General features: G+C 44.6%; 45 protein-coding genes, 2 tRNA genes and 1 pseudogene (1 of these 48 running past the window's edge). 16 read left to right on the top strand and 32 right to left on the bottom strand.

Translation table 11 applies throughout. The annotated features are described in order from the left end of the window. Positions 1-3,107, bottom strand: partial view of a beta strand repeat-containing protein gene (locus HMO_RS15435; RefSeq protein WP_010298831.1) — the 5' portion only. It extends 145 nt beyond the left edge of the window; 3,107 of the gene's 3,252 nt are visible here — the first part of the coding sequence; the start codon lies at positions 3,105-3,107; its stop codon lies off the left edge, out of view. Between HMO_RS15435 and HMO_RS16745 the strand changes: the two genes are divergently transcribed. Continuing rightward, a complete protein-coding gene (locus HMO_RS16745) occupies positions 3,093-3,356 on the top strand; it encodes a hypothetical protein (RefSeq protein WP_175282082.1) in 264 nt (87 codons plus the stop codon). The two genes, HMO_RS15435 and HMO_RS16745, sit on opposite strands and share 15 nt — an antisense overlap. A gap of 152 nt (positions 3,357-3,508) precedes the next feature. On the opposite strand, the gene HMO_RS17295 is transcribed toward HMO_RS16745, so the two are convergent. The 3 genes from HMO_RS17295 to HMO_RS0103690 all read right to left on the bottom strand — a co-directional run bounded on the left by HMO_RS17295 (position 3,509) and on the right by HMO_RS0103690 (position 5,507). Beyond that, positions 3,509-4,573: a hypothetical protein gene (locus HMO_RS17295; protein WP_010298829.1), complete on the bottom strand. Its 1,065-nt coding sequence runs from the start codon at positions 4,571-4,573 to the stop codon at positions 3,509-3,511. A 329-nt stretch (positions 4,574-4,902) separates the two neighbouring features. Continuing rightward, positions 4,903-4,994, bottom strand: a tRNA-Ser gene (locus HMO_RS0103695). 186 nt (positions 4,995-5,180) lie between these two features. Further along, complete coding sequence (locus HMO_RS0103690; RefSeq protein WP_010298828.1) at positions 5,181-5,507, bottom strand: hypothetical protein; 327 nt, start codon at positions 5,505-5,507, stop codon at positions 5,181-5,183. Positions 5,508-5,649: 142 nt separating this feature from the next. Between HMO_RS0103690 and HMO_RS0103685 the strand changes: the two genes are divergently transcribed. Continuing rightward, a tRNA-Met gene (locus HMO_RS0103685) sits at positions 5,650-5,726 on the top strand. 53 nt (positions 5,727-5,779) lie between these two features. On the opposite strand, the gene HMO_RS0103680 is transcribed toward HMO_RS0103685, so the two are convergent. The 4 genes from HMO_RS0103680 to alr all read right to left on the bottom strand — a co-directional run bounded on the left by HMO_RS0103680 (position 5,780) and on the right by alr (position 10,406). After that, positions 5,780-7,225 carry a LicD family protein gene (locus HMO_RS0103680; protein WP_010298827.1) on the bottom strand — a complete coding sequence of 482 codons (1,446 nt, stop codon included), beginning with the start codon at positions 7,223-7,225 and terminating at the stop codon, positions 5,780-5,782. Between the two features lie 57 nt (positions 7,226-7,282). Beyond that, a complete protein-coding gene (locus HMO_RS0103675; protein ID WP_010298826.1) occupies positions 7,283-8,176 on the bottom strand; it encodes a glycosyltransferase family 32 protein in 894 nt (297 codons plus the stop codon). A gap of 65 nt (positions 8,177-8,241) precedes the next feature. Further along, entirely contained in the window at positions 8,242-8,799 is a 558-nt protein-coding gene (locus HMO_RS0103670; protein ID WP_010298825.1) for a hypothetical protein, read from the bottom strand. Positions 8,800-9,230: 431 nt separating this feature from the next. Continuing rightward, positions 9,231-10,406, bottom strand: coding sequence for an alanine racemase (alr, locus tag HMO_RS0103665; protein ID WP_010298824.1), 1,176 nt, complete (start codon positions 10,404-10,406; stop codon positions 9,231-9,233). A 132-nt stretch (positions 10,407-10,538) separates the two neighbouring features. On the opposite strand from alr, the gene tsaE reads away from it, so the two are divergent. The 5 genes from tsaE to HMO_RS0103640 are packed head-to-tail and all read left to right on the top strand — an operon-like array spanning position 10,539 to position 18,671. After that, positions 10,539-10,988: a tRNA (adenosine(37)-N6)-threonylcarbamoyltransferase complex ATPase subunit type 1 TsaE gene (gene tsaE, locus HMO_RS0103660; RefSeq protein WP_010298822.1), complete on the top strand. Its 450-nt coding sequence runs from the start codon at positions 10,539-10,541 to the stop codon at positions 10,986-10,988. Then, the gene (locus HMO_RS0103655; RefSeq protein WP_010298819.1) at positions 10,969-11,970 is read left to right on the top strand and encodes an aminoglycoside phosphotransferase family protein; all 1,002 of its coding nucleotides are present in this window, start codon (positions 10,969-10,971) and stop codon (positions 11,968-11,970) included. The genes tsaE and HMO_RS0103655 overlap by 20 nt, the downstream gene beginning before the upstream one ends. Then, entirely contained in the window at positions 11,967-12,665 is a 699-nt protein-coding gene (locus HMO_RS0103650; RefSeq protein ID WP_010298818.1) for a nucleotidyltransferase family protein, read from the top strand. Before HMO_RS0103655 ends, HMO_RS0103650 begins: the two co-directional genes overlap by 4 nt. Next, positions 12,658-15,435: a PD-(D/E)XK nuclease family protein gene (locus HMO_RS0103645; RefSeq protein WP_010298816.1), complete on the top strand. Its 2,778-nt coding sequence runs from the start codon at positions 12,658-12,660 to the stop codon at positions 15,433-15,435. The genes HMO_RS0103650 and HMO_RS0103645 overlap by 8 nt, the downstream gene beginning before the upstream one ends. Beyond that, positions 15,432-18,671: a UvrD-helicase domain-containing protein gene (locus HMO_RS0103640; protein ID WP_010298815.1), complete on the top strand. Its 3,240-nt coding sequence runs from the start codon at positions 15,432-15,434 to the stop codon at positions 18,669-18,671. The genes HMO_RS0103645 and HMO_RS0103640 overlap by 4 nt, the downstream gene beginning before the upstream one ends. A gap of 27 nt (positions 18,672-18,698) precedes the next feature. Here HMO_RS0103640 and HMO_RS0103635 read toward each other — a convergent pair whose 3' ends face one another. From HMO_RS0103635 to HMO_RS0103620, 4 genes are all read right to left on the bottom strand, one after another. Further along, a complete protein-coding gene (locus tag HMO_RS0103635) occupies positions 18,699-19,676 on the bottom strand; it encodes a tetratricopeptide repeat protein (RefSeq protein ID WP_010298812.1) in 978 nt (325 codons plus the stop codon). Between the two features lie 442 nt (positions 19,677-20,118). Continuing rightward, positions 20,119-21,078: an SEL1-like repeat protein gene (locus HMO_RS0103630; protein WP_083821235.1), complete on the bottom strand. Its 960-nt coding sequence runs from the start codon at positions 21,076-21,078 to the stop codon at positions 20,119-20,121. Between the two features lie 161 nt (positions 21,079-21,239). Further along, on the bottom strand, positions 21,240-21,998 hold the full coding sequence (locus tag HMO_RS0103625; protein WP_010298807.1) for an SIMPL domain-containing protein: 759 nt from the start codon (positions 21,996-21,998) through the stop codon (positions 21,240-21,242). A 449-nt stretch (positions 21,999-22,447) separates the two neighbouring features. Beyond that, the gene (locus HMO_RS0103620; RefSeq protein ID WP_010298805.1) at positions 22,448-22,981 is read right to left on the bottom strand and encodes a hypothetical protein; all 534 of its coding nucleotides are present in this window, start codon (positions 22,979-22,981) and stop codon (positions 22,448-22,450) included. Between the two features lie 90 nt (positions 22,982-23,071). Here HMO_RS0103620 and HMO_RS0103615 point away from each other — a divergent pair, with 90 nt between their 5' ends. The 4 genes from HMO_RS0103615 to dnaE all read left to right on the top strand — a co-directional run bounded on the left by HMO_RS0103615 (position 23,072) and on the right by dnaE (position 28,811). Then, a complete protein-coding gene (locus HMO_RS0103615) occupies positions 23,072-23,677 on the top strand; it encodes a CDP-alcohol phosphatidyltransferase family protein (RefSeq protein ID WP_010298803.1) in 606 nt (201 codons plus the stop codon). Further along, positions 23,674-24,618, top strand: coding sequence for a phosphatidate cytidylyltransferase (locus HMO_RS0103610; protein ID WP_010298801.1), 945 nt, complete (start codon positions 23,674-23,676; stop codon positions 24,616-24,618). Before HMO_RS0103615 ends, HMO_RS0103610 begins: the two co-directional genes overlap by 4 nt. A gap of 9 nt (positions 24,619-24,627) precedes the next feature. After that, positions 24,628-25,272, top strand: a complete 645-nt coding sequence (locus HMO_RS0103605) for a lysophospholipid acyltransferase family protein (protein ID WP_029448348.1) — start codon at positions 24,628-24,630, stop codon at positions 25,270-25,272. A 101-nt stretch (positions 25,273-25,373) separates the two neighbouring features. Continuing rightward, positions 25,374-28,811, top strand: coding sequence for a DNA polymerase III subunit alpha (dnaE, locus tag HMO_RS0103600; RefSeq protein WP_010298797.1), 3,438 nt, complete (start codon positions 25,374-25,376; stop codon positions 28,809-28,811). A gap of 159 nt (positions 28,812-28,970) precedes the next feature. Here dnaE and HMO_RS0103595 read toward each other — a convergent pair whose 3' ends face one another. From HMO_RS0103595 to HMO_RS17500, 8 genes are all read right to left on the bottom strand, one after another. After that, on the bottom strand, positions 28,971-29,447 hold the full coding sequence (locus HMO_RS0103595; protein ID WP_010298795.1) for a TspO/MBR family protein: 477 nt from the start codon (positions 29,445-29,447) through the stop codon (positions 28,971-28,973). 260 nt (positions 29,448-29,707) lie between these two features. Further along, complete coding sequence (locus HMO_RS0103590) at positions 29,708-30,397, bottom strand: autotransporter-associated beta strand repeat-containing protein (RefSeq protein ID WP_010298793.1); 690 nt, start codon at positions 30,395-30,397, stop codon at positions 29,708-29,710. 381 nt (positions 30,398-30,778) lie between these two features. Beyond that, positions 30,779-32,386 carry a DEAD/DEAH box helicase gene (locus HMO_RS13655; RefSeq protein WP_010298790.1) on the bottom strand — a complete coding sequence of 536 codons (1,608 nt, stop codon included), beginning with the start codon at positions 32,384-32,386 and terminating at the stop codon, positions 30,779-30,781. Between the two features lie 314 nt (positions 32,387-32,700). Next, on the bottom strand, positions 32,701-33,096 hold the full coding sequence (locus HMO_RS0103580) for a hypothetical protein (protein WP_010298788.1): 396 nt from the start codon (positions 33,094-33,096) through the stop codon (positions 32,701-32,703). Further along, positions 33,093-33,599, bottom strand: a complete 507-nt coding sequence (ruvC, locus tag HMO_RS0103575) for a crossover junction endodeoxyribonuclease RuvC (RefSeq protein WP_010298786.1) — start codon at positions 33,597-33,599, stop codon at positions 33,093-33,095. The genes HMO_RS0103580 and ruvC overlap by 4 nt, the downstream gene beginning before the upstream one ends. 5 nt (positions 33,600-33,604) lie before the next feature. Next, positions 33,605-34,351, bottom strand: coding sequence for a YebC/PmpR family DNA-binding transcriptional regulator (locus HMO_RS0103570; RefSeq protein WP_010298784.1), 747 nt, complete (start codon positions 34,349-34,351; stop codon positions 33,605-33,607). Between the two features lie 77 nt (positions 34,352-34,428). Beyond that, positions 34,429-35,943 carry a DNA recombination protein RmuC gene (locus tag HMO_RS0103565; protein ID WP_010298781.1) on the bottom strand — a complete coding sequence of 505 codons (1,515 nt, stop codon included), beginning with the start codon at positions 35,941-35,943 and terminating at the stop codon, positions 34,429-34,431. Further along, positions 35,936-36,070 carry a hypothetical protein gene (locus HMO_RS17500; protein ID WP_280956244.1) on the bottom strand — a complete coding sequence of 45 codons (135 nt, stop codon included), beginning with the start codon at positions 36,068-36,070 and terminating at the stop codon, positions 35,936-35,938. The genes HMO_RS0103565 and HMO_RS17500 overlap by 8 nt, the downstream gene beginning before the upstream one ends. Positions 36,071-36,436: 366 nt before the next feature. On the opposite strand from HMO_RS17500, the gene HMO_RS13650 reads away from it, so the two are divergent. Beyond that, positions 36,437-37,318, top strand: coding sequence for a polyprenyl synthetase family protein (locus HMO_RS13650; protein WP_010298776.1), 882 nt, complete (start codon positions 36,437-36,439; stop codon positions 37,316-37,318). Positions 37,319-37,398: 80 nt separating this feature from the next. Here HMO_RS13650 and HMO_RS0103545 read toward each other — a convergent pair whose 3' ends face one another. Next, positions 37,399-37,929: a hypothetical protein gene (locus HMO_RS0103545; RefSeq protein ID WP_010298773.1), complete on the bottom strand. Its 531-nt coding sequence runs from the start codon at positions 37,927-37,929 to the stop codon at positions 37,399-37,401. A gap of 149 nt (positions 37,930-38,078) precedes the next feature. Between HMO_RS0103545 and HMO_RS0103540 the strand changes: the two genes are divergently transcribed. From HMO_RS0103540 to HMO_RS0103530, 3 genes are all read left to right on the top strand, one after another. Further along, positions 38,079-38,507 (top strand): DUF2750 domain-containing protein, encoded by a 429-nt coding sequence (locus tag HMO_RS0103540; RefSeq protein ID WP_010298771.1) that lies wholly within the window; start codon positions 38,079-38,081, stop codon positions 38,505-38,507. A 307-nt stretch (positions 38,508-38,814) separates the two neighbouring features. Beyond that, on the top strand, positions 38,815-40,404 hold the full coding sequence (locus HMO_RS0103535) for a hypothetical protein (RefSeq protein ID WP_010298768.1): 1,590 nt from the start codon (positions 38,815-38,817) through the stop codon (positions 40,402-40,404). Between the two features lie 252 nt (positions 40,405-40,656). Beyond that, complete coding sequence (locus HMO_RS0103530; RefSeq protein WP_010298766.1) at positions 40,657-41,952, top strand: hypothetical protein; 1,296 nt, start codon at positions 40,657-40,659, stop codon at positions 41,950-41,952. A gap of 276 nt (positions 41,953-42,228) precedes the next feature. On the opposite strand, the gene ligA is transcribed toward HMO_RS0103530, so the two are convergent. The 3 genes from ligA to HMO_RS13645 are packed head-to-tail and all read right to left on the bottom strand — an operon-like array spanning position 42,229 to position 46,852. Further along, positions 42,229-44,376, bottom strand: coding sequence for an NAD-dependent DNA ligase LigA (ligA, locus tag HMO_RS0103525; protein ID WP_010298763.1), 2,148 nt, complete (start codon positions 44,374-44,376; stop codon positions 42,229-42,231). Further along, positions 44,324-45,988, bottom strand: coding sequence for a DNA repair protein RecN (gene recN, locus HMO_RS0103520; protein ID WP_010298762.1), 1,665 nt, complete (start codon positions 45,986-45,988; stop codon positions 44,324-44,326). The genes ligA and recN overlap by 53 nt, the downstream gene beginning before the upstream one ends. 24 nt (positions 45,989-46,012) lie before the next feature. Then, positions 46,013-46,852, bottom strand: a complete 840-nt coding sequence (locus HMO_RS13645) for an outer membrane protein assembly factor BamD (protein ID WP_010298760.1) — start codon at positions 46,850-46,852, stop codon at positions 46,013-46,015. 174 nt (positions 46,853-47,026) lie between these two features. Between HMO_RS13645 and HMO_RS0103510 the strand changes: the two genes are divergently transcribed. Then, positions 47,027-50,341 (top strand): sbcc family protein, encoded by a 3,315-nt coding sequence (locus HMO_RS0103510; protein ID WP_010298759.1) that lies wholly within the window; start codon positions 47,027-47,029, stop codon positions 50,339-50,341. Positions 50,342-50,492: 151 nt separating this feature from the next. On the opposite strand, the gene HMO_RS0103505 is transcribed toward HMO_RS0103510, so the two are convergent. From HMO_RS0103505 to HMO_RS16965, 8 genes and pseudogenes are all read right to left on the bottom strand, one after another. Then, positions 50,493-52,034, bottom strand: a complete 1,542-nt coding sequence (locus HMO_RS0103505; RefSeq protein WP_010298757.1) for a leucine-rich repeat domain-containing protein — start codon at positions 52,032-52,034, stop codon at positions 50,493-50,495. 300 nt (positions 52,035-52,334) lie between these two features. Continuing rightward, entirely contained in the window at positions 52,335-53,456 is a 1,122-nt protein-coding gene (locus tag HMO_RS0103500; RefSeq protein WP_010298754.1) for a hypothetical protein, read from the bottom strand. Positions 53,457-53,579: 123 nt separating this feature from the next. Then, the gene (locus tag HMO_RS0103495) at positions 53,580-53,804 is read right to left on the bottom strand and encodes a hypothetical protein (RefSeq protein WP_010298752.1); all 225 of its coding nucleotides are present in this window, start codon (positions 53,802-53,804) and stop codon (positions 53,580-53,582) included. 495 nt (positions 53,805-54,299) lie between these two features. Then, positions 54,300-54,701 (bottom strand): hypothetical protein, encoded by a 402-nt coding sequence (locus HMO_RS0103490; RefSeq protein ID WP_010298751.1) that lies wholly within the window; start codon positions 54,699-54,701, stop codon positions 54,300-54,302. Positions 54,702-54,931: 230 nt separating this feature from the next. Continuing rightward, positions 54,932-55,378, bottom strand: a complete 447-nt coding sequence (locus HMO_RS0103485; protein ID WP_010298750.1) for an SMI1/KNR4 family protein — start codon at positions 55,376-55,378, stop codon at positions 54,932-54,934. Continuing rightward, the gene (locus HMO_RS0103480; RefSeq protein ID WP_029448338.1) at positions 55,378-56,325 is read right to left on the bottom strand and encodes an HNH/ENDO VII family nuclease; all 948 of its coding nucleotides are present in this window, start codon (positions 56,323-56,325) and stop codon (positions 55,378-55,380) included. The genes HMO_RS0103485 and HMO_RS0103480 overlap by 1 nt, the downstream gene beginning before the upstream one ends. 134 nt (positions 56,326-56,459) lie before the next feature. After that, on the bottom strand, positions 56,460-56,831 hold the full coding sequence (locus HMO_RS0103475) for a hypothetical protein (protein ID WP_010298748.1): 372 nt from the start codon (positions 56,829-56,831) through the stop codon (positions 56,460-56,462). 41 nt (positions 56,832-56,872) lie between these two features. Next, positions 56,873-57,671, bottom strand: a pseudogene (locus HMO_RS16965) (hypothetical protein); the annotation flags it as partial.

Here is a 57,671-nt window from a genome sequence, read left to right as displayed (position 1 = left end):
AATGTCGCAGCACTACTGGCTGTGCCCAGGGTAACAATTGCACTGCTATTCCCTAAAGCATCGGCACTGCCGACAATCAGTTTGCCTTGATCGATATTAAGAGGGCCGGTAAAAGTATTAGTTCCCGATAAAGTTAAGTTGCCCGTACCTTGTTTGGTGGTGGTGCCGGCGCCGCTTAAAACCCCACTGTAGGCACTGTTACTGCTCTGGTTAAAGATTAAGGCCGCCGTATTGGCAATATTGGCGGTCATAGCGGTGGTATCACCGGTAAAGGTTAAGGTGCCGGCACTAATGGTGGTGGCCCCCGTATTAGTGTTATTGCCACTGAAGGTTAAGGTGCCGGTGCCCGACTTGGTGAAGGTACCACTGCCGGATGCCACGCCAGAGGCCGTCACATTAAAGCCATTGGTGTTGATCGTGCCCGCGCCGGTCAGGCTGATGGCATTGGCGGCGGTCAGAGCCGCGGTGGTTTGTAAAGTGCCACCATTAAAGATCAAGGTACTGGCACTAATATTATTGGCCGCCCCTATGCTCACCGTGCCCCCACTGATGGTGGTCGTGCCGGTATGACCGGCAGCATTGTTAGCCGTTAAGATGATCGTCCCGGCGCCCGTCAGAGTTAGATTCCCGGTTCCTGACAAAACACTGTTAACAGTTAATGTGTTGCCGCCATTATCAAAGGTACCGCCGCCGGCATTAATGGTGGTGGGCCGAGCTAAGGTAGTAGTAGCACTTACAGCTAAGGTGCCGGCATTCAAGCTTAACGCCCCGGTAGTGTCACCCAGATTGCTGGCGGAACTAATTTGCACGGTGCCACCATTAATGGCCCAGGCGCCAGTATAGCCGCCACTCGCCCCACTGAGGGTTAAGGTGCCGATGCCTTGCTTGGTGGTCGTGCCGGCGCCACTTAAGACGCCACTATAAGCACTATTACTGCTCTGGTTGAAGATCAAGGCCGCGGCATTGGCAATATTGGCGGTCATAGCGGTGGTATCACCGGTAAAGGTTAAAGTGCCGGCACTAATGGTGGTGGCCCCGGTATTAGTATTATTGCCACTGAAGGTTAAGGTACCGGTGCCCGACTTGGTGAAGGTACCACTGCCCGACACCACGCCAGAGACCGTCACATTAAAGCCATTGGTATTAATGGTGCCAGCGCCGGTCAGGTTAGTCGTGTTAGCTAGAGTCATTGCCGCGCTAGGCTGTAAAGTGCCGCCATTAAAGATCAAGGTACTGGCACTGATGTTGTTGGCGGCGCCAATGCTGAGGGTGCCGCCACTGATGGTCGTGGTGCCGGTATGACCCGCCGCATTGTTGGCTGTTAACGTGGTCGTCGCTCCGCCCGTGAAGCTCAAGTTGCCACTGCCGCTGATGACCCCCGAAACGGTAATATTATTGCCATTATTATTGATGATTCCGGCCCCAGTCATGGTAATCGCATTGGCTGCTGTTAGAGCTGCCGTAGTCTGTAAGGTGCCACCATTAAAGATCAGAGTACTGGCACTCATATTATTGGCGGCGCCGATACTAAGCGTGCCGCCACTAATGGTCGTGGTGCCGGTATGACCTGCAGCATTGTTGGCTGACAAGATGGTGGTGCCGCCGCCTGTGAAGCTTAAATTACCGCTGCCGCTGATCACTCCAGAGGTGATGGCATTGGCAACTGTTAAGGCTGCTGTGGTTTGTAAGGTGCCACCATTGAAAATCAAGGTACTGGCACTAATATTATTGGCCGCACCAATGCTCACCGTCCCGCCGCCAATGGTCGTCGTGCCGGTATGACCAGCAGCATTGTTGGCCGTTAAGGTCGTGTTCCCCGCGCCTGTGAAGCTCAAGTTGCCACTGCCACTAATAACTCCAGACACAGTAACGGTGTTGCCATTATTATCAATAGTGCCAGCACCCGTCATGGTAATAGCATTGGCAGCAGTCAAATTGGCCGTGGTCAACAAAGTGCCACCATTAAAGATCAGCGTATTAGGACTAATGTTATTGGCGGCGCTTATACTTAAGGTGCCAGCATTGATAGTTGTCGTTCCAGAGTAACTGGGTGTTCCGGACATGGTAATTATGCCACTACCCTGTTTGATAATATTTCCCGTACCCGTTATGGTACCTGCAACTGTTGTATTGTTTGCTCCTCCAAAAGTAAGACTGAGCGCTCCTAAGGCAATAGTGGTCCCACTGCTGGCTGATAAGTTACCAATTGTCTGGTTGCTTGCAGCTGCAGAAATATTAAATGTTCCCCCCGTGATCGTTACGTCGCCTGAACTAAGAAGAGAGCCCGCGCTACTTAAAGCAAGTGTTCCGTTTTGGATAGTGGTCCCACCGCTATAAGTATTAGCGGCAGTAACTGTTAGAATTCCTGTCCCTGTTTTAGTAAGTCCTGCTGCTCCTGAAATCACTCCTGAAAGTGTAGCATTAAAACTATTGGTATTGACGGCAGCATTTCCAGTGAGAATAATAGCCGTAGCAAGGTTAGAGAGAGCCGCTGCCGCCTGTAAGGTTCCATTAAGGCTTAATGAGCCACTACCCAAGGCATTATTGTTCCCCACTCCTAAGGTACCAAGGTTAACGGTGGTATTGCCGGAAAACCCCGTATTAGAGCTCATGAGAGTTAATGTTCCACTACTGTTTTTAGTAAGCGCACCCGTCCCGCTTAAAGTCCCTGTTAGCGTCAAGCTATAGCTTTGGGGGTCGATGATAGAAGGAGTAGCCATAGAGATATTATTGCTGAGGCTTAAGCCTGCAGCGGCCGCCTGTAGAATACCACCATTTAAAGTAACTGTTCCTGTTCCCAAACCACTGTTGTTGCCGACGCCTACGGTACCGCTATTGACTGAGGTGCCACCAGTATAAGTATTAGATCCATTCAGCGTAACAGTATTTGTTCCTTGAATAGTCAGTTGCCCCCCGGTAGAGCCTGTATTGCCATAATCATCAGCAATCGTACCATTGCTGATGATATTGCCGTTGGTGGAGTCCAAAGTAACTGTAGAACCACCCATCATAAATAAGTCCGATCCAGCTGCTTGGCCAGCAGTAGCACTTCCCCCTCCAGCAGCACCTAATGTTACGCTATTGAGAACCGTTTGCCCAAAACTCATAGGCCCTTGCAATGTCAGTACGGCATTATTCCTAACAAAGATCCCTCCTCCAAATCCTGCTCCACCTCCACCATTACCATTACCATCACTGTTGCCGCCCCCAAAACCACCGCTATTATTAATAGCTCCTCCACCACCGCCAAATCCACCGGGAGCACCCGCTGTATTACCACTCCCGCCGCCGCCTCCAAAACCACCGCTACCACTACGGTTGTAGCTACCACCCCCACCGCCCCCAAATCCGCCTGAGCCTGCTGGGTTATAGCCTGAACCGCCACCTGCGCCACTACCACCGCCCCCAAATCCACCGGCAGCTCCTACGCGAGTAGACGCACCGCCACCACCCGCGCCACCACCAATGCCCCCTGCAGCGCCTACTCCTGAGGATCCGCTTATGCCACCTACACCACCGCCGCCACCACCTGAGGTGCCAGAGCCGCCACCCCCACCGTAACCTGTACTGGTGCTAGTGATGCCAGCCGCACCACTACCCCCCCACCACCACCGCCGCCACTTCCTCCTGCACCTCCACTATATCCATTTCCTGCTGAACCAAACGAAGTACTCAAAATCTGGCCAATTCCTGTGCCACCAAAGCCGCCACCGCCACCACCGCCATTTGAGGAGGAACCATTACCACCGCTGCCTCCTATCCCACCACCGCCACCGCCACCGCCCGAGCCCGCACCGGCAGTGGTATCTCCGCTTCCGCCATTGCCTCCTATCCCACCACCGCCACCGCCACCGCCGCCACTAAAGCCCGTATTTGGAGAATTGCCACCAGTTGCCCCATTTCCACCTAATCCACCACCACCGCCTCCTATAGTAGTAAGGGTACTAGTAGCCCCTGCCCCCCCTACAGCCTTGCAATTATTAAAGATAACATTGCTATAAGTAACAGCTGAATAAGAATTGATAAACCCAGCACCTCCAGCGCCCATGCCGCCACCGCCCCCGTTAATACCCTGCCCTCCTAATGCTCGCATATTCTGAAACGCCATGTTGCTGACTTTTACTGTAAACAAACCTGCATTGCTCGAGCCTAAATCAGTAGCAGTTGAGGAAGTAGGGACTTGGCTTAAAAACAATCCGCGATAAGTATTTGCTCCATCAAGGGTAACATTATTATTTCCATTAAAATTCCAAGTCTTATTAATAGGAGCAGCAGTTGTACTCGCTCCATTATAATTTGAAATCATAGGCAAATGATTGCCTAGCGTAATTGTCTGAGCTGAGCCGAACACTAAATTAATGGTAATATTGTTTACTGCTGACGCGTTCGCCGTGAGGATTGCGCCGCGTAAATTATAGCCGCTGCCTCCCGCCCCGGGCGTACCAAATTGAGGGGAGCTAGGGTTATCAGTCGCGAGGGTTACGTTATAAGTTTGAGAGCATAAAGCATCTTCCCCCCTAAGAAAGCAAGCAATCAGCCCAATAAAAATATTCTTTAACAAACACTTAACCATCACCCTTTATGGTACAAGAGAGATATGGTATTTAAAATAAATTTTACTAAAAATTAACCTTTATAACCCTCTCTACTGCTTGAAATAACTAGGTTTTATAAAAGACGGATGAAGATAGCAGCTAAAAGAGAATAATAACTTGCAACCAGGTTCATGGAGATGGAATTTTATTCTAAGGAAGCTTAAGGATGACATTTTAGGAGCTCACTCATCTTACGGTGAAAGTGTGAGTAGCTATTTTGCAAAAGGAATTGAACCTGAGCGTTCCTTGAATGTGACGAAATCACTAATAAATTTAGACTGCTTAGGGGATCACAGGTCTATCTCTTTGGCGGAGAGAGAGGGATTCGAACCCTCGATACACTTTACAGCGTATGACGGTTTAGCAAACCGTTGCCTTAAGCCGCTCGGCCACCTCTCCAGCTAATAAATAATGTAAAGCTGCTATTGCTGCTTGTCAAACTAAAAATCTATTCTCAGACCCATGACGTCTAAAAAAATAGGCAAGTTAGTCTTTTCTTGAATGTTTAAATTTTTGCTCACCTCCGTACCATCCAAGGCCCCAGCTACTTAAAGCATTGGACTCATTGCTTTATCTGTCTCATGACTAATAATAAGCGGGGTCCTGTAATCCCACTAATCGCGCAGCCTCAACGAGCGCCCAATGAATAGCTTTTAAGTCAGGAGAAGCAGGTATGCATATTATGTGTCCCTCTACCTGCTCGAGTTGGCAATCAGCCAAAATGATGCGTAAGTAGCTCGAGGGAACGCGCACATAAGATTCATAGTCAGCAATTATAACTTGCCAATCCTGAGGAGATGAAGGATCATAGGTCTGGCTGGGTATACCAATACTCAACAACAATTTCTTGACTTCCCCCTGTCTCTGGCAATAAATGGCCACTTTTAGCCCTCTTAGACTATACAGAATCATGAACCCCCTCACAAAAAACAATCTATGGTTTACAGACGGAAAATAACAACTGATGGTTGTTAAGTCAAGTTTTTAGATCAGCCCTTGTACTTTTTTTTGACAAACCCCCAATATCTCGTTATATTGGAGGTATCTTATAGATGGCGAAGTAGCTCAGTTGGTTAGAGCAGCGGAATCATAATCCGCGTGTCGGGGGTTCAAGTCCCTCCTTCGCTACCACCCTTTAAACTTTATCTCCCAACCTTTTATCCTGATAAAGGCCAGAGCTTTTTCTACAAGTCTTGCTTTGAGGCAACAATGCGACCAAGAGCAGGGTTATCATCACCACGCACCGATAGGCCATCTGACTCTAAGCGGTACTCAATACGGAATCCCATTGCTTCTAACTCTGCACAAAACTCTGTAAAGTTTATATAGCGGCGATAGTGATCAGTTACTCCTTCCGTCTTACTGAGCTGCATTGACCGTTTAAACATGGGATCACTTTGAGTTCTAAATTCTAGCAATAGCTTTGCGCCCGCTTTGATGGTGCGTAGATAAGACATAAACTTTCTTTGTTCCGCTTCACTGATGGAATGGATAAAAAAACGGGCATAGAAATAGTCGCAGTCTACGAATTGCTTTAGCTTTTCATGATCATTAATATCCACCACTTGAAAGGCGTCTTTATTGTCAGTTTGCCCACGATTGGTCTCAATTGCAGAGTCGGAGGCGTCTATTCCAACTGATAACAGATTGTTTTTCATGAAATAAAATGTATCTCGCCCATTGCCACAGGCAATATCGACTATCTTAGCACCAGGCTTGACGATGTTATTTTTTACAAGGAATTTAGCAAAAGTTGACGGCGATAACTCTAGACTTTGATTGCTATAAAAGCTATTCCAAAATCTGTAATTATTTGCAGCCAATGGCGCGGGCATGACGCCTGTTTCTAAGAAATCTCGCACGCGTTCTTTTAAGGGACCAGTGGGCTCAGCTGGGTGGCGATCTTCCTCTTTAATACGCCAAAGATAATTATTCTCAAGCTTTAGATTATGTTTATGGGAGATATAAACGATATCTTTCCAGGCAGGACCGTAAAAACTGTTAAGAAAGGGAGCAGCGTTGGTTAACCCTTTAAGCTCGAACGCCCCAAATTTCCATAGCTTGACTGAGTTAAAATCTTCTTGAGCAATTCTAGCTTTATGAAAAATCTTACGACCTTGTTCCGGCTGTACTCGGTACTCGCTAGACTCTGAATCTAGATAAAATTCAAATAGGTCAATAAAGGGGAGAACTTCTTTACCGTTTGTAAGACGAATTTTGGTGCGCGAATATACTTTAAAGCCAACGATGTTTTCAGGATCCTTAAACAAATTATATCCTAGCTCCCAAAACACTTTTTTCAATGAGAGCAATTTCTCAGCATGAACGTTATCAAACATTAAATCGACATCATCATCATGGGGCAGAATCCCTTGTGACCGCTGTGGCTGCATTCCAAGTAAGGTGCCAAAGGCCGCTGAATAAGGGATATTATGGTGATCAAGCAATTGCGAGACATCATAAGTTACTTGATACAAGGCTAAGACTAAATTGGGATCAGTTTTCAGCATCTGCCGCACTTCCTGACGCTGAGCTTCTGGGGCCTGATCTAAGTTAATGCACGTGTCTTGCGCTTGCAGCGAGAAGATATTGAAAAGCAGAGCCGGTAATGTTTTAGAAAACCAATACATTTTTTCCTCATAGATGGATGTTAGATTAGGAATACCTGCGAGACGAGCGAGAGCTGCTTACCCCTTGCTGCCAAAATTACTAAGGGTTGTCCAAGACGAATCCCAGAAATGAACGCCAAAGGAAAAAGGCGGCACGGGGTCTTGCTCTCGTACAACCTCTTTTTGGGGATAAGCATCAAGTAAAGTAGGGAAAATATAGCCGGAGGGTAGAATTACGTCCCGCCCTGAATGATAACCGATACTTTGGGCGACAACGGTGGTAAAGGCGCCGGGCCCGGTAATCAAAATAGTCGCAAAGCCGTCCTCGTTAGGGATATTTTTTATATAGGTTGGCACCGTCGCCGGATCATAATTTCGTTGAATGAGACGAACAAAGTCTTGAATAAGAGGATGATGCGGTGCTGCTGCAAAGAAGGCATTACAAATAAACGAGGACATCGGCTCCCGGGCCGCAAAGAACGAGTATGATAACAATAAGGGAGTCAGAGACTGATAAATACGATAATCAGTATCCCGATAAATGCCACCATATTTTTCAATAATTGCTACCCGAGCAATGTCGCTGGCGCGCCCAAATCTCTTATGTTTGATCTCCTTTTTAATAAGGCTGTATAAAGGGGAAGACTTTAGCTCACCAATTTTCTTAATTTCAATGGCACTATCTAAAAGACGGAGCACAGTTTGCGGCAATCTTTTCTTACTCTTCACCCATAGAATATGCTGATACCCTTCTTTGGGAGAGCAGGCCTTAGCGGACCCGGTGGCATAACGGATATACTTTTCGGGCAATTCTATTGGCTTATCGTCATGCGTAAACCAAATTGAGTGAATAACAGGAGGAATCAGTGATTTCTTTAAGGTTATCTGCTTACCCTCAGCTACCAACCGATTAAAAAGATAAGGGAGATAATTATTCTGATAAAGTTTATTTAAGCGTTTATGATATTCCACGCTATCTATGCCTTCGTTGCGGCAAATGCAATCTAAGAAATAGCTCAGATTGCCATTATAATCTTTTACAAAGTCGAGCGATAAATTGCTGGGGGGTTAACCAAGTAATAGATAGGGCTATAAGGCAAGAATAAGGGGTTCTTAGAAACGTCAACATTAACTGACGCTGGCAAGAAGGTTGGCTTAAAATCAGCAGACTGTATAAAATGTGGACGGTAAGAAATTTCCTTGGAACTAATAACAAATTTATATTGGGAAGCATCTCGTACTAAGTTCACAAAGGCTTCAAAATGCTGCCCTTTTCCTGGCAGAATTTTTAATCCCCTACACGCTTCATCTGCAGCTAGCCTAACACTTTTATGGGCCTCAATTTTAATCCGCTTGGTGAAAGTGTATCCATCTTTTTGAATGTTAAACTTTACCCATACATCTTGGGCAAGATCACTATGGACAAGGGTATGAGTCTGACAGATTTTCTCAATAAAATGATGAACTTCCTGCTGCTGGTAATTATAAGGGTGCAAAGTTTTTTCATTATTAATATTGCTTTTGCCCATCCACAAGCTTTCTTCTGCATGAACGGTTGCCAGGATCAGGCAAGTTATCAGCTTCATCTTATGCATTAAGAATTCTCCATTATATATATTGCCCTCAGTACAATACACTTGAAAGCCACCACGCTGATAAAACTGATCAGCGGAAAAATATCAAACATATTATTTAATTTTTAGTAAAATTTTATATATTAGCAATAAGATTTTCTCTTAGATGACTTTACTAACATTTTACACCTAAAGAGTTTTGCTTGCAGATTTACTTATAGCTAAAGGATTAAAGGTAGAAACTTAATAAGAGGAGATTTATAAAATTGGGGAATAATTATTAATATTATCCGACGCTGCTGAGGCTTTCTGTTGGGAATGGGTTTGCTATAGCTATCATTCCCTCTATCCTCTAGCAATTGTGGCTTTATTGCTGACGTAGTAGGAAAATCTTATCTCAATATAGGGAGTTTATGCTTCTGATTTATAGGACAATACGGGATAAGAATAGGCTAGCTTTCTATATAAACGCGCCGGAATCTTTGCCCCATCCTCAGCAAGATTTCATAAGGAACTGTTCCAGCAAGTTTAGCAATTGAATCAACTGACACCTCTCCACCTATAACACGCACCCAGCCGCCCATGCACAGATAAGATTCAGGAATATCTGTTACATCAACTGTCATCACATCCATAGAGATGCGTCCTAAAATAGGAGCCTTAAAGCCTGCAATATCAATATAACCTTTATTAGATAATGCCCATGGATAGCCATCCGCATATCCTATGCCAATGGTGGCAACACGGCGAGCACTGGCGGCGACAAACGTCTGGCTATAGCCAATGCTTTGACCTACGACCACATCCTGGATCTGGTAAATACGGGCCCATAACTCCATAGATTCTTGTAAAGAGTTTGTTTTCCCATTTGTCGCATTGACGCCATGGAGAGCAATCCCAGGACGAACCATATTATAATGAAACTCTTCCCCCAAGAAGATGACGCCTGATTTAGCCAGGCTTGCTTTCATCTTTGGCATATGGCGTATCGCTTGATCAAAACGCTGCCGTTGCTGCAGAGAGAATGTCATATTCTCGTCATGGCTATAAACCATCTGGCTCAAGACAAGCTTGAGCTCCATACCCGCCAACAGCTCAGGTTGACTGGCAAGCGTCATATATTCTTTACTAGGCAAGCCGGTGCGGGTCATGCCAGTATCCACGTGCAGCGCGGCCGGTAATTTTTTTCCTACCATGTGGCAAAAAGCCTGCCAACGGGAGACCTGCCCTAAATCTGTTAACGCGGGGATAAGATGAAAGTCAGCATAGACGCCTTCACTGCCCGGGAAAAAACCATTCAAAATATAGATATCTGCTTGCCACCCCCGGTCCACAAAGGCTTCCCGTAAGGCCACGCCTTCATCCGCAAAGGCAACAAAGAAAGATCGACAGCCTTCCCGATATAACCTTATCCCCATGGGTACTGCGCCCATCCCGTATCCATTTGCCTTGAGGACAGCAGCACATTCAGCGGATTTGGCTACTCCTTGCAACTGTCGATAATTACTTGCAACCTTATCTAAATTAACTGCCAGACATGAGTAAGTGGACGTCGGAAGGGCCTTGAGAAAGGAAGGAAGAGGTGCCTCAGTTGAGGGAGTTGGTAATGGATGTGTATTGGTTAGCATAATTATGGCTTCCTAAAGGACGTCCGACATAGTATATATTTTATCATTCATTATAGCCATTTTTCTTGCATAAGTCACGGGCTTAGCAATATTTATATATTAAAAGAGTGGTGTTTATTTACTGAGATCACAATGTATAGCCTTGAAAACCTGTCTGAAGCCGACTTAACCAAGATAGCCGAACATTTAAGTCCTTTAATTTCTTCTCCCCTGCCGCTCTGTTTATGGGGTAACCTTGGCGCAGGAAAAACCACCTTTTGCCGCGCCTTGATCCGTGCTTTGTGTCCTCAAGTCACCGAGGTTCCTAGTCCCACTTTCACCTTAATCCAAGAGTATGAATCTCCCTTAGGAACAATTTGGCATTGTGATCTTTATCGCTTAGACATGCCGGAAGAGGCAGAAGAATTAGGATTAATCGAAGCCTTGTATCAGCATATTTGCTTGATTGAGTGGCCAGAACGCTTGGGGCATTTTTTACCTAAAAATAGGCTTGATCTTCACCTTAAAATTGGCGCAGACTTAAGCCGCAATCTTACCCTTCAGTGTCAAGGAGCTGTTAAAATTGACTTTTGTCACCTGTGAGCGTGAATCTTCACTGCGTGCGCTATTAGCTGAACACGGTTTTTCTCATGCTACGATATCATTCTTGGCAGGAGATGCTTCCCCTCGCAAATATTTCCGTTTACAGCAGGATAAAGGCACAGCCGTATTAATGGATACCCCTGTCTCCCAGCGGCCAGAGCAGTTTGTTAGAATAGCCAACCTTTTGAGGGAACAAGGATTTTCTACCCCTCAAATTATCGGACAGAATATAAAAGATGGCTACCTTCTCCTTGAAGACTTAAAAGATGCGACTTTTACAAAAGTTATCAAAGCCGACACCCAGCAGATGCCTCGGCTTTATGAATTAGCGACAACCACCTTGATTACCCTAATTCAAGCTTTTCCATTCAAACCTGATGATCTAGAAGACTATAGCGAGCAACAATTCTTAGAGGGCATCCTCTTATTCACGCATTGGTGTTTTCCTGCCTGTCATGGTTATTCCCTAAAAGCCGCCGCGCAACAAGAGTTCAAAGACTTATGGAGCCAGATCTTTAAAGAGCTCGACTCATTACCCAAGACAGTAATGCTGCGAGATTTTCATGTGGACAATCTTATCCATCTTGAAGAACGCTCAGGAATTCAAGCTTGCGGACTATTGGACTTTCAGGATGCGCAATGGGGCCCCATGGTTTACGATTTTATGTCTCTCATCGATGATGTCCGCATCACTCTTCCCTCGCCCATTGAAGATGCCTGCTGGACCAGTTACAGTCAGGCTTTTCCCATGTTTAAAAAGGGAACACGCGAGCGAGCCTTGGCCCACATGATGAGCACAAGCCGATTACTGCGTATTTTAGGCGTTTTCACCCGCCTCGCTCGCCAGGATGGCAAGAGGCATTACTTAAATTACATGCCACGCGTTTGGGAACTCCTCGATAAAAACTTAAGATTGCCAGAATTAAGCCAGCTGCACAATTGGTTTACCAAATATGTTAGCAAGCGTGAGGTTCTTCTATGATCAAGCAAGGGATGATTCTGGCAGCTGGGTTGGGCAAACGTTTACAGCCTTTAACCTTAACCACCCCCAAACCGCTTATCGAACTTGCTGGCCGCCCTTTAATTCAGTATGCTCTTGATCGCTATCTTGTCCGTCGTCTGAAAAAAATTGTCGTCAACACTCACTATTTGGCCACCCAAATGGCTGACTATTTAGCAGGCTGGCCTGTCATCATTTCCCAGGAGGAAGAATTGCTGGAAACGGGTGGCGGTATTGCTAAAGCTTTACCACATTTTAATGGTTATCCTTTCTTTAGTCTCAATTCGGACATTTGGTGGCAAGACAGCACCAATAATAGTCTTGATGCTTTAGAAGCGAGCTGGGATGAAACCACTATGGATGCGTTGTTGGTTTTGGTTCACCGCCAGAATGCATTAAACTATGATGGAACCGGAGATTTTCTTTGGGATGAGGCCACTTTAACCCCCACCTTCCGCCCCTCTGATACCCCAGCACCGTATATCTATACGGGAATTCAACTTCTTCATCCGCGCCTTTTTAACAGTTGCCCTATAGGCCGCTTCTCAATTGTGGAATTATATCAACGGGCAGCCAAAAACCAACGGTTAAAAGCTATTGTGCTTAATGGTGAGTGGTCTGATGTGGGCACGGTTACAGCTTTAAATACGCTGCGTCAGAGGTTAGCAAATGACTAAGGTGTTCACAATCCCATTTGGACAACCCTTCTTAGCCACCCTTGCTGATGGTATTCTGGCCCGTTTTAAACAAGATCCCCTCCTACTGGCCAAGACCTTAGTCATCCTACCAACACGACGCGGCTGTCTGGGGTTGAAAGAAGCATTTCAGCAGCGTCGTGATGCGCAAATTCTACCGCGTATTGTGGCCCTGGCTGATCTAGAACAAGAGCCGCAGGTACCAGGTTTTATTCCGGCACCGTTACCGCCGGCTATGCCATCGGTACAGCAATTAGGCATTCTCAGCCAGCTCATTTTAAAGAAGGAGCAAATATCAGCAGCAACGGCGTTGGCGCTAGCTAAAGAGTTAATGGCATTAATTGACGAAATCCATACCACTGATATTGATATTGAAAACCTGCAAACGTTGGTGGGTGACCACTTTGCCCAGCATTGGCAGATTACCCTCGACTTCTTAAAAATTATTACCGATTATTGGCCGGCTATTCTGGCAGAGTATCAAATGATTGAGGGCTCTCAACGCCGACGCGATAATCTGCGAATTTTAGCCCAGCAATGGCAGCCTAACTACCCCGTTATCTTAGCAGGGACCACCGCTACCCGCCCGGCCACGTCGGACTTAGCTAAGGCGATTCTGGACTTTCCCCAGGGAATGGTTATTTTGCCCGGATTCACAGCTCAATCGGAATCCTTACCCCCAACTCATCCGCTTTATACGCTGCATCAATTTGTGGCTCGCCTCGGTGTCACTGATGTTAAGCCGTGGCTCGAGGGAGAAATGCCTTACACCTGTCGCGGCCAACTGTTACAACAAGCGATGTCTCCAACCCTGACTTTACCTCCCCCTTTCACTGCTGCTGAAAGGGAAGAAATTACCAACGATGTCAGCATGGTTGAGTGTCGAGATACCGAGCATGAATCGCTAATTATTGCCTTAAAAATCCGCGAAGCTTTGGCAAAAGGAGTCGACTCAATTGTCGTTATCACGCCCGACACAGAACTGACGCGGCGCTTGCAGATTCAACTGAAACGCTGGCATATAGCCGCCAACACCTCTCAAGGAACACTTCTGAGCAAAACCGTAGTTGGTAGTTTTTTATGTCTTATAACTCAGTTCCGCAGTCTACCCACGGGGCGCCATCTATTAGTTTTATTAAAACATCCCCTCTGTTATCGTCATCTTGACCGCGGTGACCACTTAACCCGGGTGCGTCAACTCGATCTTACCTTACGCGGCTTAAAACAGCCTAATTTATTGGCCTCAAACTTTCTTAAAGAAGAAGACCGCCCATGGTATGAAGCCTTTTTAGAAGACATAGCTGCCCCAGATGCTAAGAAGAAAGAGTCTCTAAGCGCGCATCTGCAGCAGTTGCGAGAAATTGCTGAAACTCTATGTTTACCTGATAAACTCTGGGCGGAGTCCGATGGTCAGATGACCCAAGAATTTTTAACGGCAATAGCGCCCTATGCTGATGCTTACCCTCCGCTCACAGCCAAGGAATTCCGAGACCTCTTACCCCAATTAATGGACCAGTTTATGGTGCATGACAGGGAAGGAATTGGCAGTCCCGTTCGAATTCTCGGCGCCTTGGAAGCACGTCAAGCTTATGCGCCCTTGATGATCCTGGGAGGCCTAAATGAAACCACATGGCCTCAAATGACGGACCCCGATCCTTGGCTGAACCGGCAAATGCGATTAGATCTAGGATTACCAGATCCTTTAAGACGTATTGGCTTATCAGCCCATGACTTTTGTTTAGGGTTTTCTGCCCCCAAAGTTATGCTCACTCGTAGCATGAAAAAAGATGGCTCTGCCACCGTTCCCAGCCGCTGGTGGTTAAGGCTCGAGACTTTGCTTTCTATTCATAAAATCTCCATCGATTACGGTGACCATCTTAAAAGATGGGCGAGCATTCTTGATCAGCCAGCTAGCTTCACCCCTGCAAGTGAGCCTTATTTATGTCCCCCGCTGGAATGTCGTCCAACCCAGTACTCTACCACAGACATTGAACAGTTAATGCGTGACCCCTTTGGTTACTGTGCTCGGCGCATTCTCAAGCTTCGCAAATTAGAGCTCCCTGACCAGGATTTAAGCCCGCGAGAGTTAGGCAATTTGATTCACGAGAGTTTAGATACCTATCACCGTATGCATGGGCATTTAAAGGATTTAGAAAAACTCTTAGAGTGTGGCAAAGCTGCATTTTCAGCACATTTTCATGATCCCCATGTTCAGCATTTTTGGTGGCCCCGTTTTGTTAGTATCGCTGAATGGTTAATTCAGCAATGGCATTACCGCCAACCGGATATGATCTATACCGAAGTGGAAGGGATCCTTGAGCTTAATTACTGCCCTGAGGCGACAGTGCGCATTAAGTCGATCGCGGATCGCATCGACATTATTAATGACCAAGCGATCATCTTAGATTACAAAACTGGCTCGCTCTTAGCTGAAGGTGATATTGTCTTAGGCCTGTCCCCTCAGCTTGCCATCGAAGCGATTCTGCTGCAACAGGGAGGCTTTGCTCAAATTGGAACGAAAAAGGTTGCTGGGTTAGAGTATTGGTATCTCAAAGGGGGAGCCAGCGATAGCCAAATTAAGATCAACAAGAACCATGACACTTTAATTGAGAATGCCCAGCAAGGCTTACAACAACTTTTCACACATTTTCTCGTGTCGCGGGCCCCTTATCTTTGTGCACCTTGGGGAAAATCCAAATTAAGGAATCCTGATTATCTGCAGCTAGCCCGTTATGAGGAGTGGAACGCATGACGAACGTGATGACCAAGCCTATACAAACTGCAATTTTTCCCCAGAAGCTTGCTGCTGCCCCTAATGTGAGTGCGTGGGTTAGCGCCTCTGCGGGGACAGGGAAAACAAAAGTTTTAACGGATCGCCTCTTAAATCTTATGCTAACAGGCCAGGACCCAGCAAAAATCTTATGCTTGACCTTTACCAAGGCGGCAGCAGCTGAGATGCAAACCCGTCTCTTCCAGCGCCTAAGCGAATGGGTACAGATGAGCGATGATCACCTGCACCACAGTTTAGAGCAATTATGGCAAGATCAGGTCACCTCGGAGCTGAAAGCCCGAGCCCGGTGTTTATTCACGCAAATTTTGGATTTACCGGGTGGCATTAAAATCCAAACCATTCATGGCTTTTGCCAAACAATTTTAAGCCGGTTTCCTTTAGAAGCCCAGATTCCGCCCCAGTTCTCAGTTATTGATGAGATGACAGCTTCTCGCTTACTCCGCCAAGCTACGGCTAGAGTCCTACGCACTATGGCGCAAAGCAATTCAGACCTGCTGGGCCTGCTGGCTCTCCATTTTAAGGATCAGAAATTTGAGGAAGCGTTAGGAGAATTATTATCTCATCGCCGTGATCTTAAGCATCTGAGTCACTTTACGCTTGATTCTTATGCGCAACATTTACAAACGACTCTCGACCTTCCCGCCCATATGGAAGTGTGCTGTCCTAAAGCACGGGACCAATTTATTCTACAAGCTTGCCAAGACCATCTTTTTGACCGGGATGGATTGCAACAATGTTTACAATTGAAACATCATCCCCTTTTAGAGCAGTGGTTATGTTGTTCTGCAGAAAGCCGGGTCCAGCTGTATGAAGCTTATGCTCGGCTTTTCTTAACGGCTGATGGCTGTATTTCTAAAAGACCCGCCGTCAAGCACGACCAAGAGGCCGAGCGTATCTGGCGTCTCAATGACAGCCTTAACCGCCTGGAGATAGCGCAAAAATCCCTTATCCTTTTCTGTTTCGGATCAGCAATTTATGACTGTTATCAGGAGCAAAAAACTGCCGAGGCAGCTCTTGACTATGATGACCTTATCGAGAAAACCATTGAGCTGTTAACCGACCCTAGCCTCGCCGCTTGGGTTTTATACAAACTCGATGGTGGCATTGACCATATTTTGATTGATGAGGCTCAGGATACCAACCCTGCCCAATGGGAAGTTGTTAAAGCATTAACCCAAGATTTTTTCCGGCCCGATAAGATCTATCGGACATTATTCGTGGTCGGCGATTCCAAGCAATCTATTTATAGCTTCCAAGGCGCCAACCCCAATGACTTTATTCAACTTCGTCATTATTTTGCTCAGCAAACTCAAGCCATCGGCCAAACTTGGCGCAGTGTCGACTTGTCGGTATCCTTTCGCTCTGCCCCCGAAATTTTAGACTTAGTGGATCGGGTATTCGCCGATCCAGAGATGCACGCCAAAGTGCTAGCAGATGCCAATGTAATCCATGTGCCCTTTCGTCAAGAACAGCAAGGAAAAGTTAGTTTATGGCCAACCGTGGTTAAGGAAGAGTCGAAAGAAAAAAGTGAATTAACCCCCTGGACCTTATTGTTAACACGACAAGAAGATACCAGCATTGAGCAGCGGTGTGCGGCACACATTGCGCAACAGATAAAACACTTGCTTCACTCGCAAGTGGTCCTTGCTTCCACCAACAAGCCGATTCAACCGAAAGATATTTTAATCCTTGTTCGCCAACGTTCAAGTTTTATTTGCCAGCTCATTCGTCAGCTTAAGCAATATCATATTCCTGTGGCCGGTGCCGATCGGTTTCTACTTAATGATCACTTAGCAGTGAAAGATCTTTTATGCTTGGGACAGTTTCTACTGCAGCCGGGCGATGACTTGTCACTTGCGACAGTTTTAACTAGCCCCTTAATTGGGATGAACCATGAAGACTTATTGCATCTGTGTTTAGACCGCCAAGGCAGCTTGTGGTCAGAGTTAATCCGGCATGGCACCCATCCCACTTACCAGGATGCTTATCTCTGGTTAAAAACTATTCTCGATAAAACGGACTATCTGTCGCCTTTTGAATTGTTCTCCTTTATCTTGTATGAGCTCGAGGGCAAAAAAAGGCTTATTAGCCGCCTCTCCCTTGAAGCTGAAGACGTCATTACAGAGTTCATGAGTTTACTCTTCAATCTCGAGCGCAAAGTGAGTCCTAGTCTAGAATTAATTCTGGGGGAAATACTCTCCCAGAATCATGAACTCAAGCGTGATAGTGCAGCCACCTCCCACAATGAGGTCCGGTTGATGACCATCCATGGCTCTAAAGGTTTGCAAGCGCCGGTGGTCATTTTGATTGAAAAATTCTCCTCAAGAACGCCGACCGCTGATGTCTTATGGCAGCATGATGCGGCTGGTAAATGCATCTTATTGCTAGCCCAGCCTCCCAAAGCCCAAGATATTGAGCTCACTCGCCAGTTGAAAGCAGCCACCCTGTGCAAAGATGAAGCGGAGGATAAACGATTACTTTATGTGGCCCTCACGCGAGCGCAAGATCACTTATATGTCTGCGGTTATGGGGATAAAGTTTCAAAAGATTCCTGGTACAACTTATTGGAAACAAAGGGTGTACAGACCGAAGCTTGGCAAATTCCCGAAGGCACTCTGCAGATGTCATGCTTAGCAGCTGACGGCCATTTTTCTGACGCTAATCACCTACCGGACTTCTTTACTGTTCCAGCTAATCTAAGCTGTCAGCTAGCCCCGATCAAAGACAAAGAGCCGGTCAGTGCTAAGGCTCACCGAGGGATTATTATCCATAAACTTTTGGAAATGCTCGCCTGCGTTTTACCCGAGCATCGCCCAACTGCGGGGCTTCATTGTGTGAACCAGCTAACATCTGACTGTTTGCTACAGAGGGATTGCTTAGAGACAGCCTTAAAAATACTGGGCGATCCTGATTTACAAGAGTTTTTTAGTGAGAATGCGGTGGCAGAATTGGAGATTATGACCTGCAATGGAGAGCTTGTGCGTTTGGATAACGTTGTTCTCGGCAGTCCGATTAAAATTCTTGATTTTAAGTCAGCGGAATACCCGCCAGCATCAGCTGAGCATGTACCCGCTAGAATTAGGCAGCAATTAGCAGATTATAGAGAAGCCTTAGCAACCCTGTATCCAAGCACGCCCATTGAGTGTTACGTCTTATGGACCACTAATGGACGGCTTGATCAAATACATCTGCACTAACAGAGTGCAGTGAATATTTATCTAATGCTAGAGAGTCTCATAAGAATGTTCACCATCCTCGCCTTGCTTAGTTTTTCTCTGTTGCCGGCCAATATAATTCATGTGCTTTTCAGCGTTTTTATTACCAAGTTCTTTGGCTTGACCATAAAGGTTTAAAGATTTATCGATGGGAACATCTTGATTCAGTCGGTAAATGTTAGCTAAAGCTACTTTTGCATGGCCAAGAGCCTCTTTACCTAAGGCTTTTTCAGCATCAGGAGAATCGCAGACAATCTCAAAATACTCAACAGCATCTGAATAGTGATGAATTTTATAGTAAGCTCGAGCCAACATATATGCCGCAGTAATACTGCCATCTTGGTCAGCTAGATTCTTATAAAGCTTTATAGCTTTATCTATGTTTGCGGTGAATGGCTGTCCAGGATGCCGCTCATTCTTAACCCCGTCTCCTCCTTCAAGATATAGATTAGCTAAATAATATTTAGCTTTTTGAGCTCCCACTCTTGCGTTCTCATCGCCGTGACTAGCCCAATTCTCATAAAGAGTGACGGCTTGGCTATAAAATTTTTCAGCCTCAAATAAGTCTACCTCGCCAGCTGTACCGTGTTGCCATATCACCCCTAAATACTTTGCTGCATCTGCATGCCCTTGCTGTGCTGCTTGCGACCAATAAAAGCGAGCTGTCTGAATATTCTTTTGTTTTTGAGCCTTATTAGCGGCCTGTGCATTATAATATTTAGCGCCTAACTGAAACATCTTTACACCGCTATGGTCAGCCACATTATCTTGCCAGTACTTAACTCCCTTACTCTCTCCAATGCCTTGGGCAGCGCGCACATTCTGATCTTCGACTCCTTGATTGCGGGGATCAAAGTCATTATCGTATCCCATATCTGCATTCTTCGGGGGCATATTTCTAAGATTAAAACCGTTGCCATATCCCTCCATGGCGATGAGATTGGTTGAAAACAAGCATACTGTGGTCAAGAATATCGACTTAATCATCTTACTTTCCTCTGGCTAATTAAAACAATAACGCCCTCCATTTAACCAGTCCAAAGTTAAAAATAAGTTAACATAAAATATTTTTAAAGTAATAATCCCATATTTTTTATTTTTATTATTCTGAGAGAAGGGAAAATATACAAATTTATGAGACAGAGATACCGTTAGTACATTCTTGATAAACGCAAAAACCAGAAATATCACTATAATTTTAGATTATAATCTTCAGTTGTACCTTAATTCTGTCCTGTGTAAGAGAGATCATTAAGCTGCAGCATCTGATAGAAGCGATGATCTTTTAAGCCTCTTCACTAACGAAGATATAAAAAGGCTAGATTTTGTGTATCTAGCCCTCGTGAAGCCACCTTAACTGCCATTAACAGTTAAGCTAGAAGTTTAAATGATTGAGAATACTCTTCTGAATTTTCAGCTTTGCTACTAATTAACTAGCCCCTAAAGCAGAGTAACGTCCCCCCTTATCCGCTGACTTTTTTGTCCTTGCCAACCGCTCTTTGAGAAGTTTTAATTTGGGCTGTATGTCTTTATTCCCTAATGCTAGAGCTTCTTCAAAAAGCTCAACAGCCTCCTGCGGCGAGCCAAGCCCTCTAAACCCATAAATATTAGCCAAGGCAGCTTTGACCTGGCTGAAGACTAAAGTTCCTAAGACCTGTTGAGCGGTCGGTGACTCGTTTATCTCTTGGAAATAAGGCATCGCTTCTTCATACAATTTATTTTTATAGTAAGCCCTTGCTAAATAGTACGTAGCTGTCAAGTCTCCTTGCTGAGCCATTTTTTCATATAGTGTAATTGCCTTTTGAAGATCAGGAGCCACTCCTTTACCGCCGTGAAGATGGATATTCCCTAAAGCGATTCTAGACCTTTTATCACCATATGCTTCTAAAGCTGAATGCAATTTATAAGCTTTCTGAGTTTGGTTAGTATGGCGATAAAGTTCAGCGAGATTATAGTTGGCGTCATACACACCTTTTTTTTGTGCTAATAAATACAGGTTTTCGGCCTTCACAAAATCAATCTTACCGCCTTTCCCCTTTTGCCACATCTCTCCCAATAGATTTGCCGCTCTACCATGGCCTTGCTTTACTGCTTGCTCCAGATAAGAGCGAGCCTTTTTAAGATTATCTTCTCTTAACTCAGGAGAACTGGTCTGCGCAAAATAGTAAGCATATCCCAACTTATAAAGTTGGTCACCATCAACTGGAGCTTGATTGTCGCTTGCTTGCTTCTTATTCAATCTAAATAGATTATCATTATTGCTTTCCTCATTGTTTTCATCAGGAGAAAAGTATGAAGGTTTATTCTGAACCCTCCAAGCATCAGCCTCCATGGCTGCAACTGGAATAGTAACTACACTCATCAATACTAATAGCCGGCAATTCATCATTTTGATCTCCGTAAATAACGATCAACAATGACGCCATTAAAACAGCTAGAAGTTAAAAATGAGTTAAAACCTTCCTTTTAATTTAATGCCCTTAGGGAACAGTCTGATTTAAGCTAGAAAAACTTTAGAGTTCTAGAGACTGACTCGTTAAAACTTGCCTCTTAGTCTACCCCAAAAGTCATGGTAACTACGATTTTAACCACCTTATCAATTGAGGATGTGTCATAAATACCGTAATCCGAGATATCGCTGCTATTGGGAGCAGTTACTTGGAAAACCCCTTGACGTGCATTCAACAATTTTCCTAATTGATTACCACTACTACTTGCAAACTGTTCGGCTCGTTCGCGGGCGCGCTTACTGGCTTCTGACAGCAATGACACTTTCAGCAGATCTAATTTATCACTTGGATAGTAGAACCATAATCGCCCTGAACTAACATTCAACCCTTCCAGGTTTAAAGCATTAATTTTTGCTGGCAGATCGGAGATCTTATGCACATCATTAGAAAACACTTCAATATCTTGTGATAATTTATAAAGTTCAATTTCATTTGTTTCAAAATGGCCATCCGCAGTCTTCTTATGCATTTCCTGACGGAAAACCGATTTTAAAATGATATCTTGTGGCTCGTACCCCTCTTTTTTTAAAAGCTCTAACGCCCTAGCTTTCACGTGTTCTAATTGCCGGTAAGCCTCTGTAGCCTTAACATTTTCTGCATAAACTGTGCCTTTCCAGACACCATTTTCTGAAACGATTCGCTGTTCAGCATAGCCTTTGACTTGAATGGAGCGTTGTGACTCTTTCACCTTTACATAGGTGGTAGCAATAATTGTGGTGCATATAACCGTTGCAATGCCAAGAGCCAGCCCGAATCCCAGCTGAGATAAAACTCCTGAGAACTTGTTAGGTTGTGACATGACTTTTCTCCTTTTTCATCTTCACTTAAGTTAAGTATGACACAATCCCCTGCTTGACGCCTATGCTTGATGAAACGCTTAATAAACCCTTAATTTTCCAGGACTTTTATAGATTTTATTCTTACCTTTAAAACTTCTAGCGCTTGCGAATCATCTAGACCTAAAGTTACCATTTTTAATAGGGACACTATAGCTGGGAGGGTGCCTTTATATATTCATATACATCTTCAACGTTTACTATTTTCTTACAAAGATATGAGAGTTATTATTTATCAAAGATTTTCTCGATAGCAATAAAATTATAAAAATAGCATGCCCCCAACTATTCTTTTTCTATCTAAGGGACTTAAGGTATATCAGTGCTAGCTAGGGAAATAATTTCACTACGGCTGACTGGGCGTTTGTGACCATTTATAGATCCAGCTCCCTGACAACGTTAAAGAATCACTTTAGATGACCCTAAAGTAGAAAACATAGAATAGCATCCACCCTATAACAGCAATTCTATAGACAGTTTCTAAGGGCCAATACTTCTGCAAAAAATGACCAATGACATGGATGAAGCACGTAACAGTAAAGAAGCGAGCTAAACGCGCAGGGATAGAAACAAGCAAGAATATGATTGGAGAAACCTTAAGCTGTGCAGCTTGAAGGGCAAAGAGCTTATACGGTAATCCTTGAAGCGGTCCCATCAGCATAGCCCCAATGCCCTGGGATTGCAGTTGATCATAAACTAGGCTCTGTAAGGCCGGATAAATTCCTGGCAGCCTATTAAAAAAATAACTAACACCGGAAGCATCTCGGCTTGCCCAATAATAAATCAGCAGCCCCCCTAGCACTGCCCCGGCCAAAGCATAAAGGCAAGCAATAAGCCCCTTCTTCAAAGAATTGATGGCAATGAGGCTCAGCCACACATCAGGGACGATAAAAAAGAAAGTTGCTTCACAAAATCCCCAGATTAAAGCGATACTATTGCGGATCACAGCTAGCTCGATTTAATAATACTTGAATATATCTCCATTAATACCCAAATCAGTTGCAAAAAGAAAGTTTTATCAATTTGGAACAGCGATATGGTCTCTATTTACCATTTAAAACCTTGGTTTCAGGGAAAACTGCGCCCAGCCACGAATTATTTAGCACGCCATGGGGTCACCGCTAATATGGTTACCATGTTGGCAATTGTTTGCTCTTTTGCCATGGGGGCTGCCCTGTTTTACTGGCATAACCACCCCCACATATTGTATGCTATGCCAGCCATTCTATTTTTACGGATGGCTTTGAATGCAATCGATGGCATGCTCGCCCGAGAGCACAATATGCAGTCAAAATTAGGAGCCATTTTAAATGAGCTCGGTGATATCCTTTCCGATACCGCTTTATATCTGCCACTGGCCTTCTTTCCGCAGTTCAACTGTTACTTAATTGTGGCGATTGTAATCCTAGCGGCACTATCGGAAACTGCTGGTATTTTGGGATGCCAGATTGGCGCCCGCCGGCGTTATGATGGTCCCTGCGGTAAAAGCGATCGGGCAGCCATTTTCGGCATATTATGCCTAGTGATCGCGGCCCAAGCTCCTTTAGGTGCTTATATGAACATCATCCAATCGATCATCGTTGTTTTACTTATCTTGACAATCTTTAACCGTATTTATGCCGCCCTAAAGGAAGCCCCATGACATTTTTCAGTAATCTTAAGCCTAATTTGTTTATCGCCATCAGTAGCATTTATGGATTACTCATAATTGCGGAGCTGGTACTTTTTGGTATTAACAACAAATATAAAAACTCAGACTTTTCTGAGCTGAGGGCGCGGATCCGCTCATGGTGGATTATGGTGACAATTTTTACAGTTGCCTTAACCATTAATCGTAACTTATCCCTTATATTTTTGGGAATTGTTAGTTTTCTAGCCCTCAAAGAATATTTTTCTATTATTCCAACGCGCCGTGCTGATCGACGCGTTATCCTTCTTGCTTATTTAACGATCCCCTTACAATATTACTTTGCCGCTATTGGCTGGTATGGAATGTTTGTCATTTTTATTCCTGTCTATATGTTTATCATTATTCCGTGCCGCATGATCCTAGTCGGCGAAACGAAAAACTTTCTTCATGCCACTGGCACCATCCACTGGGGCGTCATGACAACAGTTTATTGCTTAAGCCATGCCTCCTATTTACTGAGCATGCAGATAAGCAATTTACCTGCCGGTAATGCAGGCTTGTTATTTTACCTTGTCCTGTTAACTCAGCTCAATGATGTGGCGCAATATGTTTGGGGCAAGTTGTTCGGTGTCCACAAAATTGTCCCCCGTATTAGCCCCGGCAAAACACGGATTGGTTTGCTCGGAGGCCTGTTGACCACGGCCGTTACGGGGGCGCTTATTGCTCCTTGGTTGACGCCATTTAATATGCTGAATGGATTAGCTTTGAGTATTATCATGGGAATCTGTGGCTTTGTCGGCGATGTGAGCATTTCAGCTGTTAAAAGAGATATTGGGGTCAAAGATATGGGAAATTTGATTCCTGGTCATGGCGGTGTGCTCGATCGTGTGGATAGCTTAACTTTTACGGCCCCCATCTTCTTTCATACTGTTAACTACTTTTACGCTGCTTAATGGACCGCAATGATGATCGTCTTAAAATATTTATTTTGGCTGCTGATCGCTAAACCGATCACCCATTTTATCCTTGGCCTTAATGTGCGACACTTCTACCGTTTACCGGAAGATGGGCCCTGCATTATTGTTGCCAATCATAACAGCCATCTAGACACTCTGGTATTGTTTAATCTTTTCCCGTTGCGGCTGCTTCGGAAAATTAGACCGGTGGCGGCGGCAGATTACTTCTGTAAAAATAAAATTATAAGATGGTTTTCAACGCAAATTATGGGAATTATTCCCATCCATCGCGGCCGTATCATCAAAGGGTCTGACCCTTTTGAGTTGATCTCTGCCAGTTTGCATAAGGGCGAGATTATCCTTCTCTATCCTGAGGGAACGCGCGGGGAACCTGAACAAATGCAATCTATTAAAAAGGGGATCCACCATCTTGCCAAGAAGCACCCAACTGTACCGATTATTCCCATATTTATGCATGGCTTAGGCAAAAGCTTACCTAAAGGGGAATTCATTCTCGTGCCTTTCTTTTGTGATATTTTCATTGGTAATCCTTTAATGTGGACAGAAGATGCTGACGCCTTTGTCGCCCATATTCAAGAAGCATTTGCTAACCTCGCAGCAGAGCATAAATTACCGCATTGGCAACATTAACGACTGTGTGAATTTAGCGAGCTCAAGCTTGCCAATCACAGTTTAATTAATTGTAAAATCGTGGCATACTAAACTATCAGAAAACAATTAGAATAAGAACCATGAACCCCTCTTTTATTCATCTGCGCGTCCATAGTGCCTATTCGCTGGCAGAGGGCGCTGTCAAAATAAAAGATTTAGTAAAAATCTGCCAGAAAATGGCGATGCCGGCCGTTGCTGTTACGGATAGTTGTAATTTATTTGGGGCTCTTGAATTTAGTATGGCTGCCGCAGATGCCGGCATCCAACCAATAATTGGCGCTATTTTAAACATCAGCCAAGATTTGCCGGACGATCACGTTGGCCTTCGCCCAGAGCCCGATAAATTGGTCCTGCTTGTTCAGGATGAACAAGGTTATACAAACTTGATGCGTTTAATCAGCGATGCATATACTCTAAGTCCTCATGGCATGGTGCCTCAAGTTTCCAAGGCGCACTTGGCTCACTACTGCCAAGGTCTAATCGCCCTGACAGCAGGCACCAAAGGAGAAATTGCTCGCCATTTGCTAACAGGCTCAATAGAGCAAGCGGAAGCAGCGCTAGAGTTTCTAGCGACGACCTTTAAAGATCGCCTGTACATCGAGATTATGCGTCATGGCATGATCGAAGAAGAGCAAATTGAGAGCTCTTTATTGGATCTAGCCTATCAGCATCAGATTCCGTTAGTGGCAACCAATGATGTATTTTTCACCACGGCAGATATGTATGAAGCCCACGATGCCTTGCTGTGCATTGATGCGGGGGTGGTCATTGCCACGGAAGATCGTCGACGCATAACACCCCATCATTATTTTAAATCGGCAGAAGAAATGGCTGAGCTGTTTGCCGATCTACCTGAAGCCCTTGAAAACAGTGTGCTAATTGCCCGACGTTGCCACTATCGCCCTTTACCGCGAAAGCCCATCTTACCCCCTTTCGAATCTCCCTCGGGTCTGAGTGAAGCTGAAGAGTTACGATTACAAGCCTCGGAAGGGCTAGACAAACGGTTAATTAACCAAGTTTACAGCGCTGAGCACACTGACGAGCAAAAGAAGGAAATCCGCGAAAACTATTTTGAGCGCCTGTATTATGAAATCGGCGTTATTGAAAAAATGGGTTTCCCAGGGTATTTCTTAATTGTTGCCGATTTTATTAAATGGGCCAAAAACCAAGGCATCCCGGTGGGACCAGGACGCGGTTCAGGGGCTGGGTCGCTGGTGGCTTGGTCATTGACAATTACTGACATTGATCCGATTCGCTTCAGTCTGATCTTCGAAAGATTCTTAAATCCTGAACGGGTCTCAATGCCGGACTTTGACGTGGACTTTTGTCAGGACCGTCGAGATGAAGTCATCTCTTATGTACGCCGCAAATACGGAGATGAGAAAGTTGCCCAAATTATTACTTTTGGTAAGTTACAAGCTCGCATTGTGCTGCGGGATGTGGGCCGTGTTCTGCAGTTACCTTATTCGCAAGTGGACCGCATTTCCAAGTTAGTGCCGAACAATCCTGCCAACCCTATTAACTTAAAACAAGCCTTAGAGCTCGAGCCTGCTTTAGAGGAAGCTCGGCGCACCGATACCACTGTTGAAAAGTTGATTGATATCGGCATGAAGCTTGAAGGCCTTTACCGGCATGCCTCTACCCATGCGGCAGGTGTGGTCATTGGTGATCGGCCGTTGTGTGAATTGGTGGCGCTATACAAAGAAGATCGCTCAGAATTACCGGCTACCCAGTTCAACATGAAATATGTGGAAATGGCGGGATTAGTCAAGTTTGACTTTTTAGGGCTAAAGACGCTAACAGTTATCCAGAAATCCTGCGAAATGGTTCGTCAGAAAGGGATCGATCTCAATATCTCCCATATTCCCCTGGATGACCGTAAAACCCTGGATCTGTTAACACGGATCGAAACGGTTGGCGTGTTCCAAGTTGAAAGTGCCGGTATGCGCGACGTCCTTAAGCGCATGAAACCGGACCGCCTAGAAGACTTGGTCGCGTTAGTGGCCCTTTATCGTCCCGGACCGATGGATGATATTCCTCGTTATATTGCATGTAAAAACGGAGAGGAAGAAATAACTTACCTGCATCCTGAGTTACAGCCCATCTTAGAAGGCACTTATGGTGTCATGGTTTATCAAGAACAGGTGATGCAGATTGCTCAGGTGCTCGGTGGCTATACCTTAGGGGCCGCGGACTTACTCAGGCGAGCTATGGGTAAAAAAATTAAGGAAGAAATGGATGCGCAGCGGGCCCTGTTTACCAAGGGTGCCGTTGAGCGTGGTATTGAACAAGACATTGCTCGCCAGATCTTCGATCAAATGGCTAAGTTCGCAGGCTATGGTTTTAACAAGTCTCACTCAGCACCCTATGCTCTCTTGACGTACCAAACAGCGTATTTGAAAGCCAATTATCCCCTTGAATTTTTTGCAGCGTCTATGACCTATGAAATGCAGAATACGGATAAACTGAATATTTTTCGTCAAGACATGCAGCGGGCAGGATATCCTTTATTCTCCCCAAATGTTAACAAATCGATGGTGACATTTGCAGTAGAAGGTGACGGCGTCCGGTATGCCTTAGCTGCCGTTAAGAATGTTGGCGAACACGGCATGGAGGCGCTCGTGGCTGAGCGCCAAAGTCGGGGCGAGTTCAAAGACATCCATGACTTTGCCAACCGTATAGATCCAAAAGGTCTTAACAAGCGTCAACTTGAAAATTTAATCGCTGCTGGGGCCTTTGATGACATTTATCACAATCGCGGTGAATTGTACGCCAATGCTGATGAAATCCTTAAAACAGCACAATTATGCCAGCAAGAAAAAAACAGCCATCAAGCATCCTTATTTGGGGCTACTTCTAACTCTATCATACCAGTAAACATTCGCCCCTGTTTGGATTTTGATCCCCTTGAAAAGCTACAAAAGGAATTTGAAGCTTTAGGCTTTTTCATGTCGGCGCATCCTTTAGATATTTATGGCGACAGCCTAGCCCGCATGGGCATTGTCCGCAGCTCTGAACTCCTTAATCAAAGTGATGGTTCTTCGATTAAGCTGGCAGGTGTTATTATTGTCAAGCAAGAGCGAGCTTCTAAAAGCGGACAGAAATTTGCCTTCCTGCAGTTATCTGATGCCCACGGCGTCTTTGAAGTGGCGGTATTTTCTGAAGTATTCACGCGGAGCCGCGACTTCTTAACCCCGGGCACGGCCATTCATGTCAGCGCTATTATTCGTTTTGATGGAGATGATTTCCGCATTAACTGTCAGACGATTGAGCCGCTAGAGAAAATGACTCAGGGCTCCTCGCAGGCGATCACCATTCATATTGACAACCGCATCAAAATTCCGGTGTTTGCAGCCATTCTCAAGAAAATCCCAGAAGGGCCTAGCCGTTTGTATGTGAAATTTATTCATAGCCCTGAAGTCTGTATTAAGCTGACAGGGTTTTCTAGCGTGGCTCTGACAGCCGAGAATCGTTCCAAGCTTCTCGGTATGGAAGGAGTCCGCAAAATTGAAGGATAATCATAGCAAGAGAATGATTTCCTTAAAACTCTTGTAAGTTTAATGTACAAAAATATTCATAATCAATTAGTTTTCAATTAAGAGGTTATAGGGAATAGCTTGTGGTTACCTCTCATACTTACTAAGGCTCTATCAATAATTTTTGCGGTCCTATTTGCCTTAGGAAGGATTGAGATAAACAATACTGGCATTTAAGACAGCAGCAAAACTTACCCAGAAAAAATAAGGAAGCAGTAGCCACCCTATGCCCGAGGCACGGCGACTTGACCCTATTAAAACCAATAAGGTTAGCCACAGCAGAATAATATCATAGAGGGCTAAATCAATGCGCTGATAGTAAAAGAAAAGCGGCGACCACAGCAGATTGAAGATGAGCTGCGTAAAAAATAGGAAAAAGAGGCGGCCTTTATTATTTTTATCCTTACACATCCTCCCTAAGGCAATACCTATACTAATATAAAGAACTGTCCAAACCGGAGCGAACACCCAGTTAGGGACGGCGAAGCTGGGCTTATTTAAGGCCGCATACCAGGATAAATCACTGATTTTAACCGAATAGCCTGATAGAAACCCCAAGCTTAAACACACTAAAGCGCCGATTATCTCCGCATAATAACATTTTACAAGGCTTAACATAATTTAGTCTCCAGAATTTTCTTTGTTATTGTAGGTATATGATAAGATTGCATTCTAGGAGAAGGAGCAAGTTTAAATATCAAGAAGAGTTTAGCGTGTGCTGACAGCCAGCTTTAGGGAAGATGGCCCCTTCAGAGGGAGAAATATCTCTAAGCACGGTAAAAGGGAAGAGTGTCTCTTTTCTTTAGGTGGAGGCAGAGAAACCATAAAGCAGAGGTTCTGGAGCAGAGTTTTAAAGCGCCCTGCTCCATATATATATATTAATTCTCACCACGAGGAGGCATTAGATTTCTTATAGAGGCTAGGCTGCCAGGGACAAAGGTTGTTGCCCCTGTATACCCGTTGGTTCTTGCTAGAGTTAGGGTGCCAGGGTACTTGTTAGTACTTCCTGAAGCTGGAGTATCAGTGGTGGTGACAGTGCCGCCAGGATATCCATTCGACTCAGCAAGATTTAAGGTACCGCAATTTAGTGTAGCTTCCTTAAATACAATACTGACGCCGTTAAAGATTAGAGTATCCACCTTCAGTACTTTTGCAGGATCAACGACCAGGGTTCCATTATTAAGGGCTAGAGTATCCAGCTTCGTTAGCTTTACAGGATCAAGGACCAAGGTTCCATTATTAAGGGTAATATTTCCAGGGTAAATAGGGGTGCTCGAAAGTGTTAGAATGCCTGTGCCACTTCCAGTTTTAGTAAGACAACCACAAGTGCCAGAATTCTTACTAGAAAATATTGAGGAATTAAATTCTTCAACATTAGAACGGCGGCCGAATGTTAGGCGTGCTCCTTCGGGAAGACTTGATTTTATCGCGCTCCCTAGATCTAATTTGAGTTCTACTTGCTGCGCACTGATGGCAGTTTTGGATAAGATCAACACTGCTAGAGTCAAGCTGGCTCTAAATAAGCCTTTAAAATTTATGCTATGAGAAGGAAAGGAAAGCTTAGACATATACTCCCACCATTTAAAAATAATTTAAATAAAATTTATCTTAAATCATTTATTTACAAATGTACAAGAGCTTCTAAGGAAAGAATTATCTTATAAGGATTTCAGTCGACCACCACCGCTTTTAAGTTTAACGTATGCTGAGGACGAACCCACGGTACGCTTGCGCGCACAACGGTTTTCGAGACCGCCCCGTTCAACCGCTCCGGCACCTCTCCTTATAGATAAGGTATACTGATTTGGCGGGGGTATTACAAGAATTTTATTGGCGGCGGTATCAAGTCTTACCTATCTAAAAGGTTGTTAATTTTAAAAAAGCCACCCAACAGAAACATTGGATGGCATAATTGTAAACCTTTTAACGCTAAATTACAGATGCTTTAATTAGCGTCCGCGAGCTTTAGCGATCTTAATACGACCATTAGAACCTGCACCGCGGCGATTAGCTGCCGATTTACGGCCATCCCCACTCCGGCTTTCTGAGAATCCCCAGCTCGGTTGACGATCCGACGTTTTAGGCCCAAACCGGCGCTTGCTTGAGCTTTTTTCAGAGCGGTAATCCTTAGGCGAATTCCCTAAAGAGCGCTCTTGAAATTTTCTTTCCGCTGCTGGTGCTCTTCTCTCATCGGTGTGAGAGCTAACATGAGCTGACCTATTTCCCATATCGCTCGTTGAGCTTTTTGAGCTTGCGGATCGGAAAGCAGGCTTACTTGCGCCCTGCTCGGCTGCTCTAGCTGGCCTTTGTGGCCTTTTTTTATCCGCGCCTTGACCTGGAGTGTTTACACCTTTCCAGTCGTCGGTGCGACGATTCTCGGTAGAGCGGCGTTGAGAAGAGTCAGAACGACGATTACGATTGGAACGTGAGCCACGGTCTTCGGAGGCAAAACCTTCCATGCTTTTGGCCCGATCATCCGGATGCATTAAGCGACAAATTGCGCGCCATTTGCCGGATTCATTGGCTGAGACAAAGCTAATTGCTGTTCCTTCTGCGCCCGCGCGACCGGTACGACCAATGCGATGAATAAAATCTTCCGGAGCTTGGGGGAGATCAAAGTTGACAACATATTCAATATGCGGAATATCAAGGCCTCTTGCCGCTACGTCAGTTGCTACCAAGACGCGGTTTTTGCCGCGTCGGAAAGCACTGATCACATTAGAGCGCCGGCTTTGACGCAAATCGCCATGAATCGCATCGGCCGTATGACCGCGATCATTAAGTTTCTTTGCCAACTTTTCCGTGCCAAACTTCGTTTTCACAAAAACGATAAAGGTCCCTTGCTTCTGATCGAGAGTGTTAACTAAAAGATCAAACTTTTCTGCATCTGACGTCTTAATAACTTCCTGGGTAATTTTATCAGCAGCCTTAGTAGTCGATCCGACTGATATCCGAAGCGGGTCCTTTAAGTAATTTCCTGCTAAGCGCTCGATCGTCGGCGCAATGGTCGCTGAAAACATTAACGTTTGACGGTCTGGATTCATATATTCGGCAATCCGTTCTAATTGCACAACAAACCCCATATCGAGCATCCGGTCTGTTTCATCCAAGACTAAGAAACCGGTACGGTCAAGCTTTAAGGTTCCCCGCTCCAAGTGATCATTAATACGCCCCGGTGTGCCAATAATCAAGCGGGGCCGATTGCGCAGTTGCTGTAACTGCTTACCCATGGAGTCGCCGCCGATTAGCAATGCCATCCAGATCTTACTATCGCGTCCCATGAAGGATCGCATCCCTTCGAGAACTTGCTGGGCTAATTCACGGGTGGGCGTCATGACTAAAGCTGTCTTGTTAGGATTCGCCATCAAATAAGCAATTAACGGCAAAGCGTATGCTGCTGTTTTACCGGTACCTGTTTGAGCCGATCCCAGGATATCTTTTCCTTCTAAGGCTAGCGGAATAGTCTGAGCCTGAATCGGAGTCGGCTTTTCAAAGTTAAGGTGTTTTAGGGAACGTAAAATTGCCTCGGGTAAACCAAGGGATTCAAAATTTTCCATTGTCTCTCTTTTTCTTCTGTGTTTTTAAACCAATGATTCTCTTGTGTGACGTAGAGTATAAAACAGTTAAATTTACTTTATGTCCTAATTTCAAAGGTAATTGCAAGCCTAAATCTTTAAGTGTTTATTTAGTTAGGCAGAATAATGTATGAGATAAGACGAGATACAAATTTAAGGGTTTACTCAGTCATTTAGTACAAGACATACTGATTCAAAACCACGAAATTTTTGTGGGGAAATTATATGAAAAAGTATAGAACCAACATCTCTTGTTATGGCGATTCCTACTTCAAAAGTCAATAGATTTAGCAAAATTAATTATCCAGCCCTAAAAAAGACAACAATAAAGCCGGTAAAAACGGAAAAGACTGTTCATTCCAATAACGCTGCCAGAAAATAGCAAATCCTACACCTACAATACCGACAAGAACAAAATAGGAGGGTAGATTGATCGGCGTTATTCGCAGCAAAAGAATCGGAAATAGAAGTTTATCTGCTTCTCCGAGTAAGGGCCGCTTGCTCAGATACTCTACTCCTGAAATACTGACCACAAGCAAAAAACCGAGCGCAGCTGAACCCCATTGCGGTTCTATTAAAGCATAGCCTAGCATTAAACCCGCAAAGGCTAGCAACAACGGCGTCGGTACCGACCGGTCACGACAATCAAAGAAAATGAGAGCAGCTCCAAGTATCATTAAGAGAGGCTTCATGCCCTTAAGATACCATAAGTTGCCTTTAACTGCCGGTGATGGGCGTGGCAAATGGCAACCGCCAAAGCATCGGCTGCATCAGCTTTGACCGACCCGGCCGCCGGCAGTAAGCGCTGAACCATTGCCGCTACCTGCGATTTATCCGCATGCCCTACCCCGACAACAGATTTCTTCACTTTATTGGCTGAATATTCTCCGACCACCAGGGAATGGATCGCAGGGGCTAACAACACCACCCCCCGGGCCATTCCAAGTTTTAAAGCTGAGGCAGCGTTAGCATTCACAAACGTCTCTTCTACAGCGGCTTCGTGGGGCAAAAAGTTTTCTATAATTCGTTGTAAACCGTCGTGGATTTGATGCAAACGCAGACATAACGGTAAAGATGAATCAGAGTGAACCACCCCATGGGCAACATGGGCCAGTCGATTGCCCTGACATTCAATGATTCCCCAGCCTGCGTTGCGCAGTCCAGGATCTAAGCCCAATATACGGACAACCGACATCATCTTTAATTCGAAAGTTTGGCTAGAATATCTTCAGAGACTTCAAAGTTACAATAAACGTTTTGTACGTCATCATTATCTTCCAAAGTGTCAATCAATTTAAGAATCTTCTGAGCAGCCTCCTCATCCACGGCAATGGTATTCTGAGGCCGCCAAACCAATTTAGACTCTGAAATATCTTCGTAATCTTGACTTATAGCATCGCGAACCGCGGCAAAATTATCTACCGTGGCTATGATTTCATAAAAATCGCCGCCTTCTTCTAAGTTGTCGGCGCCAGCCTCTACTGCTTTTTCAAACACCTCGTCATAGCTGCCAACTGTTTTGGATAATTGAATTAAACCGACCCGATCAAACATAAAAGCCACACTGCCTGTCTCCCCCATGTTTCCACCACATTTGGTAAAAGCTGAGCGAACTTCAGAAGCAGTGCGGTTACGATTATCGGTTAAGGATTCAACAATTAATGCCGTTCCCCCGGGTCCGTACCCTTCATAGCGAACTTCTTCATAATTAGCTGTATCTTCGCCTCCGACAGCCTTTTTAATGGCACGATCCACATTGTCTTTGGGCATGTTAGCGGCCCGAGCTGCGGCCATGGCGGCTCTTAAGCGAGGGTTAGCCGACGGATCGGCCCCTATACGGGCTGAAACAATAATTTCACGCGCAATTTTTGCAAACATGCGGGCTCGTTTGGCATCTTGGGCGCCTTTGCGATGCATAATATTTTTAAATTGTGAATGTCCTGCCATTTTTCTTCTATCCCAGAATATTTATTGTTAAGACTATATCATCATCGATAAGAAGGACTCAACCTTCATCATAAATCCTAAGCAATCAACTTTTCCGCCAAGTCCTCCAGCTCAGCACCTGATAACTCCGGCGATTGCAGGGAGCGGGGCTGAGCGTCTACATGGTCCAATTCTTCCATCGTCCCCGAGGCCGAATCGATATCCTTAAACTTTCTTGCTGTTACCAAAACGCGCCGTTCTAAAGTTCCTAAAGTTTGATTATAACAATCCACGGACTGGGCTAGGTGACGCCCCAAGCGGCTAAAGTGTTCGCCCATGTCGCTGATGCGTTTATAGAGCTCTTTACCTAACTCGCCAATAACGCGCGTACTCTCGGTCAACGCTTCTTGACGCCAGCCGTAAGCAACAGCTCTCAATAGCGCTATTAAAGTGGTAGGGGTGGCTAGAATAACTTTCTCTTTAACGCCAGTTTCAATGAGAGCCGGGTCACATTCTAAAGCCGCACTAAAGAAGGTTTCACCGGGTAAGAATAACACCACAAATTCTGGCGTTTCATCAAATTGATCCCAATAAGCCCTCTGGCTGAGTGTTCTAATATGGGTGCGCACTTGACGCGCATGATCCATCATCTTCTGTTGCCGCTCACGGTCATCCTGGCATTCAAAAGCTTCCAAATAGGCAGATAACGGCGCCTTAGCGTCGACAATAATCTTTTTTCCACCTGGCAAGTTGATAATCATATCAGGGCGAGCTCGGCCATTATCTGTGGTGGTCGAAACTTGCTCGAGGAAGTCACAATGAGCAACCATTCCAGCCATTTCTACCACCCGCCTGAGCTGCATTTCGCCCCACTGCCCACGCACTGAAGGGGCTCGCAACGCTTTAACAAGGTTGGACGTTTCCAAACGCAGCTCTTTCTGGGTACCAATTAGCTCTTTAACTTGTTCCCGCAGAACTTCGTAAGCGCCTACTCGCTGTTTTTCTAAATCGATGATCTTGCTATCCACTTTCAACAGCGCTTGATGGACCGGCTGCATCATTTCCACAATGGCTTGTTGCCGCTGTCCAAGATCCATTCGTGCTGTTTCTTGAAATTTTTCCAAGGCAGTCTGAGCCAGATGCAAGAAAGATTTATTATTTGTCGCCAAAGCTTCAGCTGATAAACTTTTAAAGCTTTCACCCAAACGAATTTGAGCATTCTCAAGCATTTGTAGTTTCTCAGCGGCTTGGCGGCGTTCATACTCTAAGGCCGACTGCAACTCAACATTTCTCGACTTTAAAGTGGAAAATTGATGGGAGAGATCTTGCAGCTGGGCTTCTAAATTTTCTGTCCGCGTTGCTTTTTCTTCGGCAACAGCACGCGCTGCTTTTTCTGCCACATAAGCTGTCTGCATTTCATAAATGCGTTGCTCCCGATCTTGTAGATCGCCGCGACTATCAGAAAGCAGCATATCGAGTCGTTGTAACTCACTTTCATAACGCTCTAAGGCGCTTTTGTATTGCCAACGCACTGTTAGCCATATAAATAGGCCGGATGTGCCTGCTGCTAATCCGGCGATGAAGAGTGTTTTTTGGTTTAATAAGTCAATCATGGGGCCCTACCTCGCCCCAATCATAGGCCAAACATTGAATAGCGAACAAGAGGTAAATCACATTCAGACAGTGATGTTTGTTTCCTTTCTCCTTAATGTCGCTATACCACAGTTCCCAAGCGTTCAAATTAAGCTCCTCCTTTTAGAGGAGTTAATCCTTACTGAATGGGGCATACAAGTAGCACTCCCCCTGTTTCTTTTCTAGTTCTGGCAATCAAAATCCGTTTTGCATTCATTTAAAAGGGGGCGTTCTATAGCTGTTGGCGGTAAGAGTGGCTTAATTTTCACGCTAAGGCTAGATTATCTTTGAATAGAAACACTTTTTTCGAGCAGATTTAAAGGCTTAGCGGCCAAAGCCAAGGGAATTATTCCGAGCATTGAGGCAAGAGCGGGAGCTTTTATGCCTTAACATTGTTAACTTTTGGCTGACCATAATGTCTCTTGCGCCATCGACAGCATTTTCTTTGCTCATTTAATAGTGTAGAGTACTGCCATGACTGCATCAACTTCACATTCATTCTTATCCTATTTAGCGGATATAAAAGAGCTTGTCGCTCCCCGCCTAAGTCAGGTGGTGGCCACGGCGAGCCAGCACCCTCGCTTGCAACAGGCCCTGGTTCATAGTATTGAAGGTTCAAGCAAGCTAATCCGGCCTTTTTTAGTATTAGCCTTTGCACGCTGTGTGCATAAACCCTGGACAGCTGAAATAATTGATACTGCTGTTGCGGTTGAGCTTGTTCACAGCTATTCTTTAGTTCATGACGATCTCCCCGCCATGGACAATGCTGATTTACGCCGAGGCCTACCGAGTTGCTGGCGTGCGTTTGATGAAGCGACAGCTATTTTAGCGGGCGATGCGCTTATCCCGCTTGGCTACGATTTAATAATCAATCTTCCGCTTGCCGCCGAGACGCGTCTTGCCCTTCTAAAAGAATTTTCTCATGCCATTGGGGGGCACGGATTAGTGGCCGGGCAAATGATGGACCTTTATCCCAATCATGACCTCCAGTCCATTCACGACATGCAACTTTTGAAAACTGGGGCACTTTTGAAATTTTCTTGTCAAGCCGGGATCTTAGTTGCCGGTAGCCCGGACCCCCTTTTACTCGATAAGGCAGGCCAGTTCGGCCTTAACCTTGGCCTTATTTATCAGATTACAGATGATTTTCTCAGTGAACAGAGCACTGTTGAAATGACAGGCAAGCCTGTCCACAATGATGCTAATAAGGTGACTTTTTTAACGGCCCTAGGAACAGCTGGGGCTAAAAGTTATTTACAGCAACTGCTGGAAGACACTCATGCACTCGCCCAAGATTTCGAGAATAATGATTGCCTTCATCAACTGCTTGACTTCCTGGCGATAAGAACTTTCTAAAACTTGAATTAGCTCTCGTCTTTTAATGAGCACCGTTTTTGTAAATGGAAGGCCTTGATAAGGCTTTTCCAGAAAAGCCTTTAGTTCCTTGCGGTAATGCGCAGATCCTCTAAGTTCTTTTTAAAGATTTCAATAGCTTCTGCCTTGGTAACGTGGGTATCCCCTGCTGCCTGGTCGGCACATCTTGCAATGAATTTCCGCACTATTTTTTCTTCTCTTTGATCTAAGGGCTTTACGCGTTTGAATTCTTTTCGAGAACTATGAACGGCTCCTTGACTAAGATATAAGTTTGAATCCTCAGGATTACGTACTTTTTTATGGCGCACTCTTACGGGAGCAGAGGCCAGAAAGATTTGTGAAGCTTGTGCTTGACCATTTTTGTCAGGCTGCGTTGAGGCCAAAACAGGAGATTGCCCAGCCCTAGGCTCTGTGGGTACCGTTACATTATTAAGTGTATTCCTCAGCTGAGCAAACAAAAATGGTGCTGTATCAGCTGTTAAATGCTCTGAATCTTTAGATACAAAATTATGAGGGCACGCATCATGATCTGATAGAGTGCTATTTGTCTCCTGAGCATTAAGGTGTAAGATAATAGCTAATAAAATTTTCATTTTTCCCTCCTCTAGAAAATATTATTGCTTTTATGGTGTACTAAAATATAATTTTGGTCAATTATCCTCTCGAATTCAATAAAAAGGTTGAGAGATCGTTAAATTAGGGGCATTGTGGATCGGAAGCAACTTATAAAAAGGATCATCACATGCAAGCAGACCAAGATCTTGAAAAAGAATTTAACGGCAGAGCGATAAAATTTATTGAGGAAGCTGTAGCGACGGAAAAAGTTTATGTTCTGGTCCAAGACAAGATGTGTGTGCAAACAGAATCCCTGGAATACACCCGTGAAGATGATGAACCCATGGATACCATTCCCTTATGGACAGAAAGCTATCAGGAGAATGCCAAAACTTGGGCCGAAGACCATGCTACCCTCGAGGAAATGCCTGTCTCTTATCTTATTGAAGAGTTCTTACCCGAAGTTGAGGAAGGGTATTGCAGCATTGGTCTCAACTGGGATCAGGATGGCATTGGCCGTGAACTCCCCCCTTTTAAGCTTGTGCAATTGCTTGTTAAGCAAGTCAAGGAAGGTAAGATCACCGAGAAAGACCTGGATATTGAAGAGGAAGAATAAAAATCCGGAGGGGCAAGATTTGCTCCCTCCCCCTCTTCTATCTGACTAAAGCATCATCTTTTTTAGCTACCAGAATCTATTGAATTGAAGCCTCCATTTATCTGATAACATAGTCATTCTTGACTGATAAAGATAGATTTCTCTCCCTTTAAACCGCAATACATAACATTACAAAGCTACTCAAAGCTCAAGCGCCCCTCACTTCTTTAACCCTACTTAAGTAGGATTCACGGATGGAGTTCAGGAAGGGGATTACGGTAACTTCTCTTTAAATTACAAACGCATACACAACAATAAGGAGATATAAATGCGTCAATATTTAAGGAAGATAATTTATGGCTACCCTGGGTTGATTATAGGATTACTGCTTCAACTCTTAACCGTCAAACCCTGGGCCGGCGAGAGCGAAAACTATTATGTATTTTATCGCGGCTATCACTTCTTGGCTAATCAAGAAATCAATCCGGCCATTTGGGATCAAAAAGGCATTTCGTCCCGTCCTGTTTCCGATCATACGATTGCAGAAAATGACCTCGAAAAGACTGTTAACAAAGTTTACTCTTTAAATCGCTCTTGGACAGCCGAAGAGAAACAAAGTTTTAAGCCTTCGTGTGCTACTCCTTACCAAGAATTAGTACAATTATATACCAATTCTTATATAAAGTTTGTTGCAGAGCTTAGTGATGCCACCTCAAGAACCCGCAGAATCCTTAATCTCGTTGACTTGACGACCATTACATCTAATCTTTTTGTCTCCACCAGTCTTAAAGCAGAGCAAGCCTATCGCTATGGTGCTGGCTTAAAGCTGTATAGCCATGAAAATTTAAGGCGCTATCCCTCTTATACAAGAGACACCTTTATTCCCCAGAATGCCATCATTGGCTATGTAGATGTGATTGCTATCCCGGCCAAGGAAATAGAAACTTTGGGCGCCTTTTTTGTTGTGGACTCCTTTGCCATCGCTTGCACAAAGCTAAGCCACTATATTAAGAAAAATCTAACCGAAGAATTAGAAGTCATTTTTCCCTTTCACATTCCCGCAAAGTACCATGTTCACAGAATACCTATTCGATTACCAAATTTAATAGCAGGCAAGAGAAATGCTGGACTTAATGGCAAAAAATGGCGAGAGAATATTACTCAGGCAGTCCACTTAGAGGACCAAAAGGAAGTAGAGGAGAGACTCGTCGTTTCATTGATGAAACACGCCGCTAAAGACAGAACTTCTCAAACTGATGCCTTTTTAAAGCAAAATAATAGAATTAGAGTTTCGAATGGACCCTCTTTAACTGGTTTAGGAAAAACCTTAGTTCCTGCAGAAGCTGTAGCAATACGCAAAGAAATTATCGAGCATGTGACTACGATAGAGCATCAATACTTTGATCAAGGGAACAAACAATTTAATATCCCTGTCCAAGCTTTAACATTTGCCTGGAGCCATGCCCTAAAGAAAATAGCTACCCGAGGCTACGGAGTAAACCTTACGGCAAACTTCAGTATGAAATCACTCAATCAGGAGCTGATGAAAATATTTATAGGCAACGATAATATTACTAACCTTAACTTCCGAGGCGATCCTCACATTACTGCTGATCTATATGAAGAGTTTAAAAATACTGACTTTAGGAATGATCAGGAGGTCAGAAAAATGGATACCCTATGGTTGCTGCCGGATACAGAATTAATCGAAAAGTTTGAGGCTCTTTCAAAGGGGCGAAAGAAGGCATTAACTCTTGACGTGACAGGGCTCGCTTTAGCTCCCCAGTATTTCGATCAAGCCCAATATGCTGAGCAGATCAACTTAATTGATAACGAGCGCAAAGATCTTGATGAAGCTTATAATTTGATCAATGATGGAGCCTTCTGGTGGAGAGGTTACTGCATTGAAATGCTGTAAAGCAAGAAGGTTAAAGCTTTAAGTTTCAAATCTGAGCGCTAATTTCGTCTAACTAGGGCAGGGGCACACTATCTAACTAGAGTGTTACCTTCCTTACACCACAGTTTTTAGATTCCCAGGCTTGATTACTTTGTTTACAGCAGTGTTTGAGCTTGAGACTTGTCTCTTCCGCTAATCCTATTCGAAAAAAAACGTGGTTTTTCTATTAGACTTAGCCATATATAAGTAAATAAAGAGTTTTGGAAATAAAAAATGAAAATAAATTATTACATCAGCTCCCTCGTCTTAGGTTTATGGCTTTCTTTCTCTGACACTGAAAGTAAGGCAATGGAATTACAGACACCTCCTTTAGCCGGTTCTGCTTCTCAAGACATAGAAAAATTATACGAAATATTAGAGGAGTATGGGGACTTCTCTCCTTCCCCTGAGTACAAATACTTTGGCGATAAAATCCTTGAGCTGCTGCAGACGAGTCCCCACGTTGACCCCGAGGAAACGCAGGTGATTAAAGAGCAGTATCAGAGCCTGGGTGAGGACATAACATTAATGAATATTACCTGGATGTCGATCCAAGCGGCCATGGCTCTAACTCCTAAAGAGAAGCGTAACATGCCCGCTGAAGATTTAAGTGGTGATATACCTGCCTTTATCCGCCAATTAAATGAGATAAGAGGCAGCAAAGAACTTTGGAAACATTCCTTATCTGAAGCGCAACAAGAAAGTCTGCGCTTAATGATGCTGCTTTCCCTGAACAATTACATGTGTTTAATGCCTTACATTCAGAACAGTAAAAGCCAAAACACTTTTTTCAAAGAAGACTTTCTTAAAGGCTTTGCTGGCAGAGATATTTATGGGGAGTATTATCAAGTATTCCTTTATAGTGTCGCCACTGGCAAAGGAGCAGTGCATGGCGGAATCTACCAAACGCCTATCGAAATTGTCATCCATGATTTAGCTCATCTAAGACAACAAGTAGGGAGCAGTACTCATAGGAATTTCAAACCAAATTCAAGACTTTATGGAGAGCTAGTGCACCAGCTTCTCTGTGCAGCTCAAACGGCTAACTTTGAGAAGCAAGAAAGAAAGCAAATCATTACTATATTATTCTACACGATTCATGAAGTGCTGGAGTCAATTGAGGAGCGATTTGCTCGTTATACTAAAATCGAGATTAACTCTAAGAATGAGAAAGATCTCTTTGAATTATACCTTCAAAGAATAGAAGACTTACTTAAGGATTGTGAACGGGATATGCAGAATGAAGAGAGCACCTTCTCTCTTACTCATATTGAAAAGCGTCGACTGGCTAATCCAGCCCGTTATCAAATTTTAAAGCAATTCCATCGGGATCGAGCTTATGATTTGATCAAGGATGGCTTTTTAACGAAAGAACAAGTCCTAATCCCCGGCAAAGAGGTTCTCGGCCTCAGCTACAATCTTCAGCCCGTTCATGATGTGTTATCAGAGATGATCCATTGGATGCGGCAGGAGCTCCAAAAAGATGGTCGTCTCTATACAGCTCTTAAAGCACAACTAGTTAAGAATTAAGTGAGAGGGCGATAAGTAAGAAATATAACCTCTGCTTATTTTAAATAGGCCTCCTTTCGGGAGGTCTCTAACACCTCTACTCTTTAATCTGTCTCCCGCCCCTTATCCAGCACGGTTAACAGCAGAGACGCATAAACAAGCATGATATTTACGGTGCTAAAGGAAGGTTTAGCGCCTTAGGGTAGGGCAGCAAAAGGTATTGCCGTCTGAGTCCGCTGAGCTTATCTGAGGACAAGCAATACTTTTTCTTCGACTTTGACGAAAAGCCTTATAATCTTAGGTGGCCGCAATCAATGCCATCCATTGATTTTCATCAAGGACCTGAACGCCCAGTTCCGCTGCCGCTCGAGCTTTACTACCGGCATCAGCGCCAACGATTACCAGATCGGTCTTTTTGGATACGGAGCCCGCAACTTTAGCTCCCAACCTTTCAGCGGTCGCTTTGGCTTCGGCGCGACTCATCCTTGTCAGCGTTCCGGTAAAGACAACAGTTTTGCCTGACACTGCGGAAGTTGTCGACATCTCTAGCGCATAAGCAGGTATGGATAGCTCGTGACTGAGAGCATCAATAACCTTGAGATTGTGGGCCTCATGGAAAAAGCTGAGAATGTCTTCCGCCATGTTCTTGCCAATCCCATCCAAACTTAAAAGATCCACATAGGCATCTGTTGTGGGATCCTGAGCTTGCTGCAGGGTGTTAAGCAAGTTGGGTAGAGTATGATAATGACGGGCTAGTAATTTAGCCGTCACACTGCCAACCTGTGGAATCCCCAAAGCATAAATAAATCGATCCAAGGTAATGGTACGGCGATTTTCAATCGCTTCAAACAAATTAGCAGCGGATTGGCTTCCCCATCCCTCTTTAGCCCTTAAGGGGGTGAGCGATTCTCTATCGCGGGCTGCCAGGGTAAAAATGTCTACCGGGGAGTGAATCAGACCTTCTTCATAAAAAGCCTCAATATTACGGTTCCCCAATCCTTCGATATCAAACGCATCCCGCGACACAAAGTGCTTAAGCCGTTCTACCGCTTGCGCCGGACACAACAGCCGGTTCATACACCGCCGTGCGACCTCCCCCGGGACATAGACAATTTCTCCTCCACAGGCCGGACACGTGGCCGGGAAATCAAAAGACTGTGACTCAGGTAATCGCTTCTCCTTTACCACCGAAACGATTTGCGGAATAACGTCGCCAGCGCGCTGAATAATAACATGGTCGCCGACGCGCACATCTTTACGAGCAATTTCATCGGCATTATGTAAGGTCGCCCTTGAAACGACCACGCCACCCACGGTTACAGGTTTGAGATGAGCGACCGGTGTCAGGACGCCCGTACGTCCCACTTGAATAGCAATATCCTCTAAAATGGTTTCCGCTTTTTCAGCTTCAAACTTATGGGCTAACGCATAACGCGGCGTCCGGCCCACACTTCCTAAACGGCGTTGCCACTGTAGGGCGTCAATCTTATAAACAACGCCATCGATGTCATAAGGCAAATCGGCCCGACGCGCATTGATAGAATTATAGTAGTCCTGAAGCTGGGCAATTGATAAGCATAATTGGATCTCAGGATTAACTGTAAATCCCCATCGTCTTAAGTTTTCTAAGGCTTCATGATGGGTCATGGTTGTATCGCCAGAAATAGCATCATAATAATAAGCGAAAAAGCGCAAAGGACGCCGAGCTGTCACTGTAGGGTCCAATTGTCGGACGGATCCAGCAGCTGCGTTACGAGGATTGGCAAATTCAGGCTCGCTCTCTTGTTGACGCTGTTGATTGAGGGCAAAGAAATCTGAACGGTTCATATATATTTCACCGCGCACCTCAAGACTCTCTGGTACATTCTTGCCTATCAAGGTTTGAGGCACATCAATAATACAGCGAACATTTTCAGTGATATCTTCACCTTCGCTGCCATCCCCTCGGGTGGCTGCCAGCCGCAGTTTGCCTCTTTGATAATGCAGAGCTGCTGACAGTCCATCAATCTTGGGCTCAGCTACAATGGGAAACTCTTGGTCACTTGGCAGCGATAAAAACCGTCGTACTCGCTCAAAGAAATTGATCACATCGTCACTGGTAAAAGCGTTTTCCAGCGATAACATAGGGATGCGATGCTTGACCTTTTTAAAGCCTTTAGAGACCGGAGCGCCCACTCGCTTCGAAGGACTATCCTCGCGGCGTAGGTCAGGAAAAAGATTCTCAATTTGACGGTTACGGACGACCAAAGCATCATAAGCAGCATCACTAATTTGTGGCATGTCTTTTTGAAAGTAAAGCTCGTCGTGATAGGCAATGGTCTTAGCCAAGCGACTCAGTTCCAAGGCTGCTTGGTCTCGGGTTAAATTGTCGACAGGAATATGGGCGAATACATTAAGCTCTGGTGAATCGAGCGAGTAAGCTTCTTGCGGCTGCTCTTGCTTCATCGGTAATGACCTCTCCTGATAACATACGGGCTATTTCTTCGTGGCGCCGCGTTAATGGCAATTGAACCACATTTGTTAAAACTTGGCTACCTTGATCTTCTTTAATGACTTGGAAATGTTCATCAGCTGTGGCTGCCACTTGCGGCGAATGAGTAATTGCTAACACTTGCAAATGCTGTGCCAATCGTGACAACCGTTGGCCAATAGCAGCCGCCACCGCCCCGCCAACACCTATATCAATCTCATCGAAGACGATAGTCTGGGCTGTGGACCGGGTCGCTAGGATTGCCTTAAGAGCCAACATTAAACGCGCTAATTCTCCCCCGGAAGCGGCTTTTTCTAAGGGGTGCCAGTCTTGGCCTTTGTTCATAGCGACTAGGAAGTTGACTCGGTCCAAACCTGCCTCTGACCATGCATATTCTTCTAGAGGGCTGACTCGGATAGTGAACTGAGCATTGGGAAGCTTTAAGTCGGGCAATTCAACCATTACGGCCGCACTCAGTTCTGCGGCTTTCTGCTTTCGGGCCTCCGATAAAGCCGTTGCACTTTGAACAAATAGCTGTTTAAGCTGCTCTGTTTGCCGAGCGAGCTGCATTACGCGGCTTTCAGCGTGGTCGAGATCTTCCAAATCTTGCCGCAGCTGTGCATAAAACTGAGGCAGATCGGTGGTGGTAACATTATGTTTGCGCGCAATTGCCCGTAACGCATGTAAGCGGTCATCAATCCGTTGTAACTGCTGCGGCTGATCCTCAACTTGGCCTAGAATTTCTTCAAGCTGAGCCATCGCCTCGGTTGCTTCGCTGAGAGCTTTCTCAAGAGCAACACTGGCTTGGTCGATATGGGAATTGTCGCCGACCGGGTGCTTTTGCAGAATACGATGGGCTGTTTGCAGGGCTGACAAGACTTGGGCTTGTTCTAAGCTCGCCTGGGCTGTTCCCACAGATTCAAACAGCTTAGAAATACCTACAAGAGATTGGCGACTTTCTAAGAGCCGTTCTTCTTCCCCTTCTTCTGGAGAAAGGCTCTCGATCTCTTTTAGTTGATAACGCATGAAATCTTCATGCCGTTTGAGATGATCAAGCCGCTCCATGGCTTGCCGCTGTTCATCGACAGCATTTTGCCACTGATGATAAGTGTCGGCGACTTGCTCCTTAAAAGGGATCTGATCGAGATAGTCATCAAGAATACGCCGATGCGAAGCAACATCCATTAATCGGTCAAACTGACCATGGACTTCTACTAAAAGATCCCCTAAAGATCTTAAAAAATTTATTGTCACAGGCTGGTCGTTGATTAGAGCACGACTTTTACCGTTTCTAGATAAGGTGCGCCGGATAACTAGATTATCTTGTTCTGGGATGCCTTGATCTTGCAGCAAAGCAATTGCTGGGTGCTGTTCAGGCAAAGTGAACTCAGCTGCCAAAAAGGCTTGATCGCACCCTTTTCGAATTAAAGCGACATCGCTGCGATGGCCCAAAATAATTCCTAACGCATCCAGCAAGATCGATTTACCGGCTCCCGTTTCGCCGGTTAATGCGGTCATGCCAGGGCTAAAAGATAAATTCAGAGAGTCGATAATGACAAAGTTCTGTATTGTCAGGGTCGTTAACATAATCTTCCCTCTTCGCCTATCTTTTTATTTAACGGGAGGCTTTGTTTTTGTCGGTTTATCCTGAAGCTTGACTTCCGCTTTCAAAGCTTGCTTCTTGGGAAGAGCAGTCTTCGGATTTTTATCCGTCATCAACGCATAGGTGTCCGCATACCACAAGCTGCCTGGGAAGTTATGACCAAGTATTGCCGCTGTTTGGTAAGCTTGCTCGACTAAGCCTAAAGCCAGGTAGCATTCGACCATACGATGTAAGGCTTCAGGGACATGGGAGGTCGTTTGGAAGCGATCTACCACCTCTTTAAAGCGATTAACTGCTGCTAAATAGGACCGTTGTCTTAGGTAATACCGCCCCACATCCATTTCTTTACCAGCTAGATGATCCCTTAATAAATCCATCTTAAACTTTGCATCTTTGGCATAAGGGCTATCAGGGAAGCGGTTGATAACTTCTTGGAAAGCTTCTTGGGCTTTTTCCGTCACCGTTTGATCACGATGGACTGTTGGGATCTGCTCATAATAGCTTAAGCCAACCATATAATAAGCATAGGGGATATGTTCATGACCAGGATGCAGCTGGATGAAGACATTATAGCCTTCAATAGCTTCGGTATATTTTTTTGCCTCATAATAACAGTAGGCTGACATTAACTGAGCTTTAAGCGACCATTCAGAGTAGGGATGCTGACGCTCAACCTCAGCAAACGTCTTCGCTGCTGTATTATAGCTTCCACTATCCATCTGGTCTTTTGCCATATTATACAACTGTTCAACAGGCATCTGGGCCAGGGCTTCTTCGTCTTTCTCAGAGCAAGAAATTAAAAGGGTTGCCGTTAAAGCAAGCAAGACTTTATTAACTGAGGATCGCATTATCGTCTCATTATCTGTTTGTTTGTTCCTTCAAATTCTAATCTATTGCGGTCCTGGCCGCAAGGTTTTCTACTTTAGGAAGCTCTTGCTCGCCAAAAAAGTCACCTTAACCCTATCTTAACCAAGATACGCTTATACTGCCTAATGAAGGTTTCCGTAAAAATGGACTAATAGATGAAAAAGTTTATCGTCTTAGCAGCAAGCATTTTTTTCGCTGGGCAATCACTGGCGAATCCATCGCCCCTCGTCCAAAGGAGCGCGTCTCAAGCTGAAGATTCAACCTCCGCTAACTCTGAAGCTCACGGGCCCAGCACTGTCAAGGTAACCTCCGAGAGATGCCCAAAAAACTGCCAACAAGCAGGCAAGCTCTTACAGCAAATTTATGAACTGCGCCAACAAATTGAAACAGAAAAACAGCAACACAACTCAAACTATCAAAGGAAAACCATTCACCCGGTGAACCCCAGCCACTTTCAAGGTCAATGTGAGGCATCCTGCCCCCAACTCCTAGGAATTCATAAGCAAATCAACCGCTTTGAGACAGAATTAGCGCAACTAAAAGCCCGACATCAGAGCTCAAGTTCCTCGTCCAGTAGCCCTCCTACTGACAAATGCCCAAAGAACTGCCAACAAGCAGGCAAGCTCTTACAGCAAATTTATGAGCTGCGCCAGCAAATTGAAACAGAAAAACTGCAGCATAACCCAAACTATCAAAGGAAAACCATTCACCCGATGAACCCCAGCCACTTTCAGGGCCAATGTGAGGCATCCTGCCCTCAACTCCTAGGAATTCGAAAGCAGATCCAGCGCTTTGAGGCAAAATTAGCGCAACTGAAAGGGCTTCATCCAACTCATCCCAATCATCAGATTTTGCCCTCCTCAATTCCTCAAGGTCAATGTCCTAAAAATTGTCATGAGGCAGGAGAGATCCTGCAAGAAATATATCAGCTTCGTTTAGCCATCGAAAAGGCGAAGCATGAGCGCGATGCCTCCTATAAAATGAGGCCGATCAAACAGCCAAACTTGACTCCCTCAACTCTGCATTGCCACCCTACCTGCCCTCAGATTACGGGCATGACCAGGCAGCTTAATCAATATCGGGCCGAACTGGCAGCGCTTAAAGGGAACCATCCTCCTTCTAGCGATGCTGCCTTAGAGGGTCAATGTACACCAAACTGTGATAACGAGATTGAATTGCGGCAAGAAATTCGCCATCTCAATATTCAATTGGAGCTAAGAAAACACCAAATCAATCCAGCTTATAAAATGAAAACCTTTAAAGAGATTAGTTCTGATCTTAAAAAAGGAAAGCGCTGCGCCGTGACGTGTAACAATATTAAGCGCCTTGAAGCGCGCAAACGCCAACTTGATCAGCAACTTACTCACCTTCACAATGGTGGCAACGTGCCGCTTTTAACAGCCGGGGGAGTCAATACTGCGCAGTCTAGCGTCCCTTATACTCATCAGAACTCCGGCTTTATAAACCGCTTACGCAAGAAACGCCAGAACCCTCTGCAGGGGTCAACCGTCAACTTTAACAATGAGGGACTCTCTATTTCCCCTCAGATAGGAACCCTTTATGCGACTAATGGACATCACGGTGAGGAGATTCATTCCCATCAAAATGGCCAGAATTATATAGATCTTGCCCCGGGTAGCGCTGTTAATGGACATCACAGTGCGGAAGGCCATTCCAATCAAACTGACCAGAGTTATATAGGTCTTGCCCCGGGTAGCGCTGTTAATGGACATCACAGTGCGGAAGGCCATTCCAATCAAACTGGCCAGAGTTATATAGGTCTTGTCCCGGGCAGTGCTGCTAATGGGCATCACGTTGAAGAGGGGCATTCCAATCAAACTGGCCAAAATTATATAGGTCTTGCCCCGGCTAGCGCTGCTAATGGACATCACGGTGAGGAGGGGCACCCTTACCTAACTGGCCAAAATTATCTAAGCCCTTCCCCTGCCAATGCGGGAAGTTATGTAGGAGCATATGACCATAATAATAGCTATAGCATTTATGATCACAATTTCAATAGCCCCCTCTCCCACCCAAACAGCAATGTTCCTGGGTTTAATACCCCTCAGAATGGCTTTAATACTTCCGGAAGCTCTGACGGCCACTCCCTCAGCCTAAATGGTAATACCAGCAATCCTTACAGCAGCAACTATAATAATTTAGGAACTTCGAATGGCTACCCCTCGAGCATGGGGGGTTATAAGCCTTACTTGAATAGCAATCATTATCATAAATTAGGCAGTAATGGTAACTCCTCCTCGTACCTAAATAATCATCTCCCCCATAGTTATAATGGTGAGCATGATGCTTTTGAGGGCGCGGATCATAGCTTTGAAGCCTCTCATGGCTACCACCCCAGTATGAATGATTATAGCAACCATCCGCACAACAATGAATATAGCCACCCTGAAACTGCTGATAGCTACCATTTGCAGATGAATCACTACAATAGTAACACTTATGAGACTGACTATAATAATTCTGGAGGCGCGGGCAGCTATGGCGCTGGCCTGCATGGTTATGGAAATAATGATTATGACGGCGGTTATAATAATGCCGGCAATACTGGTAATTACAGCTCTGGCATGAATCACTACAATAGCCACACTTATGACACTGACTATAATAATTCCGCGAATGCGGGCAGCTATGGCTCGGGCATGAATGGCTATGGAAGTAATGATTATGGCAGCGGTTATAATAATACTGGCCATAATGGTAATTACAGCTCTGGTATAAATAACTCTAATAACAATGCTTATAATGACGACTATAACAACATAGGCAGTGCGGATGGCTATGGCTCTGGCATGAATGGTTATGGAGATAATGATTACGGCAGCGGCTATGATAGTGCCGGCAATACCGGTAATTACAGCTCTGGTATGAATGGCTATGATAACAATACTTATAATGGCGACTATAACACTATGGGCGGTGCTAGTAGTTATGGTTCTAGCATGAATGGTTACACAAATAACGCTTATGGCAGCAACGGCTATAGTAGTATGGGAGGTGCTGCTGGCTACGGTGCTGGCATGGGTGGCTATGGAGCCAGCGCTTATGGTGGTAATTACAATGCCTTTGGTGGTGCGGGCAGCAACACCTTTGGCATGAATGGTTATGGTGGCGGCTCTTCCAGCATCACCACCACTGTTTCAGGAGGTGGTGTTTATGGCACCGCCATGCAAGGTAATACGGAAATTTTCCATAGTAATACCAAGGAATCTAGCAAAGAAGAAGCCAAAGGTAGCGAAACAAATGCGATGACTGCTTTCAGTAGCATTTTTTCGCAATTATTAGGCGGACAACAGGCAAGCGCAAGCTCCCAACAACAAGCGGCGGCATCATCTAGTCCTATGCCTCTCCCTGCTCAACCAGGCCTTAACCAGAATAATGGCGCAGCGGCTGACTTAACCCCCACTCAAGATGATATGGATAACTTTTACGGAGCCTCTGACGCAGGCTGAACCAGGAGCAAGGATTCACTAATTTATACGGCTCATATGAAAAAAGATAAATCTGCACTTTAAAGGTGCAGATTTAAGCTGTTATAAGATAACAGAAAGGCACTCCATAGGATTAACAGTTAGCGGGCCACCTAGCTCCTTAAAAAATCCTTTAAATTTGATCTTCTAAGTTGATAGCCGTAGCAGGTATGAGTGCCTTAAGCCGGTTGAGAGTTGCCTCATCTTCTTCTGATTTTACCTTAAGAGAATTGAAGCCTAGGTTGAATTCTTTCCATTGCAAAGGCAGACCTTCTAAATGTTTCACCATATAATCCAGCTCTTGAAAATCAAGATCGTTCTGACTTAAATCGAGCAGAGTTAGATCCTTTAGATTATTTAAAGACTCACTTAAATAAGAAAACTTAATAGCGGGAGATAGCTTGTTCTCTTTAACTCGCAAGGCCTTTGCTTGTGCCAGCGAGATATCCATTTTACTCTTGCCTGTTCTTTGTTCTCTTGTAAAAGCTGCGAGCTGTTCTGCCTGCCGTAACATGACATTAAACTGCCCTCTTGAAGCTAAGCCTAACTCCCTGAGATAGAGCTCCTTAATCGATTTAGGTAAGTTACTAAGAAGCAATGTTAAAGTCTCAGAGTGTGGATTAAAGCCGCTAATATCTAACTTTGTCAATTTAGTAAAGCTCTTCATTTTTTGGGCCAGCGGAAGCAGATCCGTATTTGGAAAAGAATCATCAGATCCTTTCCATATGCTTAGCTCTTCAATATTAGGAGAAAGGTGGCTGAAAAGGATCTCAAGACCTTTTTTTGTTAACTGATGTTCGGCTAAACTGATCCTTTTTAACCGAGGCAGTAAGGGCACGAGCGCAGCAATTGCTTTATCATCAATTTGCTGTCCTAAAAGATCCAGCGTATCAAGACGTTTATGACGCAATAGAAAGGTACGAAGAGCAACTATCTCTCCTACAGTTAATTTAGGGCTTTCCTTATTTGCATGGATATAAATAGTTTGAAGATCGCCTATATGCTGATGAGTTCTTAAATAGGAAATAATTTTACCGCCAGAGATGTAGGAAAAATCAAGATGCCGTAAGCGCTTCTGAATCAAAGGATGCAATTGTTTTTTATTTTTGTCAGCAATTGTCTCACTCGTTAAGGCAGTCTTTGTCTGAAAATCTCGGTCACTATATAATTTCTGATAAATGTACTGAAAGGGGTTGCTAGCTGAGGTCAGAGCAGAGAAAGATGCAAAACTGTTCACCTTTTCTTTTAGCTCGCGACCGGTATAGCTTAAGCGAATTAGATCGGCTGAAGGTAAATGTTGAAAGACTTGCTCTGAGATTTCTGCAGGCAATATTGACAAATAATCTTTACCTTCTGCGGCTATCGAAGAAGCCGGTATATTTTGATGGGGCTCATCTTCAGATGTAACAGCACTATTTGCTGGCAAGGAGGAGGGGCGAGATTCTTTTGCACAAATAGCACGGTTGACCGGGGAGCCAAAGGTCGTCTGCTTGCGGGGGCTTACGGGACTTTCCTGGGGTGAAACATTGGTCTGAGCCTCATAACGGTTTCTCAGATCTGAGACTCTTCCTCTAGGAATAGCTGCTAAATCGTCAAGTTCTACTTGACCTTGCGCATAGGAAGACATCACACCGGATGTAACAAAGAAAACTGATAAAGTCTTTAAGGTTTTCATAGACTAACTCTTCGGTTAATGGATTCTAGAATTGCTAAAACTTACTGCTAAACTTTAAGTTGTAAAGTATAAAATACTATGGATAGAGTTAATAATTGTAGGAACATTAACTATATTTCATCCAATAATTAAATTCTCTTTGATCCATTTGACTTGTACTCAATAAAAATCCCTATCTCATAAGGACTGGATATGCCAACGAAATAGGGAGGATGGTTGATTAGGAAGTTGTTAACTTCAGCAGGGCTTAAAAAGAATCTAGGTAGCTAGAGTTAATTAAGCCCCAGACTGCCAAGCTGATTAATCGTTCCATTCTTCATTAAGATCATCAGACTCTGAGGTTTGATTCAGGTTAGCTTTTGTCAAAAAGGCACTTGGATTAAAGCCTTCCAAAGAAATACCAGCTTGGCTAGGAACTTTTTTTGAATTAGAGCGTGTATGCTCTTCTTCAAGCCGCTTTAGCCTTTGCTCAATAGCAAATCTCTGCGTACTATATTTACCAGCTATATCAGGTGAAGCACTTGAGATTTTATCGTTAAGTGTCTTTATCTGGCTCTCTAATTCTACTTTACGCGCATCATATTCTTCCTGGACTTGGCGAGCTTTTTCGAGGTTAACTTCCTCATCGGTTTTGAAATCATCGAACTCTTCTGCCTCTCGCGCATCAGCTTCATTGTCGACCATATCTTGACGCTTCTTTGCCAATGCTTTAGCTAGCGTTTCCTGGTGAGATTCCTCAAGAGCTTGCCTCGTTTCGGTTGCGTGGCTTGCTGCTGAATTGCTGCCCTCACAGACAGAGTCCGCTGTGTTGAGCGTTTCAGAGGCTGGAGCTGCTTGAGCTGGCTTATCGTGATTAGCAATAAGTACATCGGAAAGCTTTCCACCTTGTGAATCGTGAATACCCAAGATTCTAGCAATTTCAGCCACTGTTTGGTGATCTTGCGAGCTTAACTGATCTGCACTGCTAACGTTCTTAAACTTAGCTATGAAAGTTTCAATATTATCATACTTGTTTAAGTCAGCATTAAGTACCAGATTGCGAGAAGGTGAGAAATGGCCCTGGGCTAAGCTAGAGATTTTAGCTGCAGCTTGTGCATCCTCTGGAGCTATATCAGCTGCTTGGCTGACATTACCGTACTTCTTAAGGAAAGTTTCAATTGAATCATACTTCTTTGGTGCGTGATTCTTTGTCGCAAGGTTGGCTACTTTGCTAAATGTTAATTTATTCTCTACCTTTGCTGGCGCAGAAACCTCTAGATTGTCTGCAACCATGCTTCCGCTGGTAGCCTGAGTTGGCATAATAGTCGCTTTGCTCGTAGCTTCATTAATCATAGAAGCAATAGAGAGTGTAGCAGCACTTTTAGGGGCTGGCACAGCTGGCAACGGACGGGCAGCAGCCTTAGCAACGGGTGGGGGTGGCAATGGCCGACCGGTAGCTTTGACAGGTGCTGCATTGCTTGCTTGTTCAAACAGATTCTTTAATTGGCTTACATTTACTTTATTGTTGCTTGCTTGAATGTAAGTAGCAACAACTGGTGCAGGCGCTTAAAATACTTTTTTTGGCTCAGCAGCAATTCGTGTAGGTTGTGTAAATTTAGATGGCTTAACAGGCTGAGCTGAAGGTTGAGCCATGCTCTCAAATCTACTAATAAGGCTTCCAACTTTTCCGGTTTGGAATCTTCTATTGTCATTGTGATCGCTTGCGAATGATGCAAGGGAGCCAAAAGCAACCGTTAACAGCAATCCTGACAGCAATGTTGTTTTATTCATCTGTATACTCTCTTCGTAGTAAATCTTCTAATACAGGAAAGGTTTATTTAACCGGTACAAATCACATATGGTAAGGGGGAAAATATTTTTCAATAATATTTTTTTTACTTTCATATATTTTATTTTACAGGGTGCCATCAATATAAGAATAAAATTGGCACAACAGACAAATTAAATTAAAATTTACTATGAATACTTTTTGACAAAACAAGAACAAATTAGATCTTGTGCCCTATGTTATTAAGGCTAGATTTTTCCTAGTTAATGAGATGTAAAACAAATACAAGAGAATACGAAGCTAGGTTTAGCCGTGGAAGCAGGAGATTCAGAACTAGAACACCTATGCCTGCATTACTGCTTCCGCTCGAACCTGAGGACATACTCGATGCATGAGTGCTTCTGTTTATCCATTGTTCGCCAGACATACGCTCGGGTGTTCCAAACTTTGTGCCTGCAGTTCTAGCCGCCAAGTCTGAGAAAGCTGACTTATGAGTACTACCACCATTCAGCTGACTTATGAGTACTACCACCATTCGCAACAGCTCTCATGTCACTATATAGACGGTTAGCAGCCTCTGAGCGTTGGCTTTGAGACGATAGTCCATTGCGGTTAGCGGCCCTATAGGCTTGAGGGCCTTTGCTCCCTTGAGAGAATCTTGTCTGACGATTCTGATTGCTTGCGATTGGGCCTTTGGTTTTGCCTCCCTTCCCTCCGCCTTTGCCCATAGGACCTACACAGCTGCTCAGCGCTGCTCCTGTATTAAGGGCGTACTCTCTCCCAGCCTGCACCTTTGCTTCATCAAAGGGTTGGCCAGCAAGCTTCTGTTGCATCAGATCCCAAGCCTCCTGGGAATGCTCAGGAAACCCTTCCACTGTATCATACATGTCCGAAAACATTTGCAAAGTAGCCACGCCATTATAGTCATCAGCTTGTTGACTATAATTTCTGATAAAATGTAAAAACCTAACTATCGGATTGGTTTGTTCGTCCTGCAGAGCTTTTTGTTGGCTCTGCCATTCTTGCGCCTCATCAGCTTGCTTCCTTAAGAAGGTATTTGGGGATCGCTCAATGTATCATTTTTAAGTCGGTGTTGACCGCTTCAAAAGACTGATGAGAGTCTGAAGATTTACTGATACAGCGTATTAGAGAGGATTTTATCTAAGAACTCTTCAAAGTTATCGGCAAGTTTAGTTTTTTCAAAGTCAGCGTCATGATCAGAAACCCATACTTTTCCCTCCGGATCAATACCAATAGGATTGCCTAAGCCATCTTCAGAAATTACGTACCATTCCTCAATGCCTGGCCATTGCTGCTTATCTTTGTAAAAATCGGTATTCTGAGTAACTGACCAAAGTTCATTGCCCATCAAAGGAATTCTTTTTAAACCATAAATATAGTAGCTCCCTACAATTCCTCCACCATATTTAAGTAAGAAATCAACAAATTCTTTATGAAATTTAAGCTTTAGCTGCTCTTGGGCTGCAGTAATTTCTTGCTTAGAACATGGGCCACCATAGAGCCCTTCCAGTTCATTCATATGAGCAGCAAGCTTGACAGAAAATTTATCTTCCATTATATACTAATCCCTCTTTTTAATAGTTCAGTCTTTGCCCTCTCCTTCCAATACTTTTCTCTCAAGGATTCGTTCCACTCCTTTCTAGCTTCTGCAGGTAGACCTTCACCTGCTGATTTGGGATGCTGTATCTTATTTGCATATTTATGCTTTGATCTCGGCATTTCAACTATAAAGCCATCTGGGTCTCTATGTGAAAGCTGATTATAATGGTGGCCGTGCATGGGCTTACCATCGCCTCCCCTAGGAGCCACCCCTCTTTTTTCCATGATTCTCAATTCGGCTTCACTTAAATAGCTTAGATCTCTAACTGCTCTGAATTCTACACCATCATATAATACTCTACCAGGCCCCAAATATTCTAATGCCGCATGATTATTACTTCCCCCTTTACCCACGGACATGCGGGGGCCGTTACTCATATTGCCGGCAGCAGCTCGGGCGCCGGTATTGCTATTAGCCACCGCTTGCAGGTCTTGGAAGAAGCTATTGCTATTGGCAACTTGTGGGACCCGATACCCCTGTAGGTTGCGGTTGGCCGCTTGCAGCCATTCAAAGTTAGAGGTGCGCTGAGAATAATTACCCCGGGCGAGATCCAACGCACTTAAAGAGCGGCTGGTCCCTTGCCCAGCATCAAAGACCGTTCCTTTCAGACGACCAAGGCGAGCCCCATAATGACGTGCGTTCTTGACAACAGATTTTGCCGCCCCTTTTACTAAACCAACCCCTCCCCCTACTGTCAGCAGATCATCCACCGCATACCGTGCCGCTCGGGCGTTGACCTGATTGGTTAAGCCGGTATGATAGAGGGTTGCTTCTACAACGCGGCCTGGCACACTGCTCAAAGTTCCTGTTCCCTGGAGAACACTTTGGCCAAAGACCAAGTCCCCATAGCTGTCTTCAAAAACTTCCATCCGTCGACAATGAGCTAAATGCTCCACTGTCATCGGTGTCGACCCATTCCAAACTTGCTGGATGCGGGTATTTACGTAGGCTTCATAGCCTTGGGCGATTATTGAACTGCATTCGCCAGAGTCTTAGGTTTTAGTATTTTAAGAGGGTAGCTTTCCTGGAATGATAACTAACTAATTTCACCATTAGAAACAGCAAGCATTAATTCATTCAGCTTGTTGACAATTTCATCTTTACTACGAGAAGAGAATTTAACCAACGGATGTTCCCATCGCTTATCGTCGGTTCTGACCATGGTTATATAAAATGCCCCTTCCGGATCAGATTCAGGGCCCCATCCCAAGTCAATTATTACCTTATTCTCCTTATGGAGCATGTGTAAAAGTGTACTTGAAAACAAACTCCAGGAAGGCATTAAGCTGCTCCCTTCCGGATTAATATCATCCTCTGGACTAATGGAGTAAAATTCATTATATAAAATTTGCCATCCAATAGTAGGAGCAAAGCTTTGCCTTTTAAGCAGAAAGTTATTTATAGACATGATCTTAATCCTATGTTTATTCCTTAGCTATTTTAAGACGATTATGTGGCATTTTTTATATATTTCCTAACTCTTTCCTGACTCATAGGGTGCCCGTGATAAGTATTTGAGGAAGTAATTTCAGCCCTTATCCATTGGGTCGGATTACCATCATCATATCCAATAATATTCTCAGATTTATAAAAGAAATATGCCACACTACCTTTATCCGCTGCTTTGATTCCCTGACTTAAAGCTAGTTTCTCTAATTGTTTATTATCTATTTGGGGCAAATACTGAGCATTTCTTTCACCTGTCTCACTCATCCGTTTAGCTTCCTCAGCTGTTCGCGCTTTAGTATGCTTTATATAATCTGCCGGTTTTGCATTTTTGATACGTTGCTGCCAATTATGCTGATCGGTTCTTTCATTCTTGCGAGTATAATAGCCATCATGCGCGACCCGGTCATGGTTCTCACTAATATTGGGGATAGTTGCTGGGTTAGAGTTAGCGGATGACCTTCGCCCTCCCTCTCTTTCCTTACCTTTTCTTTCTTCTTTACCGTCTAGCGTGCGACCTAGCTTGCTTGTATGGCCATTCACCCTCTTGTCACTAGTGATCTTACCACTTCCAAAGCTTGTACCAGCACTCGTGCTCGTCGAAGAACCACTGGATGCAGAGCTGGAACCACTCCTGCTAGCATTACTGCTCCCACTTGAGCTCGCTGACATACTCGGTACATTAGTGCTTCTCTTTATCCATTGTTCACCAGACATACGTTCGGGTATGCCGAACTTTGTGCCATCAGTTCTAGCCTCCAGATCTAAGAAGGCTGGCCTAGAGCCACCTTTGCCGCCGTTA

This window comes from Candidatus Odyssella thessalonicensis L13 (genome assembly GCF_000190415.1).
Classification (GTDB): Bacteria; Pseudomonadota; Alphaproteobacteria; order Paracaedibacterales; family Paracaedibacteraceae; genus Paracaedibacter; species Paracaedibacter thessalonicensis.
The sequence above is the reverse complement of the archived record's forward strand: the minus strand, read 5'-3'. Positions and strand labels throughout refer to the sequence as shown.

What these genes read in the sequence shown, in the direction of transcription:
- HMO_RS17295 (WP_010298829.1), bottom strand. Translation starts at nt 4,573, where the DNA reads ATGGTTAAGTGTTTGTTAAAGAATATTTTTATTGGGCTGATTGCTTGC.
- HMO_RS0103690 (WP_010298828.1), bottom strand. Translation starts at nt 5,507, where the DNA reads ATGATTCTGTATAGTCTAAGAGGGCTAAAAGTGGCCATTTATTGCCAG.
- HMO_RS0103680 (WP_010298827.1), bottom strand. Translation starts at nt 7,225, where the DNA reads ATGTATTGGTTTTCTAAAACATTACCGGCTCTGCTTTTCAATATCTTC.
- HMO_RS0103670 (WP_010298825.1), bottom strand. Translation starts at nt 8,799, where the DNA reads ATGCATAAGATGAAGCTGATAACTTGCCTGATCCTGGCAACCGTTCAT.
- alr (WP_010298824.1), bottom strand. Translation starts at nt 10,406, where the DNA reads ATGCTAACCAATACACATCCATTACCAACTCCCTCAACTGAGGCACCT.
- tsaE (WP_010298822.1), top strand. Translation starts at nt 10,539, where the DNA reads ATGTATAGCCTTGAAAACCTGTCTGAAGCCGACTTAACCAAGATAGCC.
- HMO_RS0103650 (WP_010298818.1), top strand. Translation starts at nt 11,967, where the DNA reads ATGATCAAGCAAGGGATGATTCTGGCAGCTGGGTTGGGCAAACGTTTA.
- HMO_RS0103645 (WP_010298816.1), top strand. Translation starts at nt 12,658, where the DNA reads ATGACTAAGGTGTTCACAATCCCATTTGGACAACCCTTCTTAGCCACC.
- HMO_RS0103640 (WP_010298815.1), top strand. Translation starts at nt 15,432, where the DNA reads ATGACGAACGTGATGACCAAGCCTATACAAACTGCAATTTTTCCCCAG.
- HMO_RS0103635 (WP_010298812.1), bottom strand. Translation starts at nt 19,676, where the DNA reads ATGATTAAGTCGATATTCTTGACCACAGTATGCTTGTTTTCAACCAAT.
- HMO_RS0103630 (WP_083821235.1), bottom strand. Translation starts at nt 21,078, where the DNA reads ATGATGAATTGCCGGCTATTAGTATTGATGAGTGTAGTTACTATTCCA.
- HMO_RS0103625 (WP_010298807.1), bottom strand. Translation starts at nt 21,998, where the DNA reads ATGTCACAACCTAACAAGTTCTCAGGAGTTTTATCTCAGCTGGGATTC.
- HMO_RS0103615 (WP_010298803.1), top strand. Translation starts at nt 23,072, where the DNA reads ATGGTCTCTATTTACCATTTAAAACCTTGGTTTCAGGGAAAACTGCGC.
- HMO_RS0103610 (WP_010298801.1), top strand. Translation starts at nt 23,674, where the DNA reads ATGACATTTTTCAGTAATCTTAAGCCTAATTTGTTTATCGCCATCAGT.
- HMO_RS0103605 (WP_029448348.1), top strand. Translation starts at nt 24,628, where the DNA reads ATGATGATCGTCTTAAAATATTTATTTTGGCTGCTGATCGCTAAACCG.
- dnaE (WP_010298797.1), top strand. Translation starts at nt 25,374, where the DNA reads ATGAACCCCTCTTTTATTCATCTGCGCGTCCATAGTGCCTATTCGCTG.
- HMO_RS0103595 (WP_010298795.1), bottom strand. Translation starts at nt 29,447, where the DNA reads ATGTTAAGCCTTGTAAAATGTTATTATGCGGAGATAATCGGCGCTTTA.
- HMO_RS0103590 (WP_010298793.1), bottom strand. Translation starts at nt 30,397, where the DNA reads ATGTCTAAGCTTTCCTTTCCTTCTCATAGCATAAATTTTAAAGGCTTA.
- HMO_RS13655 (WP_010298790.1), bottom strand. Translation starts at nt 32,386, where the DNA reads ATGGAAAATTTTGAATCCCTTGGTTTACCCGAGGCAATTTTACGTTCC.
- HMO_RS0103580 (WP_010298788.1), bottom strand. Translation starts at nt 33,096, where the DNA reads ATGAAGCCTCTCTTAATGATACTTGGAGCTGCTCTCATTTTCTTTGAT.
- ruvC (WP_010298786.1), bottom strand. Translation starts at nt 33,599, where the DNA reads ATGTCGGTTGTCCGTATATTGGGCTTAGATCCTGGACTGCGCAACGCA.
- HMO_RS0103570 (WP_010298784.1), bottom strand. Translation starts at nt 34,351, where the DNA reads ATGGCAGGACATTCACAATTTAAAAATATTATGCATCGCAAAGGCGCC.
- HMO_RS0103565 (WP_010298781.1), bottom strand. Translation starts at nt 35,943, where the DNA reads ATGATTGACTTATTAAACCAAAAAACACTCTTCATCGCCGGATTAGCA.
- HMO_RS13650 (WP_010298776.1), top strand. Translation starts at nt 36,437, where the DNA reads ATGACTGCATCAACTTCACATTCATTCTTATCCTATTTAGCGGATATA.
- HMO_RS0103545 (WP_010298773.1), bottom strand. Translation starts at nt 37,929, where the DNA reads ATGAAAATTTTATTAGCTATTATCTTACACCTTAATGCTCAGGAGACA.
- HMO_RS0103540 (WP_010298771.1), top strand. Translation starts at nt 38,079, where the DNA reads ATGCAAGCAGACCAAGATCTTGAAAAAGAATTTAACGGCAGAGCGATA.
- HMO_RS0103535 (WP_010298768.1), top strand. Translation starts at nt 38,815, where the DNA reads ATGCGTCAATATTTAAGGAAGATAATTTATGGCTACCCTGGGTTGATT.
- HMO_RS0103530 (WP_010298766.1), top strand. Translation starts at nt 40,657, where the DNA reads ATGAAAATAAATTATTACATCAGCTCCCTCGTCTTAGGTTTATGGCTT.
- ligA (WP_010298763.1), bottom strand. Translation starts at nt 44,376, where the DNA reads ATGAAGCAAGAGCAGCCGCAAGAAGCTTACTCGCTCGATTCACCAGAG.
- recN (WP_010298762.1), bottom strand. Translation starts at nt 45,988, where the DNA reads ATGTTAACGACCCTGACAATACAGAACTTTGTCATTATCGACTCTCTG.
- HMO_RS13645 (WP_010298760.1), bottom strand. Translation starts at nt 46,852, where the DNA reads ATGCGATCCTCAGTTAATAAAGTCTTGCTTGCTTTAACGGCAACCCTT.
- HMO_RS0103510 (WP_010298759.1), top strand. Translation starts at nt 47,027, where the DNA reads ATGAAAAAGTTTATCGTCTTAGCAGCAAGCATTTTTTTCGCTGGGCAA.
- HMO_RS0103505 (WP_010298757.1), bottom strand. Translation starts at nt 52,034, where the DNA reads ATGAAAACCTTAAAGACTTTATCAGTTTTCTTTGTTACATCCGGTGTG.
- HMO_RS0103495 (WP_010298752.1), bottom strand. Translation starts at nt 53,804, where the DNA reads ATGAATAAAACAACATTGCTGTCAGGATTGCTGTTAACGGTTGCTTTT.
- HMO_RS0103490 (WP_010298751.1), bottom strand. Translation starts at nt 54,701, where the DNA reads ATGTTTTCGGACATGTATGATACAGTGGAAGGGTTTCCTGAGCATTCC.
- HMO_RS0103485 (WP_010298750.1), bottom strand. Translation starts at nt 55,378, where the DNA reads ATGGAAGATAAATTTTCTGTCAAGCTTGCTGCTCATATGAATGAACTG.
- HMO_RS0103480 (WP_029448338.1), bottom strand. Translation starts at nt 56,325, where the DNA reads ATGACAGTGGAGCATTTAGCTCATTGTCGACGGATGGAAGTTTTTGAA.
- HMO_RS0103475 (WP_010298748.1), bottom strand. Translation starts at nt 56,831, where the DNA reads ATGTCTATAAATAACTTTCTGCTTAAAAGGCAAAGCTTTGCTCCTACT.